The following is a 46,969-nucleotide window of genomic DNA, read 5'->3' as shown; positions in this document are numbered from 1 at the left end:
GTTGAATAGCCCCTAGATTTGTGGACGCCTTCTTTCCTAAATTTGAGGACAGGAGGCGACGATGGGGAAAGCTAATTTCAGCGACGAGTTCAAGCGTGATGCGGTGGCCCAGATCACCGAGCGCGGCTACCGGGTGACCGAGGAGCGCGACATCCTAAAAAAAGCCACCGCGTATTTGACCTTTGGCCACTTCGTTCCGCCAGGGATGCAAAGTGAGATACGCGTTCGTTGCCGAGCATCGCACGCTGTTCCCGGTGCGCGCGATGTGCCGGTGTCTGCGCATCCAGCCCAGCGGCTTCTACGCCTGGTTGAAGAACCCGTTGAGCAGACGGGCGAAGGAAGATGCTCGGCAGACCGAGCTGCTCCGGCAGGCATGGGAAGACAGCGGCAAGGTCTATGGCTATCGCAAGCTGCATGACGACCTGCTCGATCAGGGCGAGACTTGCTGCCCGAACCGCGTGGCGCGTCTCGCCAGTCTGGCGGGTATTAAAGCGAGGATCGGCTACAAGCGCAGGCCGGGCAGCTATGGTGGCAAGCCATCCAGGGTGGTCGACAATACGCTGGCCCGCCAGTTCGATGTCGCGGCACCCGACAAGACATGGGTGACCGACATCACCTACATCAGGACGCAGGAGGGCTTTGCCTATCTGGCGGTGGTGATCGACCTTTACTCCCGCCGAGTGGTGGGCTGGTCGATGCAGAACCGCCAGATCACCGATCTGGTCCTGCAGGCACTGCTGATGGCGGTGTGGCGCAGGAAGCCGAAGAACACCGTGCTGATCCACTCGGATCAAGGATCGCAGTTTACCAGCATGGACTGGGCCTCGTTCCTGAAGGCGCACAACCTGGAGCACTCGATGAGCCGGCGTGGCAACTGCCATGACAACGCGGTGGTCGAGAGCTTCTTCAACCTGCTCAAGCGTGAACGCATCCGGCGACGGACCTATCGCTCACGAGACGAGGCCAGGCAGGATGTGTTCGATTACATCGAGATGTTCTACAACCCGATACGCAAGCATGTGAGGAACGGGATGCTGTCACCCGTAGAGTTCGAACGGCAGCAGATGATGAGCACCGAGGGCGTCTAGACAACTCGGGGCTATTCACAGTTCCGGCAGGTGATAAGCAATATGGTCGAAATGGAGGCGACCACGCTGGCGGTCATTCACGTTTTTTGGGCAACCTCCGCCATGCTTTTAATGGCCACGGCCCTCATCTGGCTCGCCCCGCGACCGACGAAATCGGGCGGCATGTCAATGGGGCATTGAATCGCGAAACGAGCTGCCGCGATAGTCATTTCGCCGACTTGGCCTCCACTAACGTGGCAATTGCCGCGGGAACAGAAGTGTCCTCAATTGTGGGAGGAATTTCAAAAGGCTCGCTGTTGACGATCTTGCGCAGCAAGTTGCGCAGAATCTTGCCGGAACGGGTTTTGGGCAATTGCGGCACAACATGGACTTTCTTCAGAGCCGCCAGCGCGCCGAGCTCGTCGCGCACGGCTTCAACTGTGCGGCTTGCCAGAGCCTCGTCGCCGTCGTGCCCGGTGCGGGCAGAGACAAAGGCAATCGGAATCATGCCTTTGATCGGATCATCGGCGCCAATTACAGCACATTCGGCAACGCCGTCCTGGCTCGCGACGATCTGTTCCATCTGACCGGTCGAAAGCCGGTGACCAGCGACATTGATGATGTCGTCGGTGCGCCCCATGATGTGGAGAAAGCCGTCGAGGTCGCGATAGCCGGCATCGCCCGTTTCATAGAAACCGGGAAAAGTCGCAAAATTCTTCTCATAGCCCGCCTTGTTGTTCCAAAGGGTCCGGAAGGCCCCAGGCGCTAGCGGCGCACGAATGACGACATTGCCGCTGTCGCCTTCGGCAACGGGCTTTCCGTGATCGTCCAGGATCGCGAACTCATAGCCCGGCACCGCCAAGCCGGCGCTGCCGCGCTTGCGGCGTCGATCACCCAGGCCAATGCAGGTGGCGATGGCGGGCCAGCCCAGCTCTGTTTGCCACCAATGGTCGATCACGGGCAGGCCGCTGTTCTGTTCAAGCCAGTCTATCGTATCGGGATCGGCGCGTTCGCCAGCCAGAAAGATTGCCTGGCATCGTCCGGTGCCGATCTGCCCGAGCAACCTTCCGTCAGGGTCTTCCTTGCGGATGGCGCGGATTGCGGTCGGCGCGGTGAAGAACGACTTCACGTGGTGACGGGCGATGATCCGCCAGAATGTCCCGGGGTCGGGTGTTCCGACCGGCTTGCCTTCGAACAGGACGGTTGTCGCTCCGACGAGCAAGGGTCCATAGACAATATAGCTGTGACCGACCACCCAGCCGACATCGGAAGCCGCCCAGAACGTGTCGCCGACTTCGATACCATAGATATTTTCCATGGACCAGGCCAGCGCCACAGCATTTCCGCCATTCTCGCGCACCACGCCTTTGGGCAGGCCAGTTGTTCCCGAAGTGTAGAGTACATACAGCGGATCGGTTGCCGCTACCGGAGCGCAGGGCGGTATTTCATCGCCAATGGTGCGTGTACGAAGTTCCATCCAATCGATATCGCGGTACGGGTTTAGCGTGGCGGCAACCTGTTCGCGCTGGAGGAGCACGACGTTCTGGACCGGGTGAGAGGTCAGCGCGATCGCCTCGTCCACCAATGGCTTGTAAGCGATCGTTCGTCCGCCTTCGATCCCACAAGAAGCGGTCAAGACAAGTTTCGGCGTGGCATCGTCGATGCGTTTGGCGAGTTCGAGTGGCGAAAAGCCGCCGAACACCACCGAATGAACCACACCGAGCCGGGCGCAGGCGAGCATGGCAAAGACGGTCTCCGGGACCATCGGCATGTAGATGACCACCCGATCTCCTTGCGCCACTCCCAGGTTCTTGAGCATTGCTGCCACCCGACCCGTTTGTTCGAGAAGTTCGGAATAGCTGTACCGCTTGATCGTCTTGGTGACCGGGCTGTCGTAAATCAGCGCAGTGGATCCGCCGCGACCTGCTGCCGCATGCCGGTCGAGACAATTATGGCAGGTGTTCAGCTTGCCGTCCGGGAACCATCCCTCAATATCATCAAATGCCACATTCGGGGGCGTGAACCAGTCGATGGCTTGGGCTGCCCGCCCCCAGAATTCGGCTGCGTTCTCGCTGGCTTCTTGCTGTGCCCTCTCAAGGCGGCGTATTGTTGCTGTGCCCTCTCAAGGCGGCGTATTGCGCCCTGCGACGATGGGTTTCCGGTTGAACTCATTTTTTGACTTTCCTCGACAACAGGATCGACGCGATTATGATCAGCGATCCAAGTACATGATATTGCTCAAACCTCTCTCCCAGGAGCGGTACAGCCATCAATACGCCAAACACCGCCGGAAGGTTCATGTAGATGCCGGCCCGCATCGATCCAATGAGGGCAACCGCCCGGTTGAACAAGGCATAGGAAACGAGTGAAGGAAAGATGCCAATGAACACCAGCGCACTTGCCGAGGTTAGCGAGAGAGCGGACGGGCCTTCGAGCAACAGGTGCAATGCGTAGGGGATGGCAAGCGAGACGATACCCGCCGCAAACAACACCACCAGCAGGCTCAGGTGATGCAGCTGGGGTGCCTTGCGCAAGGACGTCGCATAGGCGGCGTAGAGAAACACCGCGGCCAACGCTAGCAGATCGCCAGTGTTGAGCGCCTCGAGGCGCAGGTTCGCCAATTGCCCCTTGGTCATGAACCATGCGACGCCCAAGATCGACAGTCCGGCGCAGGCAAAATGGAGCAAGGCCACGCGTTCGCGGAAAATCACTGCCGGCATGACCAGCGTCATGATCGGCATGGTGGATTGGAGCAGCAGATTGTTTGTTGCCGTAGTCAGCTGGAGACTACTGTAGACGAGCAAGGAAAAGACCCCGACACCAAAGAACCCCAGCAATCCCAGGAAGGGCCAGGACCGGCGAATAGCCGGAAGGTCATCGCGAAGATGCGGCCAGGCGAATGGCAGGACACATGCCGCGGCGATAAGCCATCGCCAGAAGCCTATCGTCACTGGGGTCAGGTCGTCTCGAATCGCCCGACCGACAATCGGGTTCAATGCCCAAAAGAAACTTGCCAGGCACAGCAGCAGCGTCGGAGTGTGCCAAAAACTGGACACAATTCCGTGCCTGAAACGTCGGACGTGATCGACTGTCGACATTGCACTCTCACCCGGCACCGGGGACCGAAAGATACGGCTTGCATCCCACAAGTGCATTGCATATGGTGCATCGCGTTGCATGTATAGTGCGAATCGACTATGCAGTACTCAGACAAAAATGCATGGGAGCGATGTTATGAAAGGATCGTCGGCACTCGTCGACAACATCGGTGCGAGCCAGTCTCGCCGGGTGTTCTGGGATCAAGATGTCTATCAGCTGGAGCTGGAGCGGATATTCTCGCGATGCTGGCTCATGCTCGGACATGATTCGCTAGTTCCCAAACCGGGCGACTTCATTACTACGTACATGGCAGAAGACCGTGTCATCTTGTCGCGGCAGCCGGACGGTTCACTGAAGGCGTTCATCAATTCCTGCACTCACCGCGGCAACCAGATCTGTCATGCCGACAGCGGCAGCGCCAAGGCGTTCGTGTGCAATTATCATGGTTGGGTTTTCGGTCAGGATGGTTCGCTCGTCGATGTTCCGATGGAAGAGCGGTGCTATCACAGCGATCTCGACAAATCCAAGCTGGGGCTCGCGCCGATCCGGGTCGAAACTTACAAGGGCTTCATCTTCGGCTGCCATGATCCCGAAGCGCCCTCGCTTGAGGACTATTTGGGGGACTTCTGCTGGTACCTCGATACGATCTGGGATGGTCCGGACGGTGGTCTGGAACTGCTCGGGCCGCCGTTGAAGAGCACCCTCGCCTGCAATTGGAAAGTCCCGACCGAGAACTTCGTCGGCGATGGGTATCACGTGGGCTGGACGCATGCCGCCGCTCTCCAGATGATCGGGGGCGAGCTGGCTGGCCTATCGGGCAATCGCGCCGACATGCCGTTTGACGACCTTGGTCTGCAATTCACCATGCGGCATGGCCACGGGTTTGGCCTGATCGATAACGCGGCGACTGCGATCCACGTCAAGCGCGACGGGTACGTCAAATATCTCGAGGAGACGCGGGGCGGAATTCGCGAAAAATTCGGGCCGGAGCGCGAACGGCTTTATGTCGGTCACTGGAATACGTCGATCTTCCCAAACTGTTCGTTCCTCTACGGAACCAACACCTTCAAGATCTGGCATCCGCGCGGGCCGCATGAAATCGAGGTCTGGACCTATACCATGGTGCCGAAGAATGCCGACACCGAAACTAAGCGGTCGATCCAGCGCGAAGCGATCCGTTCATTTGGTACGGCGGGAACGCTCGAAAGCGACGATGGCGAAAACATGTCGTCGGCCACCTACAACAACAACGGTATCATCACCCGCAAGGGGTGGATGAATTCGAGCATGGGCAAGGACCGCGAAGGGCCGCACCCCGTCTATCCAGGAATTGTCGGGGTCAGCTTCATCGGCGAAACTTCGTATCGAGGCTTTTATCGTTTCTGGCAAGAAATGCTCGATGCGCCAGATTGGGCCGCCATCCGGGCCAATGACGATACCTGGGATGCAATGTGGACCAACCGTAATTTCTGGCCTGAACGTCTGTCGGCGAAGCAAGCCGAGCCGCAAGACTGATCCCGACAGCAATCTGGACCGCAAGATGACCGAAACACGCAAGCCCGTAGGCATGGAACTGCATCATGCCATCGTCAGTCACTATTCCGCCGAGGTGCGGATGTTGCAGAACCAGCAATATCGCGAATGGTTCGATACTGTAATCGCCGAAGATATCCATTACTGGATGCCAGTTTACGAACAGCGGTTCGCACGTGACCGCCGCCCGGATCCAACCCCGGGGGATGCCGCAATCTACAACGATGACTATGCCGAGCTGCAGCAGCGGGTCGACCGGTTGCTGACGGGTCAGGTATGGATGGAAGATCCGCCATCACGTATCCGCTATTTCGTCACCAATGTCGAAGCATTCGAAATTGCACCGTTTGAATTCGAGGTCTTCTCTAATGTTCTGGTGCACCGCAATCGCCGACAGAGCGAAGTTTACGTGCACACGCTGGGACGCGAAGACAAGCTGCGGAAAACAGACAGCGGCTTCAAGGTATTCAGCAGAAAGCTGAATATCGACGCGCGCGTCGTGCAGGACAAGAATCTCTATTTCTTTGTATAAGCAAATTCAATCAACTGGAAATCAGGAAACGGGAGAGCAAGAATGGACGCATACGCGGCAATTATCGAGCGTCAAGGCGGCGAATTCGTTCTGGATAACGTCTCTATCGAGGATCCGCGCGACGGCGAAGTGCTGGTCAAGGTTGCCGCAGCTGGCATGTGTCATACCGACCTGACGGTTCGCGATCAATATTACCCGACGCCGCTGCCGGCGGTGCTGGGCCATGAAGGTTCGGGCGTTGTCGAAAAGGTCGGACGTGGCGTCACCACTGTCAAGCCAGGCGACAAGGTCGTGCTCTCCTTCAGCTATTGCGGCACCTGTCCATCGTGCCTCAAGGGGCATCAGGCCTATTGTCCGAGCCTGTTCCCGCTCAATTTCATGGGCCGCCGCCTGGATGGTTCGACGCCGATTACCCGCAACGGCCAAGAGGTCAACGCCTGCTTCTTCGGGCAATCCTCGTTCGCGACCTATTCGATCGCGTCGGAAAACAACTGCGTCAAGGTTGCCGACGACGCACAGATCGAACTTTTGGGCCCACTGGGCTGCGGTATCCAGACCGGGGCGGGCAGCATCCTCAATGCGCTTTGTCCCGAACCTGGCTCCTCGATCGCGATCTTCGGGGTCGGGTCGGTCGGCCTCAGCGCAGTGATGGCCGCCAAGGCCTCGGGCTGCCTCAAGATCATCGCGGTTGACCGCAACGCAGACCGCTTGGAACTGGCGCGCGAACTGGGCGCCACCGATGTGATCGACGCCAACACGGTCAACGCTCAGGAAGCGATCGTCGCGATGACCGGTGGCGGCGCCGACTATGCCATGGATACCACCGCCATTCCAGCGGTGCTGCGCTCGGCGGTGGACAGCACGCACAACATGGGTGAAACCGCAGTGGTCGGCGGGGCGAAGCTGGGCACCGAATTTTCGCTAGACATGAACAACATGCTGTTTGGCCGCAAGTTGCGCGGCGTAGTCGAAGGATCGAGCACCCCGCAGGTCTTCATCCCGCAACTGATTGCGATGCAGGAAGCCGGGCTGTTCCCGTTCGAGAAGCTCTGCACCTTCTATGATCTCGACCAGATCAACCAGGCCGTCGAGGATACCGAAAAGACCGGCAAGGCGATCAAGGCTATTCTCAAAATGTAGGCCCACGGGGCGGTCACCAGGACTTCCAGCTGAAATGAAGAGCGTATTTTCCTTTGGTTCGGGCATTGGACCCGAAGGCGCGCTCGTGCTGGACAAACGCGTCCTTGGCGGGAAGGGCGCAAATCTTGCAGAAATGGCGCAAATCGGCCTTCCGGTCCCGCCGGGCTTCACTATTGCCACCGGCGAATGCCTCGCTTATCTTGACCACGGCAGAGCGTCACTTGATCGCATCCGCGATGAGGTTTCGGCTGCTTTGGGGCTGGTCGAACGGGCGACGGGCAAGACGTTCGGCAATCCTCGCGATCCCCTGCTGGTCTCGGTGCGTTCGGGCGCGCGGGTATCCATGCCGGGGATGATGGACACGATCCTGAACCTTGGCATCAATGATGCGACCGTAACCGGCCTGGGCCAGACCTCCGGGGATGAGCGGTTCGCGCTCGACAGTTATCGCCGCTTCATCCAGATGTATTCCAGTGTCGTGCTCGAAATCGAGCATGGTGTATTCGAGGCAGCCCTTGACCGCATCAAGGAAGATCGCGGCGTCGATGAGGATATCGATCTTCGAGTGGAGGATCTGCGCGGCGTGATCGCGACCTTCAAGGATCTCGTGCTTGCCCATCACGGCGCGGCCTTTCCTCAGGATGTACAGGAACAACTCTGGACGGCAATCGAGGCGGTGTTCCGCTCATGGGACTCACCGCGAGCCAAGGTCTACCGGCGCCTGAACGATATCCCCGGAGATTGGGGCACGGCGGTTAACGTCCAGGCCATGGTGTTCGGAAATCTTGGCGAGACTAGCGCTACCGGCGTCGCCTTTACCCGCAACCCTGCAACCGGCGAGAAGGCTTACTACGGCGAATGGCTGGCCAACGCCCAGGGTGAGGATGTTGTCGCCGGCATCCGCACGCCCCAGTATCTGACCAGGGCTGCCCGCGAAGCCGCAGGTGCGCGGCTTCCCTCAATGCAGGAAGCGATGCCGAAGGCCTATACCCAACTTGCTGAGGTGTTCGAACTGCTGGAGCGCCACTATCGCGACATGCAGGACATCGAATTCACAGTCGAACGCGGCAAGCTCTACCTCCTTCAGACCCGTTCGGGCAAGCGCACCGCCAAGGCCGCGCTCAAGATTGCCGTCGACATGGTCGAAGAGAGCCTGGTCGACGAAGTGACCGCGCTGCTCCGCCTCGACCCGGCCTCGCTCGACCAGTTGCTTCACCCCTCGCTCGATCCGAATGCCCCGCGGGTGCTGCTCGGAAAGGGTTTGCCTGCCTCGCCCGGGGCAGCCTCGGGAGGTGTGGTATTCGATGCGGAAACAGCGGCACGGTGGGCCGAATTGGGAGAGAAGGTCATCCTCGTCAGGCATGAAACGTCGCCTGACGACATCCATGGCATGCACGTCGCAACCGGCATCCTGACGGCGCGCGGCGGCATGACCAGCCACGCGGCCGTGGTCGCGCGGGGTATGGGCCGGCCATGCGTGGCGGGCAGCGCCAGTCTCAAGATCGACCCGGTCGCGCGGGTCGCCGAGATCGGCGGCCAGCGGCTCGAAGAGGGCGCATTCATCACGATCGACGGTTCGACCGGCGAAGTGTTCCTGGGCGAACTGCCGACGATCCTGCCCAATCTTTCGGGCGATTTCGCAACGGTGATGGCATGGGCTGACAAGCATCGCCGCCTGAAGATTCGGACCAACGCGGAAACCCCGCTCGATTGCGAAATGGCCCGCCGGTTCGGGGCCGAAGGGGTCGGGCTTTGCCGAACCGAGCACATGTTCTTCGATGAAAGCCGGATCCTCGCCATGCGGCAGATGATCCTGGCCGACAGCGAAAAGGAACGACGCTCCGCGCTCGACCAGCTATTGCCCGAACAGCGCGCCGACTTCCGCCGGATCTTCGAGATCATGGAAGGCTTGCCAGTCACCATCCGCCTCCTCGATCCGCCGCTGCACGAGTTTCTGCCGCATACGGATAGCGAACTCACCGAGCTTTCGCGAGCGATGGGTATTGACGTGGAGCAGGTTCGGCATCGCGCAATCGAATTGACGGAAACCAACCCCATGCTGGGGCATCGAGGCTGCCGACTGGGCGTGGTTTATCCCGAAATATACGAAATGCAGGCTCGCGCGATTTTCGAGGCTGCGCTCGAAGTCGCGGGCGAGGCGGGCATGGCGGTCTGTCCCGAAATCATGATCCCGCTGGTCGGATTGCCGCATGAACTGGAATCACTGAAGGATACCCTGTACAGGGTCGCTGAAGTCGTGTTCGCCGAAAAAGGCGAGCGGATCGCCTTTAGCGTTGGCACCATGATCGAGCTGCCGCGGGCAGCCCTGGTTGCCGACGAAATCGCTGCAAGCGGGGAATTCTTCTCGTTCGGAACCAATGATCTGACCCAGACTACGCTGGGGATCAGCCGCGACGATGCGGCGCGTTTCCTGGGTGCTTATGTGGAAAAAGGCATTATCGCCAAGGACCCGTTCGTCACCCTCGATATCGAAGGGGTCGGCAAGCTGATCGAAATGGCATCGCGCAAAGGGCGCGAAACCCGGCCCGACCTAAAACTGGGGATCTGCGGCGAGCACGGCGGCGATCCGGCCACGATCGCCTTCTGTGAGGAGATCGGGTTGGACTATGTCAGCGCATCGCCTTTCCGGGTGCCGATTGCCCGACTGGCTGCGGCCCAGGCGGCGCTGGCGCCTCTATGAACGGACGATGCAAGCTGAAATTCTGAACCAAATCGAGATGAGGTGCACCTAAAATGGAATATGATCGTAAGGATGCCAAGGCCTGGGCAACAAAGACCGTAAGGGGCTTCTATCAGTGTCCGATCACCCCGATGACCGCCGATTACAAGTTCGATGTGGACGGTATCCGCTACAACATCGATAAATATGTCGAAATGGGCGTAGATGGCTTGGCCGTCGGCGGGTTCATCGCCGAATGCTGGAACGTCTCAGCGTCAGACTGGTTTCGCTATCACGAGATCGTTGCCGAGGCGAATGCCGGGCGGCTCGATCTGTGGACCATCGTGCTCGATCCAAGCGTCTATACCGCGATCGAGAAGATGCAGTTCGTCGAGAAGCTCGGGTATAACGGGGCTGAGGTGATCAACCCGGTTGTGCAGCTCAAGCGCGACGACGAAATCTATTCCTGGTTCAAGTTCCTGACCGACCACACCGATCTGGCCGTCTGCCTCTACCGGACCCCGGTTTCGGGCACCGTGCTGAGCTGGGACCTGATGCGCCGCCTGGCCGATATCGAAACCGTGATCGGCGTCAAACAAGGTGCCATGAGCCGTGCCGAGACAATCAAGATCCGCCAGCTAATGCCTGAAGGCTTCAACACGATGGAGCCATTCGAATACTTCTTCCTCGACGATCTGCGTCTTGGCGGCACCGTTTGCTGGGGTGAATTGTCCTACATGCTGTACGGCAAGAAGCGCCATTTCGCCAAGGAATACATCCGCCTGGCGCATGAAGGAAAATGGGAGGAAGCGCGGGCCGCTTCCGATCAGCTCAGCGAAGTCCGCGAATTCTATCACGACAACTTCCTGTGGGATATCGCCCGCACCGCGACCTATGCCAGCGCACTTGCCAATGTGAAGGCCTGGTACGAAGCGATTGGCCTCAAGGCTGGCCCGATCCTGCCGCCGGTGGCTGATGTGACGCCGGAAAAGAAAGAGCAGATCAGGGCCAAGCTGGTCGAACTGGGCATTGCCTGAACCGAACCAACGGGAATCCCAAAGCATGTCCAAGCAATTGCATTTCTGTTTCCACGGCGCCGGCGGGCTAGGCTCGGTCATCGGCGGATTCCTGGCGCGCGGCGGCCACAAGGTCACGCTGATTGCGCGCAAGCCCCATGTCGAGGCGATCCGCCGGGATGGCCTGAGTATTTCGGGTGTGCGGGCGCAATTCGTCCAGCGCGAAAACCTCTTCGCGGTCGAAACGCCCGAGGAGGTTGAAGGCGACATCGACTATTACATCCTGCTGACCAAGGCCAAGGGTACCGATCAGGCGCTGGACGATGCGCAGGTGTTGGTCGATCGCACCGCTTGCGCGCTGACTTTGCAGAACGGCGTGGGCAAGGAAGGCAAACTCCAGGCCGCGTTTGGCAAGGACAAGGTGATCGGCGGCTCGATCATGGACGGGGCGACCCTGCTCGAACCGGGCAAGGCGCTCAATCACATGGCGGTTCCCGTCACCGCCTATTTCGGCGAGCTGGAAGGCGGGGAGAGCGAGCGCACGCGGATCATGGCCGAAGCGCTCGACGCTGCGGGCATGGGTTCGCGCTCAACTCCCGATATCGTCCATGTCCATTGGGAAAAAGTGGTTCAGGTCGGTGGAGCATCGTCGTGGAGCGCCAGTACGCTGGGCGCGCTTCCAAAGCTCGATTTTGTGGATGGTGTGGCGGTTCGCGAAGGCGCCGAACACTATGTCCACGTCGTCAAGGATCTGCTGGCGATCTACAAGGCACTTGGCTACGAACCGCAGAACTATTTCGCGCCTGTATCCAGATTGGTCGAGATTGACCGTGAAGGCTTTGAAGAGGCAGTGTCCGGTGTCATGGCGATGGGCACCAGATTCAAGCCGGAAAACCGTCCCGTCCGCACCTCGATGCATGACGATCTCGTAGCGGGCCGGCGGATGGAAGTTGACGAGGTCCTGGGGCCGCTCGCGGCGGCAGCGGAGCAACTGCAGGTTCCTGCGCCAGCCTTCCTCAGCGCCTATCGGGTGCTCAAGACTTTGAACAGCTATCTGTAGTGAAAGATTGACCATGAGGCGTTATTCTATCGCCAGCATTCCGGGAGATGGAATTGGCCGCGAGGTGGTGCCTGCCGCAATCGAGGTGCTGACGGCGGCAGCGGCCAAGTGCGGTTTCGTGCTCGAATTCCGGCACTTCGACTGGAGCTGCCAGACCTACCTCAAAACCGGCAAGATGATGCCCGATGACGGGCTAGACCGGTTGCGCGATCATGATGCGGTGTTCCTCGGCGCGGTCGGCTTTCCCGGGGTACCCGATCATATCTCGCTGTGGGGGCTGCTGCTGCCGATCCGGCGCGAGTTCGAGCAGTACGTCAATCTGCGTCCGGTGCGGCTGCTGCCGGGCATCGCTTCGCCCCTGCGCGACAAGGCTCCTGGCGACATCGATTTCTGGGTGGTGCGCGAAAACTCGGAAGGCGAATATTCCCAGATCGGCGGTCGGACCGGGACCGGCGAGAACGAAATCGTCGTCCAGCAGGCGATCTTCACCCGCCGGGGCACCGACCGCATCCTGCGCTATGCCTTCGACTTCGCTCGGCGGAGCGGGCGCAGGCATGTGACCAGCGCGACGAAGTCCAATGGACTCTATCATTCGATGCCGTTCTGGGACGAGCGCTTTGCCGCGATCGGCGCCGAATACCCCGATGTTGCCGCCGATCAGTATCATGTCGATATTCTCGCCGCACGCTTTGTGATATCGCCCGAACGGTTCAATGTGGTGGTTGGTTCGAACCTTTTTGGTGATATCCTTTCCGATCTGGGGCCGGGAATCACTGGCACCATCGCTGTGGCTCCTTCTGCTAACCTCAACCCCGAACGGCGGTTCCCTTCGATGTTCGAGCCGGTCCACGGGTCTGCCCCGGACATCGCCGGGCAGGGCATCGCCAATCCGATCGGCCAGATCTGGTCGGGTGCCATGATGTTGGAGCACTTGGGCGAAGACGAAGCCGCCGCGCTGGTGATGCGCGCGCTCGAAGCCTCGCTCATTGCTCCTGATATTGAAAAGACCCCCGATCTTGGCGGAAACGGGACAACCGCCGGATTTGCAGAGGCAATCCGCACCAAGTTGCTGGGATTCTAGCCTGAAGGCTGGCGATCCTGGCCATGACGAAAGGAAACAGAGTGATGGCTGCTTATTTCATCGGATCGATCAAGTCGCACGACGAAGCCTGGGTGGCAGACTATATGGCCGCGGTTCCGGCGCTGGTCGGACGGCACGGCGGGGAAATGGTCTGCCGTTCGCACGAGTTCGTCCGTTATGAGGGCGAGGGAGCCGCACCTGACTATGTCGTGGTGATCCGGTTTCCTTCGATGGAGGCGATCGACGCCTTCATGAACGATCCAGACTATGCGCCGCACAAGGATGCGCGCATCGCCTGCGCCACATCGGATATCTTCGCGATCGCCTGAGGAGGCCGCCATGAAGGTTCTGCGCATTTTCCTGATCGCCGTGGGGATCTGGTATCTCTGCAATCTCGTGCTGCTCTGGCCTCCGGTCTACGGCGGGGCGCTGCCGTTGATCTACCCTGGGATCGCGCTGGGGCAGGGGACGCCGATGTTCGGCCTGTTGCTCGACGCATGGCTGATCGTCGGCGTCCAGTTGGCCGCGATCGGCGTCGTGGCACTATGGGGTGCTCGCGACCCGATGCATTACCGCGCGCTCGTCCCGGTGATCGTGCTGACCGAGTTGGTCGGTTCGGCCTGGGACATCTATAGCATTGTCTGGAGCGGTGAGGCTTTGTGGGTCGGGTTGACGACCTTGGTAGCGCACGCAGTGATTGTCGCGGGCGCTTGGTTTGCCGTGCGCGCGGTTGAGCGGGAAACCGCCGGATCAGTCAAGGCGTAGTCCACGGGCGCGCAACCGCGCAATAACATCGTCTGCCGCAGGGCAGGGCAGCCCTGCCTGCCGGGCGAAACGAGGAATCGCGCCGGTGAGGTGAGCGAATTCCGAAGGTCTGCCGCTTTCGAGATCGCGCTGCAGCGAACTGGTGACGTCGGGTGGAAAGCGGCCGATGAAGTCCAGCTTCTCGTATATGCAATCGGGCGGCAATTCGATGCCCAACGCCGCTGCGATCCGTTCGACCTCGGCCATGGCCTCGCGCAAAAGCGCGCTGGCCTGGGGATGGCCCAGCACCTGACCGACCTTCAGGCCGAACGCCGGGGCCACCGCGCCGATCGTCGCGGCCATCAGGAACTTGTCCCACAACGCTGGGCGCATGTCGCCTGTCAGAGTGGTGGGGACCCCAGCGGCTATAAGGTCGCCCGCAAGGATTGCCGAGGCCTGTCCGGCAGCCGGGTCGGTTGCGCGATCGGCGACCGGGCCGGCCAGCAGCGTGGCGGGGACGCCGGTGTGGCGCACGATCCCGTCTTCAAGCTCGAAGAAGCCGTGCATGCGTGCGCCAAGCACGACAGCGCGGGGCAGGGCGGCCTGGGCGATGCCGGGTGCTTCGACCCCATTCTGCACCGTCAGCAGCGTGAAGCGGCTTCCGCGCAGTGGTTCGAGCAGGGCAAGCGCGGATTCGATCTGAAACGTCTTGGTTGCCAGGATGGCATGATCCGGCGGCGTTGCGGGATCGCATGCTGCGGACACCGGCACACGCACTTGCCGCTCGGCCCCGCCTTCGGACAGCAGCACGCCCGTGTTTCGCAAGACCTCGAGCCGCGCTCCTCGGGCGATCAGCAGAACTTCATGCCCGGCGTTGTGCAACCGCGTGCTCAGGAAACTGCCGATTGCCCCGGCGCCGATGATGACAAACCGGCTCACCGCATTAGGCGAAGAAGCGGTTGTCCGGGCGCGGCAGGCCTAGATGGTCGCGCAGCGTTTCGCCTTCGTATTCGGTGCGGAAGAGGCCGCGCGCCTGCAGTTCCGGCACGACCTTGCCGGTGAAGTCTTCCAGACCTTCGGGCAGATAAGGGAACATGGTGGTGAAGCCGTCGCAGGCGCCCTGCTCAAGCCAGTGCTGCATTTCATCGGCGATGGTCTTGGCGGTGCCGACAAAGGCCAGCCCGCCATAGCTGCCGGCCTTGGCGGCGAGTTGCCGGATCGTCAGATTCTCCGCCTGAGCCAGTTCGATCATGAACCGCCGCGAACTTTTGCTGGCGTTGGATTCGGGGATGTCGGGCAGGGGGCCATCGGGATCGAAGCTCGATACGTCGTGACCCAGCATGCCGGACAGTGAATGGATGCCGCTGTCGTAGTGGACCAGGCTGTCCAGTTTCGCGCGCTTCGCGTGGGCTTCCTCGACGGTGTCTCCAACAACCAGGAATACGGCCGGCATGATCTTGATGTGATTGGGATTGCGTCCTACCGTCGCCGCCCGCCCTTTGACGTCGTCGTAATAGGCTTTGCTGCCTTCCAGCGTCGATTCCGCAGCAAATACGGCTTCGGCGGTTTCGGCAGCGAGCTGGCGGCCCGGGTCCGAGGCACCGGCCTGGAAGATGACCGGCCAGCCTTGAACCGGACGGGCGATGTTAAGCGGCCCGGTGACCGAGAAATGCTCGCCCTTGTGGTTCAGCGCACGCATCCGGGCGGGGTCGAAATAGATGCCCTTTGCTGCGTCCATAACGAAGGCATCGTCGGCGAAACTGTCCCACAGCCCGGTCACCACGTCATGAAACTCGCGGGCGCGGTGATAGCGCGCGGCGTGATCTGGCTGGGTCTCTAGGCCGAAGTTGCGGCTGCTGTCCGGATTCGAAGTGGTCACCACGTTCCAGCCGGTCCGCCCGCCGCTGATGTGATCGAGAGAGGCAAAGCGGCGCGCGACATGGAACGGCTCTTCGTAAGTGGTCGAGGCCGTTGCGACGAGGCCGATTCGCTCAGTCACCCCGGCCAGTGCGGAAAGCAACGTGAATGGCTCGAACGAGGTCACAGTGTGGCTGCGCATCAGCGCCTGGCGTGGCAGGTTGAGCACGCCGAGGTGATCAGCCATGAAGAAATAATCGAACTTGGCAGCTTCCAGGCTGCGGATGAAGCGCTGGATCGCTTTGAGGCTGAAGTTCGCGTCGCGGATCGCCCCGGGATAACGCCATGCCCCGGTGTGAATGCTGACCGGACGCATGAACGCGCCGAGGTGAAGTTGCTTGGCCATCAGTGCGTTTCCCGGTCTGGAGGTACGGCCGGACCATACCGAACGGTCCGGCCGTTATTTCGTTAGGCAGGCCTTGCCTTGCCTTGCGCCTGGTCGAGTTCCCGGCGAACGGCGAAGTGTTCTTCGTAGTTTTCGGGCTTCAGGGCGAAGGCCTTCTGGCGCGGGATGCGGTTGGCGTTGATTTCATCATATTTGAGGTAATAGGCCTTGTGCATCCGGTAGAACGGGATTTCCGGCCAGAGGTGGTGGATCAGGTGGTAATTCTGATAAACCAGCAGCGGGTTGAGCAACCATTCCCAGCCGAACCGCATGGTTGTCGCCATGTAAGGGTCTTCGTCTTGCGCGATGATCGCGGGATGATGTGGCAGGATGACGAAGACGATGGCGATGATGAACAGCGTGATCCGTGACGGCACGAACCACAGCATGAACAGTTCCCAGCCGAAGCCGAAGTAAATTGCCGCAACGAACAGCAGAGCGAGCAGCGAGTAGAATACGACCAGTTCGGTGCCATGTTTCTTGCGCACGTTCTGACCATGCTTGATGAAATACCAGATGTAGGCACCGTCAAAGAAGGTCCAGCGGAATGGAACCTGCCACCAGGGCGATTCATGCTCGAACCGGTCGGGGTCTTTGGGGCCGTTGGTATGCGTGTGGTGCTTGTTGTGGACCCAGCGCAGCAGTACCATCGGGGCGTAGGGGAAGAGGAAGAAAAGGCCGATCGCACCGATCGTTTCATTGATCCAGGAAACACTCGACAAGGACTTGTGCGCGGCGTCGTGGATCACGCTGAAGAGCAGATAGGTGATCAGTCCGTTGGCGATTGCGCCGACCCAAAGCGGAAGCATCGAGTTCAGCGCCAGGTACCAGGTCGTTGCGATCCCTGCCATGGAAATGACAAACAGGAGAGCCGTCGGCAGGGCGAGAACGGGCGCCTTTCGCAGCTGTTCGAAATGCTCTTCGGACGATCTGGGAAACGCGATTGCAGCCATTACCCGGGTTCCTTTCCTCTCACTGGCTTAGAAGCGCCTAGTTGGGTTGACGCTTGGCCTCTTTGTCGTATTTGACCGAGGTTATGCTCTTGAACAATTTTGCCGCCTACACTATTCGTTGGACAATATGCAACTCTTTTCCCGTCATGCAAGGGGACTTCGGGCCGGGCAATGCTGGTAATGGGAGTACCGAATGAATGCACGCAAGGCTAGCCAGCTTTCAGCTAAAGGTGATGAAATGGAACATCAGGCTACCGAGCGCTTGCCTCCCAAAGATTTGAGCGCGAATGATTCGCCGCGCAAGGCTATCCAGTCCGTGGAAATTGGTGTTCGCGTCCTCAGGGCCTTGATGGATTGCCCAAGGGATGGCGCACATCTGCGTGATGTTGCCGAGAAATCGGGTCTGTCACGCAGCCAGGCACACCGTTACCTGCTGTCTTTTGTCAATACAGGCGTGGTCGAGCAGAAGGTCCAGAATGGCCGCTATGCACTAGGTGAGTTTTCAGTTCGTATTGGCATGGCCGCGCTGGCGCGGGTGGAGCCGGTACGGATCGCTGGCGATAATCTGGCGAGCGTGCTGGAAGAACTGCAAACGACTGGGTTGCTGTCGGTCTGGGGCAATTATGGGCCAACGGTGATTCGCTGGATCGATGGCGGTCTGCCCCTGTTTACCAGTTTGCACGTCGGCTCTGTTTTGCCCTTGCAGGCTTCGTCCACCGGCATCCTGTATTTGACCCATTGTTCACGAGCTTTGACTCGGCCCGTCATCGCCCAGGAGCGCGCCAGCGGGCTGGTGGTTTCCGACGACGAACTGGAAAGGCAGATAGTCCAAGCGCGCGAGATGGGATACGCGACCACACAGGGTACAGTTGTGCCTGGTCTCTCTGCCTTGAGTGTACCTGTGCTTGGTTCCGGGAACAGGCTTGTTGCAACGATGAGCGTTCTCTCGCGAGTTCAGGAAAAGCATTTTTATTCGAAGCCGAAGATCGAAAAGATCCGTTCGGCGGCCATAGCAGCGAGTCGTGCGATCGGCTGGCAAGGATAGCTCCTGCGGTTTTCCATCAGAAGTGGACTGGCCTCCATATTGGTGGACCGGCTTCATGGCGGGGGCGCTGCCAGGCCCGACCATCCGGAAGGTATAAAGATTGTCGCTGACCCATAAAGAGCCAATCGGCAAACGGGAGTTCATCGCCATGATGGCGATGATCCAGGCATTGCAGTCACTTGGGTTTACAACTTTGCTTCCGGTCTTAGGTGTCATGGCAAACGATCTGGGGGCAAGCGGTTCAAACCAGCGGCAATGGGTCATCGGCACCTTCCTGATCTGCTCCGGCCTGTTTTCGCTCGTCCCGGGGACGATCTCCGACCGGCTTGGGAGGAAGCCGGTCCTGCTGGTTTGCATGGGCCTGTTCGCCCTGATCAATCTGCTTTGTGCTTTCGTGGCTGACTTTTCCGTCCTGCTGGCGGCCCGCGCGCTGCTTGGCTGTGCCTCGTCCGCCCTGACCGTCCTTCCTATGGCGATCATTCGCGACCGCTATCAAGGCGAAGACATGGCCAAGCTGCAAGCCTTTGTCGCGATGCTGTTTATGGCAGTCCCGACCCTTGCCCCAAGTTTGGGTTATGTGATCTTTACTACGCTCGGCTGGCGTGCCGTCTTCATTGTCATCGGCGTGCTGTCGATGGGAGTGTCAGCATGGTATTTCTACCGCATGGAAGAAACGCTGCCGCTTTCCCGGCGGCAGTCCCATGGTGCCAGAGAATTGTTCGGTAACATCCGCCTCGTTCTGACAAACCGCCGGTCGATCGGTTACGTCATTGGCATGGCCCTGATTTTCGGCGCTCACTTCGGCTTCATCAACAGCTCGCAGCAATTGATCGGCGAACATTTCGGGGCCGGCGGGGCCTATTCGGTAATCTTTGGCTTGATGGCGGGCTCGATGATGCTGGCCAGCATTGCCAATTCTGCGATCGTACACCGTTTCGGAACCCGGCGGCTTGGGCATGCCGCGATCCTCTGCTACCTCATCGTCTCGGTCTGCCAGGTCTATCTGGCATCGCGCCCGGGCGAGACCTTGTTGCAATTTGTCTTGCTGATGTCCGCGAACATGTGCCTGCTGATCACGGTATTCATCAATTTCACCGCAATTTCACTGCAGCCGTTCGGTAAGCTCGCTGGCGCTGCCGCCTCGGTCCAGACCTTCTTTCGGTTGGTACTTGGTGCTGGGCTGGGTGCCTTGATCGGTCAGGCCTACGACGGTTCGCCACTGCCTTTGGCCTATTCGCTCGTTGGCGTGGCGACTGTGACTATTCTACTGGTACTGTTCAGCGAGGGGGGCAGACTGTTCGCAGCGAGTGTGGCGGTACGGACGAAAGGCTGATCGCCGGACTTATTCGACCTTGAAGGGCTGAGGTATGCCCGGTGCCGGTCGGTCCGAAACCATTCTCACACCGTCTATCACGATCGGGCTAGCGACACCCTTGTAGCCTTCCGGGGTTACCGCCAGACCCCTTGCAACGACATGCGGATCAGCGAACACTTCGTCGAGCTCGTTGATCGGTCCGGCGGGTACGCCCGCGTCCTCCAGCGCGTTGAACAGTTCCTGCCGGTTCCATCGGGCCGTAAGCGTCTCCACGGTTTCGATAAGTTCGGACCTGTTCGCAAGCCGTGCGGGGTTGGTGGTGAAGCGCGGATCGTCATGCAGCGAGCATTCGAGGATGCGGCAAAGGCTGGCGAACTGGCTGTCATTGCCCGCCGCAATCACCAAGGGCCCGTCAAGCGTGGGGAAGGCTTGATAGGGTGCCAGATTGGCATGACCGTTGCCGAACCGGCGCGGGACCTTGCCCGAAGTCATCCAGTTCATCGCCTGATTGGCCATGACCGCCACCTGGGTATCGAGCAGCGCCATGTCGATATGGGCGCCGCTGCCGGTGCGGTCCCGGCGGTTGAGCGCGGCGAGAATCGCCACAGTGCTGTACATGCCCGTGAACAGGTCGGCCACCGCGATGCCAGCCTTCTGTGGCTCGCGATCGGGTTCGCCGGTCATCGACATCATGCCGCCCATGGCCTGGGCGATGAAATCGTAGCCCGCGCGGTGGGCATAAGGCCCGGTCTGCCCGAACCCGGTGATCGAGCAAGTAATCAGGCGCGGGTTCAGTTCGGACAGCGCGGCATGGTCAAGCCCGTATTTAGCCAGCCCGCCGACCTTGTAGTTTTCGATCAGGATGTCGGCCCCGTTCGCCAGCTCGCGGATGATGGCCTGGCCTTCCGCGCTGGCGATGTCGATCGCGAAGGAGCGCTTGCCGCGATTGGTCGAATGGAAATAGGCCGCGCCCAGACTCGTACCGTCTTCTGCGGTGACGAACGGCGGCCCCCAATGCCGCGTGTCGTCGCCCGCACCGGGCCGCTCGATCTTGATCACTTCGGCGCCCAGGTCCGCCAGCAATTGCCCGCACCAGGGGCCGGCCAGAATGCGGGCGAGCTCAAGCACCCGCACCCCATCGAGCGGTTTGGACGGATCGCCGGTTACCGCGGCCCGCCAGGACGGTTTCGCCATGGTCAGTCTCCGCCCAGCGCGGCGATGCGTTCGCGCCAGCGGCGAAGCCCGTCGCCTGCACCTTTTGCCAAGGTGAAGCTGTCGATCCCGTTGGCGATGAAGCGGGCACCGCCATCGAGGAACTGCTGGACGAGCCGCTCGTCGCGCGAAAGGATCCCAGCCGGTTTGCCGGTTGCCACGATACGCGCCAGCGCCTCGCCGGTCAGCTTGAACAGGGCATCGAAGCTGCTTCCGCCCAGCAAACCTTCGGTCGCGGCCAGGTCCGCAGGTCCAAGAAACAGCGCGTCGATCCCGTCCACTGCGGCGATCGCCTCAATATTGTCGACGGCGGTCGCGGTCTCGATCTGGGCGATGATGCAAACCTGCGCATTGGCTTCTGCGACATAGGCAGGATAGCCACCCCAGCGCGCGGCACGGGCGCCACCGAGGCCGCGTTCGCCTGCAGGCGGATAGCGGGACGCAGTTACGATGGCCTGGGCCTGTTCGGCGGTTTCGACCATCGGAACCATCAGAGTCTGCGCTCCAAGATCGAGAACCTGCTTGATTGCTACCGGATCGTGGCCGGCAATCCGGACGATCGCCGAACACGGCGGCGTCGCCTCGATCGCACGCAGCTGCGCGACGATGCCGGGCAGGGTCTGCGGGCCATGTTCGCCATCGATCAGCAGCCAGTCATAGCCATGGCCCGCGCAGATTTCGGCAATGTCTGGATGGGCCAGGGCCAACCAGAAGCCAAGCTGGACCGGACCTTCGCGCAAGGCCGCCTTGAAGCGGTTGACGGGTGTTTGCATTTTCGCCCCCTAAACGAACCGGAACCCGATTGAACCAAACTCGCCGAAATCGGCATTGAAGACATCGCCCGGCGCCGCTTCGACCGGGCGCGTGAACGATCCGCCGAGCACGACTTCTCCGGCTTCGAGCCCTTGCCCCCAGGGCGCGAGCCGCCGTACCAGCCACGCGACGCCGTTGGCGGGATGGTTGAGCACCCCTGCCGCAAGGCCGGTCTCCTCGATCACCCCGTTGCGGCTGAGCAGGGCGCCGATGCGGCGCAGGTCGAGCCCGTCGGGTTTCGCCGGCAGACCGCCGACAATGATTCCGGCATTGGCGGCATTGTCGCTGATCGTGTCCAGGACCTTGCGCGCGGCCCCGGTTTCGGCATCCTTGGGATGCACCCGTGTGTCGATGATTTCGATTGCCGGAACCACATAGTCGGTGGCGCTCAGGACATCGAAAATCGTCGTCTGTGCTCCTTCCAGGCGGCGCCCGAGCACAAAGGCCAACTCGACCTCGACCTTGGGCGTGATGAACCGCGCGGCCGGAACGTCGCTGCCCTGTTCGAACACCATGTCATCCAGCAAGGTGCCGTAATCGGGTTCGGTGATCCCGGCTGCCTGTTGCATCGCGCGCGAGGTCAGGCCGATCTTGTGACCAAAGACGGTCCGGCCGCGCTCTCGCTTGAGATCGACCCAAGCCTGGTTGATGCGGTAGGCATCCTCGATCCGCATGGCAGGATAGCGCGCCGAGAACGGCCGGACCCGTTCGCGGGTCTGTTCGGCGCCGTCGAGTTCAAGCGCCAGCTCGTTGACCAGTAGGTCGCTGAATACCTCCACTGCCATCTTGAATCTCCCGTGGCATATCCTTTGGGAAAAACCATTGCACAATGTCAAACGATATCTTAGGTTCCGGCAAATTTGACCGTGAACTCCGGCGAAGAGTCGCGCGGATATTTCGTCAGGATCACATGGGAGAATGTCATGGCTGCTGAAGGTGTTATCAGGGAAGAAAAGATCACGGGCCGGGGCTTGACCTCGCACACCCTCTTGGCGGGCGATCCGTCCAAGCCGGCAATTCTGCTGCTTCACGGTGCGGGTCCGGGCGCACATGCCGCATCCAACTGGTATCACCTGATGCCGGACCTCGCCGAAAACTTCTTCGTGATCGCGCCCGACCTGATCGGTTTCGGCCAGTCGGTGATTCCCGATCCGTGGCCTGACAGCGTGATGGGCTGGATCGGCACCCGGGTCGACCAGTGCTTTGGCCTGCTTGAGGCGCTCGGTGTGAAGAAGGCCCACGTTGTCGGTAATTCGATGGGCGGCGCGCTGACCCTGCAGATGATGAGCGAGGAGCCCGACACGATCGACAAGGTGGTGCTGATGGGTTCGATCGGGGCGCCCGGCCCGCGCACCCCGGAATTGATCCGCCTGCTCTCGTTCTATTCGGACCCGCGTTACTCTCGCTATCGCCAGGTGATGCACAGCTTCGCCTACGATGCCGAGAAGTTCGAAGGCATGGAGGAAATCGTCGAGAACCGTTACAAGATCGCCACCGATCCGGGAATCATGAAGACCGCGGTCAAGATGATCGATTCGATGAAGAACGGCATTGAGACGCTCAACATGCCGCCCGAACTGCTGGGCAAAATGCCGCACGAAGTGCTGATCTTCCATGGCCGCCAGGACCGGGTGGTGCCGCTCGACACCAGCCTCTACCTGATCCAGCATCTCAAGCATGCCGAACTCTACGTTCTCGACCGTTCGGGTCACTGGTCGCAGCTGGAACGGTGGGATGTCATGCGTCCGATGATGGAAATCCATTTCGGCGCCCGCACGTTCTAGGCGGTTGGCCTCGTTGCATGTCTGGTCAGCATTTTCACCAAGGTCCGCGATTGGCTACTTCGGCACGGTCGGACCAAGGCCCGGTCGTGCCGCCAGTGGGTGATGGAGCTTCAGTTCAGGTGGAGCAGCACGCGGCGGCGTTATGGGACTATTCTTTACACATTTATGCCAAGCCGGGTGTGGCAGCTTCCTGCCTTGCCTTGCAGGATCAGCATGGGTGTGACGTCAACACGGTGTTGCTTTGCCTTTGGTTGGCAGGGGCGCGTAGCACCATTCTCGCTGTTTCGGACATCGAGGCCGCGCAGCACTCGGCAGCAACTGCGAATGAACGCTTCGTGCAACCGGTCCGTTCGGTGCGGCGCTGGATGAAGCAGTGGTGCCAAGGTACGCCTGAGTCGGAAATTAACGCCGCAGCCTATGCGGCGCTGAAGACGGCAGAGTTGCATGGTGAACGTCTGGTCCAGTCCCAAATGCTCGCTGGGCTGGACCTGGACCAGTTGACCCGTGCCGAGTCGTCCGAAGCAGCAGTCCAGGCAAGCTTTGCCAACTATTGTACCTTGGCGAGCACATCTGGCGGAGTGGCAGAGGAACTGGGTGAGCTTGTTGCCAGGGCCTGGCATTGAGCCAGTCCTGCCTGTCGGGCTAATTGCATTTGAGGAACGGGATATGGATCGGTGCCTGGATGGATCAGTTGTCGCGATCACTGGTGCCGGGCGCGGAATAGGTCGCCAACTGGCGTTGTATTGCGCCGCGCAGGGGGCGGCAATTATCGTCAACGATCCTGGCGTGGCGCAGGCGGGCAACGGCGGCGATACCGCATTCGCTCAGAACACCGCCAACGACATCATCGCTGCCGGGGGCAAAGCGGCGGCCAACTTCGGTAATGTTGCAGATCCGGCGGAGGCGCAGAGCATTATCGAGGATGCGGTACGGAAATTTGGCCGAATTGATGCGGTCGTGAACAATGCAGGCATCCTGCGAGACAGCATCTGGCACAAGATGAGTCACGCGGACTGGACCAGCGTCATCGCGGTCAATCTTACTGGTGTCTTCAACGTTTCCCAGGCCGCCACGCCCTATTTTCGTGAACAGAAGGCGGGCAGTTTCGTTCATTTCACTTCGACGAGCGGTCTGATCGGCAACATCGGGCAGGCGAACTATTCGGCGGCAAAGTTGGCCGTCGTCGCGCTTTCGCAGTCTATCGCGCTCGACATGGCGCGGGTTGGCGTCCGCTCGAACTGCATCGCGCCTTTTGCGTGGAGCCGCATGACCTCGTCAATTCCCGCGACAACCCCTGCCGAACACGAACGTGTCCAACGGTTGCAATCCATGTCGGCAGACAAGATCGCGCCTTTGGTTGCCTATCTGGCATCCGACCTGTCCAAGGACGTGACGAACCAGATTTTCGCGGTTCGCAAGAATGAAATCGCCCTGTTTTGCAAGCCCCGGCCGATCCGGTCGATGACCAAGGTCGAAGGCTGGACGCCGGAGGCAATTGCCCACGAGCTTGTACCTTCGTTTCGCAGCAGCTTCGCGCGCGCCGATGAAGTCTCGGCGCATGTCTTTCCTTATGATCCAATCTGACAGGTAACCGATGAGCAACGCCGGCATGGATGCAGAAGTCTTCGAACAATTCTTGATACAGCTTGAACGCTTCGTGCGCGACCGGCTCATTCCTGTCGAGCGCAAAATTATTGAAACCGACCTCATCCCCGAAAGCGTCCTCGAAGCGATGCGCGACATGGGTCTGTTTGGATTGACCATACCGGAAGAGCATGGCGGCGCCGGCATGAACATCAGCCAGTATATCCGCACCATGCACACGCTAAGTTATGCGATGCCGGCATTCCGCTCGATCATCTCGATCAATGTCGGCATGTTCGCATCAGCCTTCAAGAATGGTGGAACAGAAGCGCAGAAGGCTGCATGGCTGCCGCGCATTGCCGCGGGTGAAATCGCCGCTTTCGGCCTGACCGAACCCGGTTCGGGATCAGATGCGGCGGGTCTGCAGACGACTGCGGTGCCGACCGCCGACGGCTGGCTTCTCAATGGCACCAAGCGATATATTACCAACTCGCCCTTTGCGAAGGTTGGACTGATCATGGCGCGGACGGCCACGGAAAATCTGCCCAAGAACGCCCATATATCGGCATTCATCGTCCCTCTTGACATACCCGGCGTGACGATCTGCAAGTCGGACAGGAAGATGGGCCAGTCGGGTAGCCATATCGCCGATATCGTGCTGGAAGATGTCCACGTTGGCAGCGAGGCTTTGCTCGGCGGCGAACTTGGCAAGGGCTTTGCATTCGCGATGATGAGCCTCGACAACGGCAGGATGTCGGTGGGCGCCGCAGCGACCGCTTATGCCCGCCGGGCGCTGGACAGCGCCATCCGATACGCGACCGAGCGCAAGGCATTCGGCGAGCCGATTGCCAACTTCCAGTTGATCCAGCAGATGCTCGCCCAGAGCGAGATCGAAATCTATGCCGCCGAATGCATGATGGACGATGTCACCCGGCGCGCCGACGCAGGCGAGAACATCTTGCGCAAAGCAGCGGCGTTCAAGGTTTTCGCGACGGAAATGTGCGGCCGGGTGGTTGATGCCTGCGTCCAGATCCACGGCGGTGCCGGCTATCTTGCCGAATACGATGCCGAACGTTTCTTCCGCGATGCGCGCATATATCGGATTTATGAAGGCACGACCCAGATCCTGCAACTCCAGATCGCTAAGCACATGCTGCGCGAATTTGCGGCGGCGAATTGACCTTCGTGGGTTGCACTTCATCCGCAGGCTGCACCATGGGCGGCCAGGGGGTTCATTCCGCCCCGCCCTGGCGCGTGGCCAATTCGCCTGCGGGCCGGATCAAACGCCATGTATAGTTTTCTCGATGGCCTATCGATCATTGAGGCATCGTCATTCGTCGCCTCTCCCACGGCGGGCCTTTATTGCGCGCAATTTGGCGCACAGGTGATACGTGTCGACCAGACTGGCGGCGGCCCCGATTACCGGCGCTGGCCTGTGACGGAGGCGAACGACTCGCTCTATTGGGAGAATCTCAATCGTGCAAAAAAGTCAGTCGCGGTTGATCTTCGCAAGCCTGAGGGGCGTGAAATTGTGCAGGAACTGGTGAGGGCAACCGGCCAGCTCATCACCAATTTTCCGGTGGATGGTTTCCTGTCCCATGCCCTCCTCGCGCAGGGGTGTCCGGATCTTGTCACCTTGCGGATAATGGGGTGGGCCGATGGCTCGCCCGCGCTCGATTACACCATAAACAATGCCGTGGGATACCCTATGCTGACTGGAACCGGCCCCGATCCGGTCAATCATGTCCTGCCCGCGTGGGATCTCATTTCCGGCGCATACGGAGCATTCGCCATGCTTGCCGCGATGCAGTGGCGAAGCACAAGTGGCGAAGGATGCGAGATCCGGCTGCCGTTGTCAGACGTGGCGATCGGCACGGTCGCCAACCTCGGTGCACTTGCAGAAATGCTCTATACGGGCCGGGATCGTCCGCGCCTTGGCAATGCAGTTTATGGCTTGTTCGGTCGCGACTTCACCACGCGCGACGGGGTGCGGATAATGATTGTCGTTGCCACGCATCGCCAGTGGGCCAATTTGCTGGTAGCGCTGGGCCTTTCCGAAGATGTTGCGGCCATCGAACAAGAGCGCGGTGTTTCTTTCGAACAGGATGACGGCCTCCGATATACCTTGCGTGACATGCTCTATCCCTTGTTTGAACGGGCAATCCGTTCGCGTGATTACGCCGATCTGTCCACTGCCTTCGATGCGGGGGGAATCGTCTTTTCGCCCTATCGCAGGATGCTTGATGCGGTTCACGATCCAGCGCTGGTAGCGAACAATCCGATTTTCGGGACGGTGCCAAATCCCAGCGGCTTCGACTATCCCGCCGCGGGCACATTCGCCACCGTTCCTCAAATGCACCGTCGGGAGCCTTGTCCCGCGCCGTACAATGGCCAGCATACCGAAGAAGTCCTGGCGGATCTGCTCTCGCTGCCTGCCGCCGAAATCGGCCGCCTGATCGACGCAGGTATTGTGGGCAACATAGCGAGTGGAGACCCGAAATGACCCTTCGTCGCGCAGCCATTGTCATGCCGATCCGCACTGCGGTGGGCAAGTTTGGCGGCTCTCTTTCGCCGATGACTGCAGGCGAGCTTGGCGCAGTCATCCTCAAGGCCCTGATCGAGCGCACGAAGATCGATCCCGCCCGGGTTGACGATGTCGTGTTCAGTCAGGGATATGGCAACGGCGAGGCGCCGGCCATCGGCCACTGGTCATGGCTGGCTGCCGACCTGCCGCTTGAAGTCCCCGGCTATCAGCTCGACCGGCGCTGCGGTTCGGGGCTGCAGGCGATCGTCAACGCCGCGATGATGGTGCAGACGGGGATGTCCGACGTTGTTGTCGCCGGCGGGGTCGAATCAATGTCCAACGTCGAACATTATTCAACCGACCTTCGCAGGGGCAAGCGTTCCGGCAATATCACCCTTCACGACAGGTTGACGCGCGGACGCCTTATGTCTCAGCCGACGGAGCGTTTTGGTGTTATTTCCGGCATGATCGAAACGGCCGAAAATCTTGCCAGGGATTATGACATCAGCCGGGAACAGGCAGATGCCTATGCCGTGCGCAGCCACCAGCGGGCCGCGGCCGCCTGGGCGAATGGAATGTTCGACGACGAAATCGTGCCGGTTGTGGTGCCGCAAAGAAAGGGCGCGCCTGTCATCTTCGCACACGATGAAGGTTATCGCGGCGACGCGACGATGGCTTCGCTCGGCGCGCTGAAGGCGATCGAGGGCGGCGTCGTAACCGCTGGCAACGCCAGTCAGCAGAACGACGCCGCTGCCGCTTGCCTAGTGGTGGCCGAAGACAAACTCGACGAACTGGGGGTGGAACCGATCGCCTTTTATCATAGCTCGGCCGCGGCGGGCTGTGATCCCAGTCGCATGGGAATTGGTCCCGTTCCTGCAGTGCAACGCTTGTTCGCCCGCAGCGGCCTTGGCTGGGGCGATATTGATCTGGTTGAGCTGAACGAAGCCTTCGCACCGCAAGTTCTGGCGGTTCTGAAAGGATGGGGCTGGTCGGATGACGACGGCCGGAACGAAATCCTCAATGTCAATGGTTCGGGTATATCGCTTGGCCACCCGATCGGTGCAACCGGTGGTCGTATTCTTGCCAACCTTACCCGCGAACTTGTGCGCACGAAAGGCCGCTACGGTCTTGAGACGATGTGCATCGGCGGCGGACAAGGCATCGCCGCAATCTTCGAGCGCGCGGCCTGAAGGTGGCTGATCTGCGCCAGGCCCTGAACGCCGCGAGAGACTATCGCGCCTCGGTCAAGGCAGCGTTGGGCGCGCGCTTGGTGTCCGGAAGGATTGATGAGGAGCAGCGGGCCGCGCACGGCTATGCCTGGGTGGCCACGCTTGTGGCTGCGATGGAAGCGGTGCTCGAATGGTCCGAGGCCAGGGGCAGCAAGAATGATCTTGACGCCAGGATCGCCATTCTGGCCTTCGCTGAATGCATTGGCCAGATCGGTGGCGGCCTGCCGATGGGCCAGAACGAAATCTTCCGCCCCGGCGACCTCGGACTTGGCAGCGCTGCCCGCACGCTTTTCGACCGGTGCGCGGACCTGCTCGACGTGGACTATGCGGCAACCAGAGGCGAAGTGGCCGCAGCCCTGGCTCAGGGGCAATGGCCAAGCGAGTCGCTCGATGATGCCGAAGCCGACACGATCCGCGAGCAATACCGTCGCTTCACCAATGCTGTCATCGTGCCCCAGGCGCACGGATGGCATCTGGCGAATGACCTTATCCCCGAGGCAGTGATTCAGGCCATGGCCGATCTCGGTACATTCGGAGTCTGCATACCCGAAATCTATGGGGGTCTTGGCCTTGGCAAGCTAATGATGTGCATCATAACCGAGGAATTGTCGCGCGGCTGGATTGGCGCGGGTTCGCTTGGCACGCGGTCCGAAATCGCCGGCGAACTGATCGGCTTGAACGGCACCGAAGCGCAAAAGGCCTGGTGGCTACCCAGGATCGCGAGCGGCGAGGTTTTGCCGTCAGCAGCCTTCACCGAACCCGACACCGGATCGGATCTTGGCTCCATTCAAACCCGCGCACGGCACGACGGCGATCACTGGGTCATCAACGGGGCGAAAAACTGGATTACCCATGCCAGCCGATCAGATCTGATGACGATGCTCGTGCGAACATTACCTGAAGCCAGGGGTTACGCCGGGCTGTCGATGTTGCTGGTGCCCAAGCCTCGGGGCACGAGCGATGACGGTTTCCCAGCCCCTGGCATGACCGGAAGCGAGATCGAGGTCCCCGGTTATCGCGGGATGCGCGAATATGCCCTGCAGTTCGATGCCATGACCGCGCCGGCAGACGCCCTGCTGGGCGGCGAGGAGGGGAAAGGGTTCAAGCAGCTCATGCGTACCTTCGAGGGCGCACGCATCCAGACCGCCGCGCGGGCAGTCGGCGTCGCGCGGCGGGCCCTCGAACTGGGCCTCGACTATGCCTTGGTTCGCAAGCAATTCGGCAGGGCCATCGTCGGGTTTCCGCGCGTGTCGGACAAGCTGGCGATGAGCCTTGTCGATTTTGTGATGGCGCGTGAACTCTGCTATGCTGCCGCGCGAGCCAGGGATTCGGAAAAGCGCTGCGATATTGAGGCCGGCATGGCAAAGTTGCTTGCCGCTCGCGCCGCCTGGTCGAACGCCGACGCTGCGCTGCAGATCCACGGCGCCAATGGTTATGCCCTTGAATACGAGATCAGTCGCATCCTTTGCGATGCGCGCATCCTCAACATTTTCGAGGGCGCTGCGGAAATTCAGGCTCAGGTGATTGCCCGCGGCCTGACCGGAGATGATTTATGACCACCCAGCCAGACGAACAATGGCAAAGCTGGATCGGTCGTGAAGAATTGCGTCACGACTATCTGGAACTCGCTGCCGCAAGACGGTGGCTGGCGACTTTCGACCGCGTTGCGCCGGCAGATGGCAGCGTGCCGCAAGGCTATCATTGGTGCCTTTGCCTGCCAGACGCGCCAACAGCGGCATTGAGCGTGGATGGCCATCCGGTGCGCGGCGGCGAAAGCAGCTTCATGCCACCACTTCCTCAGTCGCGCCGGATGTGGGCATCGAGCAAGATCGAATTTCTTTCGCCGTTGCTCATCGGTCAGAAGGTGCAGCGCAGATCGCGGATCAATTCCATCGCCGAAAAGCAAGGGGCGACCGGCAAGCTTGTTTTCGTCGAGATAGCACAAGAAACCCGCTGCGAAGGCGAACTCTCCGTTCGCGAAACCCAAGCGATCGTTTATCGGGATCCCATGCCTTTGGGCACCGCAGAGCTGCCAAGGCCGTCTGACATGATCTTCGACGGATCCCGATGGGTTGCGCACCGCGCGCTGGTCCCCTCCGAAACCTTGCTGTTCCGATTTTCGGCGCTGACCTTCAACAGTCACCGGATTCATTATGATCGGGCCTACACCTGCGAAATCGAGGGGTATCGCGGCCTCGTCGTTCACGGTCCGTTGACGGCGACACTGCTGCTGGAACTCGCCCAGCAGCACTTCGGCGACAATGCGCTTCGGTGCTTCGATTGCCGAGCGGTGTCTGCCGCGATCTGCGGCGAGGAACTGCATTTGGCGCTTCGCGCGAACGGCAATAGTGTTCAGTTCGTCGCCCATGCGCGCGATGGCCGTCCGATCATGGTTGCCAGCGCCACCCTTTGACCACCTTCCAGGGAAATTGAAAGTGACAATCGATCCGCAAAAATTGCTCAACTTTCGTATTCCTGCGGTTCGTCAGACCGTCACTCCACGCGATGCTGCATTTTACGCCTTATCGATCGGGATGGGGCGAGATCCTACCGACCTCGCGCAGCTGCCATTCGTGGATCCCCTTCGTGGACCGGTTGCCATGCCCGGCATGGCGCTCGTTCTCGCGAGTCCCGGGTTCTGGCTGGGGCACCCTGATTCTGGTGTAGATCCGGTTTCCGTCCTGCATGCCGGCCAATCCATGGTACTGCTTGGCCCGGTTCCGGCAACTGGCGAAGTCGAAAGCACAACCCGCGTCACCCACATTGTCGACAAAGGCGCGGGCAAGGCCGCGTTGATATTCACCGAAACCAATATCCGCGATGATCGCGGCACCTGCTTTGCCTGTCTTGAACGTACGATCTTCATTCGCGGCGGCGGCGGGTTCGGAGGGGAAGGCGAAGCACCGCGAAGTTCGCCGGTACCCTTGGCGGAAGGCAATGCCGGTCTTGTCATTGACCTGACGACCGGTCCCGAACAGGCCCTGATCTATCGTCTCAATGGAGATCTCAACCCGCTGCACAGCGATCCCGCAATCGCGGCGCGCGCCGGGTACAGGATGCCGATATTGCACGGCTTGGGCACGATGGGCATCATCGTTCACGCCATCCTCCGCGGGCGACTTGGCTACCAGGCCGAGCGCCTGCGCGCAGTGCAACTGCGTTTCGCCGCGCCGGTGTTCCCTGGTGAAACCATCAGAACCGAAATCTGGAATAATGGCGCTTTTCGGGCATCGGTGCTCGAGCGCGACGTCATCGTTGCAGATCAAGGGTTTTTCACAATCTCTCAGGATGAGGGCGATGCAGTTTCTTAGTCCTTTCGAATCTCAACACTTTCACGAAATCCGCGACGGCGTGCGCCGGCTGTGTGAAAAGTTCCCGGGTGAATATTGGCGCAAGCTCGACGCTGATCGCGAATATCCGACCTCCTTTGTGGATGCGTTGACGAGCGCTGGCTATCTTTCGGTGCTCATACCCGAGGAATATGGCGGATCAGGTCTGGGCCTTTCGGCTGCAGTTGCCATCCTTGAGACGATTCAAGCGATGGGTTGCAACGGAGCGGCATGCCATGCCCAGATGTATAACATGGCCATCATCCTCAGACATGGATCGGATGAGCAAAAGCGCCTTTATCTTCCCGCGATCGCAAGCGGCGCACTGCGCTTGCAGGCTTTCGGCGTAACCGAGCCGGGAAGCGGCTCCGATACCACTGCGTTAAGGACGACGGCAGTTCGCGATGGGGACTATTTTGTGGTGAGCGGCCAGAAAATCTGGACCAGTCGCGCCGAACACAGCGATCTCATGCTGCTGCTAGCGCGGACTTCGCCGCGCGATCAAGTGACGAAGAAAACCGACGGTCTTTCCATATTCATCGTCGATATGAATCAGGCTCGCACCGCGGGTTCGCTAACGATCCGGCCTATCCGCACCATGATGAACCATGCCACGACGGAACTTTTCTTCGACAGGATGCGCATCCCGGTCGCCAATCTCTTAGGCAAAGAAGGCAAGGGCTTTCATTGCATCCTTTCGGGCATGAATGCGGAAAGAGTTCTTATTGCTGCCGAATGCGTCGGTGATGCAAAATGGTTTACCCGAAAATCCATTGCTTATGCCAATCAACGGGTGGTTTTCGATCGCCCCATTGGCATGAATCAGGGCGTCTCTTTCCCGATCGCGCGAGCCCACGCAAATATGCGCGCTGCCGAGCTCATGGTCCATGAGGCCGCGCGCCTTTACGAAGCGGGGCTTGAACATGGACCCGAGGCGAACATGGCAAAAATGCTTGCCGCGGACGTAGCAGTCGAAGCGGGCAACGCCTGCATCCAGACATATGGCGGATATGGCTTTGCTGAGGAATACGACATCGAACGGAAATTTCGAGAGGCCCGCCTTTATCAGGTGGCACCTGTTTCGACCAATCTCATATTGTCATTCATCGCAGAGCATGTCCTGAAACTACCGCGAAGCTATTGAGGCGGCCACCACGCTCCGTCGTTTCCGCTCACTCGACACAACGATTGTTGCTGCGACCAGGCAGCGCAACACTGAAGAAGGAAGGTGGCCTGCCCTAGAATGCGGCAATGCCAGTGAGTGCTCGACCAAGGATGAGCGCGTGCACATCGTGCGTGCCTTCATAGGTGTTGACGGTTTCCAGATTCACCATGTGCCGCATGACTTGATATTCATCGCTGATGCCATTACCGCCGTGCATGTCTCGGGCATGGCGCGCAATATCAAGCGATTTTCCGACATTGTTACGCTTGACGAGAGAGACCATCTCCGGCGCGAACCTGCCTTCATCCATTAGGCGGCCGACACGCAATGAGGCTTGCAACCCTAGCGCAATGTCTGTTTGCATATCGGCGAGCTTCTTTTGATAGAGTTGGTTGGAGGCAAGCGGCTTTCCAAACTGGTGCCGATCAAGCCCATATTGGCGGGCTGCGTGCATGCAATATTCTGCTGCGCCGAGCGCTCCCCAACTGATCCCATAGCGTGCGCGGTTTAGGCAATCGAAGGGGCCCTTGAGACCCTGGACCCCGGGGAGCAAGGCTTCTTCGTCAACCTCAACCTCATCCATCACGATCATGCCGGTGGTCGAGGCGCGCAGGCTGAGCTTGCCCTTGATCTTGGGAGCGGAAAGCCCCTTCAGGCCCTTTTCAAGCACGAAGCCGCAAATGGCCCCATCATGTGCTTCGCTCTTTGCCCAGACGACAAAGACGTCGGCGAAAGGAGCATTCGAAATCCATGTTTTGATGCCGGAAAGGACATAGCCACCATCAATCCTCTTCGCGATTGTGCGCATGCCCGCAGGATCAGATCCCGCATCAGGTTCTGTCAGGCCGAAGCAGCCGATCAGCGAGCCTGCGGCTAGGCCAGGCAGATATTTAAACCGCTGTTCCTCCGAGCCGAAAGCAAAAATCGGATACATGACGAGCGAGCTTTGCACCGATGCCATTGAACGATAGCCCGAATCCACGCGCTCAATCTCGCGCGCGATCAGACCGTAGGAGACATAGCCAGCTCCAGCACCGCCATAAGACTGTGGGATCGTCGCTCCAAGCAAGCCGGCTTGTCCCATGAGTGGAAACAACTCTGCTGCATCCAGCTCTTCGCGGAAGGCATTGATGACCCGGGGCTGAAGTTCGCCTTGCGCGAAGCCATGAGCCGCATCACGCACCATTCGTTCTTCTTCAGTCAGTTGATCGTCAAAGTTGAAGGGATCGCTCCAATCAAACCGTGCCATCTCGATCATAAATTCCACTCGTCATATGATATCATTCGGTTCAGATGCAGTAATGGCGAGGAGTTCTTCAAGCGTTACCGCGAACCTTGTGAGTTGGACAAATCCCGAAAGTGAAACAATCCACGCAAATACCCGCATGCGGTTGTAGCGAGCTGAAATTCCCCCGAAGGCTACCCTGCCGAGCATAAGGCCAACCGGGCCAGCGAGGAAAACTGGGCCAAAAGCGCTTTTGTCGAGCAGCGAAGCGGAACCGAACACCAGTGCAATCAAGCGATAAATTGCGCGTCGTAGCCATAGATAACGACGACTATCCAACACAAGGTGCGTCCTCAATATGGCGACTGGCTATCCGCATACTCCTTTGGCGTCGCACCAAGTTCAGCCATAGGAACCCTGTTGATCTTTCTCGCCCATTTTGATTTAAGTTTACGGTGTTTTGTTTTTGGCGGGTTGAGCCTTCGCGGGGGGAAGCTTCTGCGCCATGATGTGATCGTAGATCTGCTTGATTTCCGTGTCCGACAATTCGGTCGGGCGGAACGGCGGCATTTCGATCAGGCCCTGGCGAACGACCGAATGTAGGTAATCGTAATCTAAGTCCTTGCGACCGATGAGCGAAGGCACCGGAGCACCTTTTTCGGCCAGCAGCATGGTGCCACCGTGGCCCGGGCCGGGGTTGTGGCAACCTGCGCAGTAACGCTCATAATTCTCCGCGCCATCCGCGACCACTTCGCCTTGCTTGGACGAACAGGCGCCAAGAGTGGCGAGGAGCGAAAGGACGAGGAGCTTGTTCATTGTACCTCCGCAGGCATGGCGACGCATCGGCTCAGACCGAGGCAAAGATCGAGTTGGGATCGAGCGCCTGCTTGACCCGCGCATGCAGGGCCGAGCGGCCACCCTTTTCATAGGTCTTGGCAACCGCCGCCCCCAGCCCGGGGTCGGTCAGGATCTGGCCGAAGCCGGCCTCGGCCTGCGCGGCGATCAGGGCTTCGGCGCAAGTCTTGGCCCGTGCCGCATCCTCGCCCTTCCCGGCGGCATGGGACAGTACTTGGCGATGGTTGGCCGAACGCCAGATCGCGGTGGTTTCGCCAACGAAGTCGAAGCCGTTCTTGGCACAGATATCGCGCGACAGTTCATAAAGCTTGACGGCTTCCTCGCCATCCACAGGGCTGACCGGGTTGACCGTAAGCGCCATGTCGCCGCTCCAGCCCGCGGTCCTGGCCGGGGGATCGGTCACGACGCCGGTCATCGAGCCCATCCGCCATGCCCACAGCTTGGGATCCACGCCCTTGCCATCGACGATGACCCTGGCGCCGCTGATCGACGAAAACGCGCCCTTGACCATGTCCCACAGGATCGCGACGTTGTCTGGCAACCCATAGAGCGAGCCATAGAGGTTCCAGTAGCCAAGGCCGAGTGATTCGCCCGCGGCTTTGACCGCGCTCGCCGCCATCGGCCCCTGGCCTTCAAAGTCGGCGCGGCGCTTGCCGAGCAGGGCCGCTTCGTGAAGCGCATTGCCCACCGCGACGCCATTGGCCACCACCATGTTGAGCTTGAGTGGCCCGAGCACATCCAGCAATGGGCCAAGATCGTCCTCTTTGGGAACCGCGACCATGAAGGTCTGGTGCGCCGGAGGCTGCGGCATCATCCACATCCCGACCTTGGTCACTACCCCGAAATCGGACTGGGTGAACAGCCCATCAACCCACGGGCCATAGCCGAACTTGAACAGCTGCCAGCAGGTGCTCTTGGGCATGGCACCCATGCCGGTTCGCACCATCTTGCCATCAGCCAGCATCACCTCGAGCCCGCACTGCATCAGGAAGTGATCGGAATAGGGGGTGTAGCCGGGGCGCCGGTTGATGAAACTGGCGGCCACGCTTTCATCGGGATTGCCGGGAAAGTCGACCCACAGCTTAATCCCCTTTTCCTTGATGTGGGCATCGAGCTGGCGGAAGGTGACGCCCGGTTCGACCAGGCAGGTGGCCAGTTCGTCATTGACCTCGAGGACCTTGTTCATCTTCTGCAGGTCAAGCACGATCACCTTGTCCTGTACGGCTTTTTCAAGTCCGTAGGCGCCGTTGCAGACCGTCTGGACCACACCGCCGCTGGTGCGCGCGGCTTCCAGCACCCTGGCGAGCTGGGCTTCATCGGCCGGAAGCACCACGCCTGCCGGTACCATCCCCGGGGCAGCATAGCGGGCCAGGGTCTGCGGGCTGGTATCGACGGTCTCCTTGCCCAGTGCCTGGGTGAGGGTGCCGAGCGTGGCCGTCTGGCGGGCTTGATCGATCATGGCGTTGGGAGCCTTATTGCTGGAGAATCTTGGGATAACGTTGGAGATCGCCGGCATCGACGGCAAAATCGGCCGAGCGCGCAGCAGGGTCGATCGCGCGGGCCGGTTCGCTGTCGCGCCAGGAAAAGTTGCAGGTCGGGCAGCGCAGGATCGTCCACACGACCTCGCCGTCCTGCCTGCCCTGATGATCGGTGACAGCGCCGCTCGATTTGCAGCGCCCGCAGACGGTGGTGGTCATGACAGGGCTCCCAGCTGCATTTCGCGGATCCGCTTGCTCAGGGCGTCGATCTCGTCCCCGGTTGGCGGGGTGACAAGGTGCGCTTCACCCACCGGATCGGGCGGGAGATAGCTGGTCGCGTCGATGATAAGGCGGTGCCCCTTGCCTGGGATCACTGCCGAAGGATCGATCGGAACGGCAGGCATGTTGGGCAGCACGATGATATCGTCTGCACGGGTGCGGGTCGAAAGCGCCCACATCACCTGGTTGAGATCGAACGGATCGACATCGGCATCGACCATGATCAGGTTCTTGAGGTACATCACGCCGTGCGGCGTGCTCAGCGCGCGCAGCGCGACCGTCTTGGCAAAGCCGGCCATGCGGTTCTTGACCGAGATGATCCCGGTCAGTCCGTGCTGGTAAAGCGCGTTGACCGCGGTGACTTCGGGGAAGCTCTCGCGCAGCTGGGCATAGATCGGGGCGGAGGTGTGCAGGCCGATCAGGGTATCGTGCTCGGTCCAGCCGCGCCCGATGTAGATGTTCTCGAAGATTGGATCGCGCCGGTGGGACACCGCTGTGACCTTGAAGATCGGCGCCTTGCGCACGCCGCTGTAGGAACCGGGAAATTCGCCGAACGGCCCTTCCAGCTCGCGTTCTCCCAGTTGCAGCTCGGCCTCGATCACGATTTCGCTGTCGGCCAGGATGTCGATCCCGTTGCCCGATTTGGTCAGCCGCATCGGCGCGCCCATCATCGCCGAGGCATAGGAATATTCCGATTCCTCGTAGCCGATCGGGGTGGCAGCAAACACCGCAAGGCCGGGATGATTGCCCAGCATGACCGCAATCTTGAGCGGAACGCCTTCCCGTTCGGCCGCCATGATCTGACGTCCCATGTCGTGGGAGGGGATCGTCATCAGGGTGAAACTGTCCGGCCCCTGGATCTGCAGGCGATAGATGCCGACATTCTGCTTGCCGAAATTGTCTGGATCGAGCGGATCGCGCGAGGCGACCGAGGCCTTGCCGATGTAGAACCCGCCATCATATTCGTTGATCCGATAGACCGGGAGGACATCGTAAAGGTTGATGTCCTGTTCGATCCGGCATTCGTGCACCGGGGCCTGGGCTTCGGGAACAGAGCTGATCTGCGCTTCCTGATCGCCCCAGCGGCCGGCGATCTCGAAGAACAGCTCGCGGATGGTGGTACCTTTGGGTCGGCCCAGCAGCAGGGCGATGTTGTCCCACGAACCATGAACGCCCACCGCCAGGCGCTTGCCGGGATAGCCGGTGATGTTGTCGAACACGATCGCCGGCGCGCCGTTGGCATCGCGCGAGGCGGCAACCGCAATGTTGCGCACGCCGGGTTCGGGCATCACCGGATCGCTCCAGGTGATGGCCTGGCCCGAATCCTCGAGCAGTTCGAGGAAATCGCGCAGCGAGGAGATCGACCGGGCGCGGTTGGGAAGATCGTTCATTGCCGTTGCATCCCGCCTGTCAGTGTCCGCCCGCGCCCGCAGTCGCCGACTGCATCGTGACCCATTTCCATTCGGTCATGATTTCGAGATCGGCTTCGGTCCCTTCGCGGCCAAAACCCGATGCCTTGGTCCCGCCGAACGGAACGTGCGGCTCGTCGTGCAGGGTCGGCGCGTTGATGTGGACCATCCCCGCTTCGGCCCGCTGGGCAAAGGCCAGCGCCTTGTCGAGATCGCGGGTGAAGATCGAGGCGCTGAGGCCGTATTCGGTGTTGTTGGCGAGTTCGAGCGCCTCCTCGAGCGTGTCGAACGGATAAAGCGAGGTCACCGGCCCGAAGGTCTCTTCTTCGAAGACCGTCATTTCCGACGTGACTCCACGCAGCACCGTGGCGGAACAGCAGTTCCCGTCCCATTCGCCGCCGGCAAGTACCTCGGCGCCCTTGGCGCGGGCATCGTCGATGTGGCGGCGGACGCGGTCGCGCTGGCGCTCCGAAATGATCGGCCCCAGCATGGTGGTCGGCTCGCGCAGTTCGCCGCTCTTGGCGCGGCCTGTCGCGGCGGCGAAAGCTTCAGCGAACTGGTCGAAGATCGACCGTTCCACATAGATCCGCGAAGCCCCCATGCAGACCTGGCCCTGGTACATGAAGATGCTGAACAGCGCGGCGTTGACCGCCTTGTCCAGATCGGCATCGGCGCAGATCACCAGCGGGCTCTTGCCGCCCAGCTCCAACGTGTACTTCTTGAGGTTGCGGGCCGCGATTTCGGCAATGTGCTTGCCGACGCGCGAGGACCCGGTGAAGGTTATCGATGCGACCTTGGGATGGCCGGTCAGCACGTCGCCGATCTCCGCGCCATTGCCGTAGACCACGTTGAACAAGCCGTCGGGAACGCCGGCCTCCTTCCACAATTTAGCGAGCAGATCGGCGATCATTGGCGCGGATTCCGAGGGTAGCAGCACGAAGGCGTTGCCTGTGGCCAGGGCCATGGCTGACTGTTTGATCCCCTTGATCAGCGGCACGTTGAACGGGGTAATCCCGGCGACCACACCGACCGGCTGGCGCAGGCTCATGCTGAACCGCCCAAGGGTGTCCGAAGGGATCGTTTCCCCCCGAATCCGGCGCGGCACGCCGATCGCCGCGCGCAGGAAGCTGACCGCGAAGCGGGTTTCGAACCCGGCCTTGGCGATCGGCGAACCGATTTCGTCGACCAGCACGTCGGCGAATTTGGCGGTATCGCGCTCCATGATTTCGGCGGCTTTCGCGATCCATGCTTCGCGCACCGGTGCGGGCAGATCGCGATGTTTCAGATAAGCCTGATAGGCGGTTTCGACCGCGCGGTTCACGTCATCGGCGGTGCCGGCCGGCACCCGCGAATAGACCGAATCGTCGACCGGATTGAGGTCGTCGAAGTAGGCACCGTTCGATGCGGCAACGGCGCCTCCGCCAATCCAGTGTTCAAGTTGGGTCATGGTCTCTCGATCCTTGTATTCGTCTTGCAGGCGGTCGTACGCTCACCCCTGGTTGCGCATCGCCTTGGGCCAGATCCCCTGCTTGCCCGGGGAAAGGATGCCGTTGGGGTCGAGCACATCCTTGAGGCGATGGTGCAAATCCCACAGCGCCCCATCGTTGTGCTTATAGGTCTTGGCGATCTGGTCCATGAAGGCGAGGTGCGTTCGATACTCGCCAAAGCCAGCATCCGCCGCTTCGTCGACCAGCTTGGCGAACAGATCGTAGGCTCCCTTGCGCATGACCTCGTCGGCGCGGTCGTACATGATCATCAGGATGTGGTGCATGTCGCGCCACCCCACGAGAAACTCGCCGATGTAGTCGAAACCGTAATCATGGCAGCGTTGCTTGATCAGGTTGTACTGGCTCAGCGCTTCCTTGCCGTCGGGTGCCGAGATCGGCGAGAAGTTGATATGCCCGCCGCCGCCGATCCAGTTCATGATGCTGAACTCGGTCATGTTCGGCTCGCCGCGCATGAGCTGAATTCGATAATCCCAGGCGGGATCGTTCTCGCGGCTGAGGTACAGTTTTGCGCCGGGAATGCTCATCATCGCTTCCTCGACGAGCTTCCAGTTGTTCTCGATGATCGGAGGCGGGCCGTACAGCGCGGCATAGAAGTTCCACATGCCCAGGTCATGGTCCGAAGCGATCTTCTTGCGGATCGAGTCCGGGATAGGGCCCTTGCCGTCGAAATAATGGCGGCGCGTGGTCTTGGCGGAGACTTCCCACAGGAGGTCGACCGCCACAGCGGCGTTGGGGATCACCTGGTTGATCTTCAGCGGCAGCACCGCGTCGAAGATCGCAGCAAGGTCTTCCTCGCGCTCGTAGGTGATCATGAACGGCTTGTAGCCCGGCGGTTCAGGCATCAGCCAGATGCCCATCTTGGTCACTACGCCGAAGTTGGACTGGGTGAACATGCCGTCGAAATGCGGGCCCGCTGCATGCTTGGTGGATTGCCAGTGCGGCGATCCCTCGATTGCGCCCTGGCCGGTGCGGACGACCTGGCCATCGGCCAGAACCACTTCCATGCCACATTGCATGATGAAGTGATCGCCATAAGGCGTGTAGCCGGCACCGTGTTCGAGCGCGTTGCCCATCACGCCACCCCAGCCCGGAGCCGCCGGATCAACCCAAAGCTTGCTGCCGATCTGGCGCAAATGGCGGTGAAGCTGATAATAGGAAACGCCTGGTTCGACCAGCGCATAGCCGTATTTCTCGTTGACTTCGAGAATGCGGTTCATCCGCTTGAGGTCGAACATGACATAACCGGACTGGCGCGGGGCCGGGCCGCCATAGGCGAAATTGCGGCCGTTGCCGAATGTCCAGATCGGCAGCTGGTAAGCGTTGAATACCTTCAGCGCCTGCTGAATCTGTTCCATGTTGGCCGGTGCCACAGCAGCCGAGGGCAGCAACTCGCCATCGGCTAGCGGTGAATAGGCATCGCGGTAGGTCGACAGCGGAAGCTCATCGACAAAGACCCATTCTTTGCCGACGATCGCGGCCAGTTCGTCAAGTGCCTTGCGAAAGGTCGGGGCATCGACGCCTTGGGGCATGCGCGTGCTCACGAGTGTTGTACTCCCGCTTCGAATGCCCATGAAACGAGCATGCCGGGGCTCTTGCCATCGAGGCCGCAATGTCCTGACTGGCACCGCAGTTCGGCATCCTGGCGATCGCCGACGAGCGCATCCTGCATGTGGTGGGCAAGAACGCTGGGCCAGCCGACGCTGGCCCGCGCAAGCAGCTTCGGCGCGCCAACAGTCTGGTGTTCCCAGCGCAGCTTGCGGTATTGATGGGTCCACTGCAGTAGCGGGCGGGCGCCGCCGGCCACCAGGATCTGCTCGGCGATCATCGCCGCGGGATCGGAAGTAAGGCCGACCAGCACGCCTTCAATCGCTTCAAGTTCATGCAGCAGGCCGTTGAGCGAGCGGTCGATCCGGATCACTCTTGCGGCTCGCCCCGAGTTGACGAAAGTTTGGGCAAAGAGCCTGCTTTCGGGAACTTCCGTCTCCTCGATGACGATGATCTTGCGCGGCCGCTGCGCCAAAGCGCTGCGGCCGATTCCCAGACCGGCAACGACAGCACCCACGGCGCCACCGCTCATGACCGTGCGACGGCTGACATCCCACGCCATTCTCAATTCCCTTCCATTTGCCCAGCACCCGAAACAAGGCTTGCCGCCTCTTTGCTAAGGCCTTGCCAGCGTTTCTCCGACTTCGCATGAAGCCCGAACAGATCCAGTACCCGCATGCAGCTGTGATCGACCACGTCGGCCAGCGAGCTCGGCCGCGCATAGAAGGCCGGCACCGGGGGGAAGATCACCGCCCCCATTTCGGTGCAGGCCGTCATGTTGCGCAGGTGCGCCAGGTTGAGCGGCGCTTCGCGGGTGATCATCACCAGGCGGCGCCGTTCCTTCAGCATCACGTCGGCCGCGCGGGTGATGAGGTTGTCGGACAGGGCGTGCGCCACCGCGCCCAGCGTGCGCATCGAACATGGCGCGATCGCCATGCCTTCGCACACGAACGAACCGCTGGCGATCGAGGCGCCGACGTTGCGGACGTTGTGCACCACATCGGCCAGCGCTTCGAGCCGAGCCTTGCCTTCGGGCAGTTCCTCGCGAATGTTGAGCAGCGCCGCCGGAGACATCACCAGATGGGTTTCCCAACCGCCCGTCTCGCGCAGCAGCTCAAGCAGGCGAAGACCATAGACCGAGCCGGTTGCGCCGGTAATCCCCACGACCATGCGCTTCAAGGCAGGAGACTTTCCTGCGCGTTTTGGGCGGTCAAGGTCGCGTAAGGCCTAGCCTCGAAGGGCATGCTGAATTCCATCTCCCGATCTTTTGTCGACATCATACAATGCATTCCGCATTGAGCAACAACAATCTTGACTCCTTGGGACCGCATTCCGCTTACACCGGACTCTCGGGCCGGACCCCAGTACTGATAGTCTTCATCTCCAGGAATTCTTCAATACCGTGTCGCGAACCTTCTCGGCCCAGTCCCGATTCCTTGATGCCGCCAAACGGGGCGGTCTCGGTCGAGACGATGCCGCTGTTCAAGCCGACCATCCCGGTCTCAAGGCCTTCGGAAACCCGCCAGGCGCGGTCAATGTCGCGGGTGAAGGCATAAGCCGCCAGCCCCGAGTGCGTGGCGTTGGCAAGCGCCAGCGCTTCGGCCTCGGTTTCGAAACGGAACACCGGGGCAACCGGCCCGAAGGTCTCCTCGTCCGCCAGTCGCATCGCCGGGCTCGCTCCGGTCAGAACGGTTGGTTGGAAGAACAGTTCTCCGGCCTCGTGTCTCTTGCCGCCGGTGACCAGCTGGGCACCATGCGCCGCGGCATCGGCGACATGCCCCTGAACCTTGGCCAAGGCTGATGCGGTGATTAACGGTCCCTGGTCGGTTGCGCCTTCAAGGCCGTTGCCGACCCGGAACGCGGACACCCTGGCGGCCAGCGCCTCGACGAAGCGGTCATGAATGCCGCTCTGCACGAGGATCCGGTTGGCGCAAACGCAGGTCTGTCCGGTGTTACGGAATTTCGAGGCAATCGCCCCCTCGACAGCCTGATCGAGATCGGCATCGTCGAACACCAGCAGCGGGGCATTGCCGCCCAGTTCCATCGAAACCCGCTTGAGCGTGGTAGCGCATTGTGCGGTCAACAACTTGCCAATCGCGGTCGAACCGGTGAAGGTGAACTTCGTAACATCGGGATGGCTGGTCAGGACTGATCCGATTGCGGGCGCATCCCCGCAGACCACGTTGAACACGCCGGGCGGAATGCCCGCTTCGAGGGCGAGCTTCGCCAGAGCGAAAGCGGTCATGGGGGTGAGTTCGGACGGTTTGAGGGTCACGGTGCAGCCCGCCGCCAGTGCAGGCGCGACCTTGCGGGTGATCATCGCGGCGGGAAAGTTCCACGGCGTAATGGCGCCCACCACGCCGACTGGCTGACGGATCACGACGATCCGCCGGTCAGCGCTGGCCGGAATGACCTCGCCATAGACACGGCGCGCCTCTTCGGCGAACCACTGGATGAAGCTTGCGGCGTAATCGACCTCGCCCAGCGCTTCGGCCAGCGGTTTGCCCTGTTCGGCGGTCATCAGCAAACCAAGATCGTGGCGATGGAGCCGGACCAGCGCCAGCCAGTCATGCAGCAGGCGCGCGCGTTCCTGAGCGGGCCGCTTGCGCCAATCGATGAAAGCGCGGGCATTGCTTTCAATTGCCCGGCGCGTCTGGGCAGCGCCCAGCTTGACGACATTCGCCAGCGTTTTGCCGGTTGCCGGGTTAGTGACCGCGTAGGTAGAGTCGGCACAGATCTCGGCGCCGTCGACAAGCGGTTGGCCGGTCAGGAAATCGCTGCGCTCGAGCGGGGGGATCGTAACGCCCAAGACATTGCTCCTTTAGCCGCAAGACAAGTTGCCAATACCAAATTTGGGCGGCGAGGTGTCTCGCAGGCTCTTGGTCGGTGCCACCAGAAGGGTGAGGGCGGCGGCGGACCGCCGCCCCCGGGGGTGGTAAGTGTCAGTACTTATAGGCGAGCTTGAGGAACCATTCACGCGGGCGTGAATAGGTTGCCAACGCTGTCCCGGCGACGAACGGATCGACGTAACCGCCCTGGATATAGCGTTCGTCGGTCAGGTTGGTCACACCAGCGGTCACGGTGAAGTGCTCGCTCTTCTCGGTGAACGAAGCACTGGCGCCGAAGACGCTGTAGCCAGGCTGGCGCAGTTGCGGGCTGTTGATCGCATCCTTGAAGGTTTCGCTCTGGTACGACCAGTCTCCGCGCAGCGCCAACCTGCCCATGTCGCCTTCATAGACGTCGGCGTTGAACGAGGCCGATCCGGTCCATTCCGGCACGAAGGCGAACTTCGAGTCCAGGTTCACGGGGAACGCCAACGGATCAATGGAGCGGTAATAGGCATCAAGATAGCCAACGCCGAAGGTCAGGCTTAGCCAATCGGTCGGACTCGCCTCGCCTTCGACTTCGAAGCCTTTGATGCGGCCGGAACCGGCGTTTCGTGCCCGGGGGGCGATGCCTTCGCTGACGACGACCTGGATGTCATCGTAGTTTGACATGAACGCGGCGAAGTTCAGGCGCAGACGGCGATCCAGCAGCTCGGTCTTGAGGCCGAGTTCGTATGATTCCACGAATTCGGGCCTGAACGACGGCGCAACCTGTTCAGCCGGGAAGATTCGCTGCGTGAAGCCGCCGTTCTTGAAACCCTTGGAATAGGAGGCATAGACAAGGATATCGTCGGTGATCTTGTAGTCAGCCGAAATCGCCGGAGTCCATTCCTTGGCCTTGGCGGCAACCTGGACCGCCGGCATGGTGTGGTTTCCACCAGGGTTAGTGGCGGCTGGTTCGCAGCCTCCAGGCAGCGGGAAGCCGAACAGCGGGCTCGCCGGATCGGTCACCAGCAAGGGCTCTGGCTGGCCGGTCACGCACTGGCTGAAGGCGATGAACACGCCTTCGGGGTAAGGGATTATGCCGGCCTGCCCAAGCGGAGCAGTGTAATCAACATTGATGGTCTGGAACGAAGGATCGAACCGCTTGGTCTCGTCGGTATAGCGGATGCCCGGCGTGATCGAAAGGCGATCGGTCACCTCGATCGTTGCCTGCAGATAGGCAGCATAGCTGTCGTTGTCGATCTTGCCGCCGCTGAAGAAGTCAGCGAAGCCGAACAGCAGGTTGTTCTTGTCCTGGCCCTTTTCCTTCAGATAATAGCCGCCCAGAACGAACTTCACCCGATCATTCAGGACACTGCCGGTCAACTGCAGTTCCTGCGAGGCCTGCCACAGGTCGATATTGTTTGTCAGGGTGAGGTAGGGATGTGGCGTTCCGTCGAAGTCGAACTGGATCGTGGCCTTCTGATCGCGATATGAGCTGATCGACTTCAGGGCGATGTCGCCGAAATCATAATCCAGCGTCAGGTTCGTGCCCCACAGGTCGAAATCCGACTGGTTCTTGGCCCCGGACCAGGTTGAATCGATATCGCCGGTGATCCACTGCGTGGTGGCGCAGCGCGGATCGTTGACCGGTGCTAGCTCCCCGTCCGCACCGCAGAAACCTGCGCCGCCCTGCAACTTGTTCCAGGCATAAGTCGAACTGGGGAAAACCACGGTTCGGCCATTCAAGTCGACAACCTGCAGCAGGTTGGGCGATTCGAAAAGGTCGACCAGCGTCGACGCAGCCATTTCTTCGCGCCGGATATTGATATCGCCGCTCAGGTTGACGGTCAGCTTGTCGGTCGGCTCCCACTTGAACGCAATGCGTCCGCCGAAGCTGTCCTTGTTGCCCTGGCGGCCGCCGTCGAACAAACGCTTCTGGTAGCCGTCGCGGGTTTCATAGGAAGCAACCGCGCGCATTGCGAGAGTGTCGCTCAGCGGCACGTTGATTATGCCCTTGAAATCGGCGCGGTTGAACCGGCCGGTCGCCGCTTCGAGCTTCATGTCGAAATCGTACTGCGGTTCGACGGAATTGACGACGATCGCGCCGCCGATGGTGTTCTTGCCGAACAGTGTGCCCTGCGGCCCGCGCAGGACCTGGACGCTCGCAATGTCGGCCATGTCGAGCAGCGCGCCAACCGAGCGGGCGACATAGACGCCATCGACATAGACGCCCACGCCCGGGTCGACGGTGATATTGAAATCGGTCTGGCCCACGCCGCGGATGAACGAGGTGATCGTGGCGCTGGAACCCGAGAGATTGGCGACCGGCGAGATGTTTACGTTCGGCGCGAATTTTGCGACTTCGGCCACGTTGGTGACCTGGCGTTCCTCGAGCATTCCGCCGGTCAACGCGGTGATCGCGACCGGCGTTTCCTGCAGGTTCTCGGCCCGCTTGCGCGCAGTCACGATGATCTCTTCGAGGCCGCCGGTCTGTTGCTCCTCAGCCTGAGGCTCACTTGTTGCGGCGTCCTGCGCATGCGCCGCCATCGGTGCGAGCCCGATTGATCCGACGATCGCCGAGGCGCTGGTGCGCAGGACGACCTTCCGGAAATTGAACGATTGGTTTGTCATTGGCGTCATTCTCCCTCTTGTT

41 protein-coding genes and 1 pseudogene are annotated in these 46,969 nt (G+C 60.6%); 22 read left to right on the top strand and 20 right to left on the bottom strand.

Going from position 1 to position 46,969, the window contains the following annotated elements; genetic code table 11:
- Positions 1-61: 61 nt before the first annotated feature.
- Positions 62-1,088: pseudogene (locus tag A9D15_RS04905) on the top strand (IS3 family transposase).
- 205 nt (positions 1,089-1,293) lie between these two features.
- Here A9D15_RS04905 and A9D15_RS04900 read toward each other — a convergent pair.
- Complete coding sequence (locus tag A9D15_RS04900; RefSeq protein WP_066762462.1) at positions 1,294-3,174, bottom strand: AMP-binding protein; 1,881 nt, start codon at positions 3,172-3,174, stop codon at positions 1,294-1,296.
- 61 nt (positions 3,175-3,235) lie between these two features.
- Complete coding sequence (locus A9D15_RS04895) at positions 3,236-4,165, bottom strand: DMT family transporter (RefSeq protein ID WP_066762459.1); 930 nt, start codon at positions 4,163-4,165, stop codon at positions 3,236-3,238.
- Between the two features lie 79 nt (positions 4,166-4,244).
- Between A9D15_RS04895 and A9D15_RS04890 the strand changes: the two genes are divergently transcribed.
- From A9D15_RS04890 to A9D15_RS04850, 9 genes are read left to right on the top strand one after another with little or no spacing between them, the layout of a single operon-like run.
- Positions 4,245-5,681, top strand: coding sequence for an aromatic ring-hydroxylating oxygenase subunit alpha (locus A9D15_RS04890; RefSeq protein ID WP_229660416.1), 1,437 nt, complete (start codon positions 4,245-4,247; stop codon positions 5,679-5,681).
- A gap of 25 nt (positions 5,682-5,706) precedes the next feature.
- On the top strand, positions 5,707-6,231 hold the full coding sequence (locus tag A9D15_RS04885) for an aromatic-ring-hydroxylating dioxygenase subunit beta (RefSeq protein WP_066762449.1): 525 nt from the start codon (positions 5,707-5,709) through the stop codon (positions 6,229-6,231).
- Positions 6,232-6,273: 42 nt separating this feature from the next.
- Positions 6,274-7,371: an NAD(P)-dependent alcohol dehydrogenase gene (locus A9D15_RS04880; protein WP_066762443.1), complete on the top strand. Its 1,098-nt coding sequence runs from the start codon at positions 6,274-6,276 to the stop codon at positions 7,369-7,371.
- Positions 7,372-7,405: 34 nt separating this feature from the next.
- Positions 7,406-10,072, top strand: a complete 2,667-nt coding sequence (ppdK, locus tag A9D15_RS04875) for a pyruvate, phosphate dikinase (RefSeq protein WP_066762438.1) — start codon at positions 7,406-7,408, stop codon at positions 10,070-10,072.
- A gap of 53 nt (positions 10,073-10,125) precedes the next feature.
- Positions 10,126-11,088: a dihydrodipicolinate synthase family protein gene (locus A9D15_RS04870; RefSeq protein WP_066762435.1), complete on the top strand. Its 963-nt coding sequence runs from the start codon at positions 10,126-10,128 to the stop codon at positions 11,086-11,088.
- A gap of 25 nt (positions 11,089-11,113) precedes the next feature.
- A complete protein-coding gene (locus tag A9D15_RS04865) occupies positions 11,114-12,127 on the top strand; it encodes a ketopantoate reductase family protein (protein WP_066762432.1) in 1,014 nt (337 codons plus the stop codon).
- Between the two features lie 13 nt (positions 12,128-12,140).
- The gene (locus A9D15_RS04860; protein ID WP_066762429.1) at positions 12,141-13,208 is read left to right on the top strand and encodes a tartrate dehydrogenase; all 1,068 of its coding nucleotides are present in this window, start codon (positions 12,141-12,143) and stop codon (positions 13,206-13,208) included.
- 44 nt (positions 13,209-13,252) lie between these two features.
- A complete protein-coding gene (locus A9D15_RS04855; protein WP_066762426.1) occupies positions 13,253-13,537 on the top strand; it encodes a DUF1330 domain-containing protein in 285 nt (94 codons plus the stop codon).
- A 10-nt stretch (positions 13,538-13,547) separates the two neighbouring features.
- Complete coding sequence (locus A9D15_RS04850; protein ID WP_066762424.1) at positions 13,548-13,973, top strand: BphX family protein; 426 nt, start codon at positions 13,548-13,550, stop codon at positions 13,971-13,973.
- Here the strand turns inward: A9D15_RS04850 and A9D15_RS04845 are convergent.
- The 3 genes from A9D15_RS04845 to A9D15_RS04835 all read right to left on the bottom strand — a co-directional run bounded on the left by A9D15_RS04845 (position 13,959) and on the right by A9D15_RS04835 (position 17,207).
- Entirely contained in the window at positions 13,959-14,891 is a 933-nt protein-coding gene (locus A9D15_RS04845; RefSeq protein ID WP_066762421.1) for a 2-dehydropantoate 2-reductase, read from the bottom strand. The two genes, A9D15_RS04850 and A9D15_RS04845, sit on opposite strands and share 15 nt — an antisense overlap.
- A 4-nt stretch (positions 14,892-14,895) precedes the next feature.
- Positions 14,896-16,215: an LLM class flavin-dependent oxidoreductase gene (locus A9D15_RS04840; RefSeq protein WP_066762419.1), complete on the bottom strand. Its 1,320-nt coding sequence runs from the start codon at positions 16,213-16,215 to the stop codon at positions 14,896-14,898.
- A 62-nt stretch (positions 16,216-16,277) separates the two neighbouring features.
- Positions 16,278-17,207, bottom strand: coding sequence for a fatty acid desaturase (locus A9D15_RS04835; protein ID WP_066762417.1), 930 nt, complete (start codon positions 17,205-17,207; stop codon positions 16,278-16,280).
- A 193-nt stretch (positions 17,208-17,400) separates the two neighbouring features.
- Between A9D15_RS04835 and A9D15_RS04830 the strand changes: the two genes are divergently transcribed.
- Complete coding sequence (locus tag A9D15_RS04830; protein ID WP_229660417.1) at positions 17,401-18,252, top strand: IclR family transcriptional regulator; 852 nt, start codon at positions 17,401-17,403, stop codon at positions 18,250-18,252.
- A gap of 100 nt (positions 18,253-18,352) precedes the next feature.
- Entirely contained in the window at positions 18,353-19,585 is a 1,233-nt protein-coding gene (locus tag A9D15_RS04825; protein WP_229660418.1) for a multidrug effflux MFS transporter, read from the top strand.
- Positions 19,586-19,594: 9 nt separating this feature from the next.
- Here A9D15_RS04825 and A9D15_RS04820 read toward each other — a convergent pair whose 3' ends face one another.
- Genes A9D15_RS04820 through hpaH form a run of 3 tightly spaced genes read right to left on the bottom strand, consistent with a single transcriptional unit; the run spans position 19,595 to position 22,377 of the window.
- Positions 19,595-20,761 carry a CaiB/BaiF CoA transferase family protein gene (locus A9D15_RS04820; RefSeq protein ID WP_066762408.1) on the bottom strand — a complete coding sequence of 389 codons (1,167 nt, stop codon included), beginning with the start codon at positions 20,759-20,761 and terminating at the stop codon, positions 19,595-19,597.
- Between the two features lie 2 nt (positions 20,762-20,763).
- Entirely contained in the window at positions 20,764-21,552 is a 789-nt protein-coding gene (locus tag A9D15_RS04815) for an HpcH/HpaI aldolase family protein (RefSeq protein ID WP_066762406.1), read from the bottom strand.
- A gap of 9 nt (positions 21,553-21,561) precedes the next feature.
- The gene (gene hpaH / locus A9D15_RS04810; RefSeq protein ID WP_066762404.1) at positions 21,562-22,377 is read right to left on the bottom strand and encodes a 2-oxo-hept-4-ene-1,7-dioate hydratase; all 816 of its coding nucleotides are present in this window, start codon (positions 22,375-22,377) and stop codon (positions 21,562-21,564) included.
- Positions 22,378-22,515: 138 nt separating this feature from the next.
- Here hpaH and A9D15_RS04805 point away from each other — a divergent pair, with 138 nt between their 5' ends.
- The 10 genes from A9D15_RS04805 (at position 22,516) to A9D15_RS04760 (ending at position 33,186) form a co-directional block, all read left to right on the top strand.
- Positions 22,516-23,376 carry an alpha/beta fold hydrolase gene (locus A9D15_RS04805; protein WP_066762473.1) on the top strand — a complete coding sequence of 287 codons (861 nt, stop codon included), beginning with the start codon at positions 22,516-22,518 and terminating at the stop codon, positions 23,374-23,376.
- Positions 23,377-23,495: 119 nt separating this feature from the next.
- Positions 23,496-23,999 (top strand): TIGR02444 family protein, encoded by a 504-nt coding sequence (locus A9D15_RS04800; protein WP_066762470.1) that lies wholly within the window; start codon positions 23,496-23,498, stop codon positions 23,997-23,999.
- A 43-nt stretch (positions 24,000-24,042) separates the two neighbouring features.
- The gene (locus A9D15_RS04795; RefSeq protein WP_066762401.1) at positions 24,043-24,960 is read left to right on the top strand and encodes an SDR family NAD(P)-dependent oxidoreductase; all 918 of its coding nucleotides are present in this window, start codon (positions 24,043-24,045) and stop codon (positions 24,958-24,960) included.
- A gap of 10 nt (positions 24,961-24,970) precedes the next feature.
- Entirely contained in the window at positions 24,971-26,140 is a 1,170-nt protein-coding gene (locus tag A9D15_RS04790) for an acyl-CoA dehydrogenase family protein (protein ID WP_066762398.1), read from the top strand.
- Positions 26,141-26,248: 108 nt separating this feature from the next.
- On the top strand, positions 26,249-27,463 hold the full coding sequence (locus tag A9D15_RS04785) for a CoA transferase (RefSeq protein ID WP_066762395.1): 1,215 nt from the start codon (positions 26,249-26,251) through the stop codon (positions 27,461-27,463).
- Complete coding sequence (locus A9D15_RS04780; RefSeq protein WP_066762392.1) at positions 27,460-28,674, top strand: acetyl-CoA C-acetyltransferase; 1,215 nt, start codon at positions 27,460-27,462, stop codon at positions 28,672-28,674. Before A9D15_RS04785 ends, A9D15_RS04780 begins: the two co-directional genes overlap by 4 nt.
- Before the next feature lie 2 nt (positions 28,675-28,676).
- The gene (locus A9D15_RS04775; RefSeq protein WP_066762390.1) at positions 28,677-30,269 is read left to right on the top strand and encodes an acyl-CoA dehydrogenase family protein; all 1,593 of its coding nucleotides are present in this window, start codon (positions 28,677-28,679) and stop codon (positions 30,267-30,269) included.
- Positions 30,266-31,126 carry an HTD2 family dehydratase gene (locus A9D15_RS04770; RefSeq protein ID WP_061939682.1) on the top strand — a complete coding sequence of 287 codons (861 nt, stop codon included), beginning with the start codon at positions 30,266-30,268 and terminating at the stop codon, positions 31,124-31,126. Before A9D15_RS04775 ends, A9D15_RS04770 begins: the two co-directional genes overlap by 4 nt.
- 22 nt (positions 31,127-31,148) lie before the next feature.
- Positions 31,149-32,024: a MaoC/PaaZ C-terminal domain-containing protein gene (locus tag A9D15_RS04765; protein WP_066762467.1), complete on the top strand. Its 876-nt coding sequence runs from the start codon at positions 31,149-31,151 to the stop codon at positions 32,022-32,024.
- Positions 32,011-33,186 carry an acyl-CoA dehydrogenase family protein gene (locus A9D15_RS04760; protein WP_066762387.1) on the top strand — a complete coding sequence of 392 codons (1,176 nt, stop codon included), beginning with the start codon at positions 32,011-32,013 and terminating at the stop codon, positions 33,184-33,186. Before A9D15_RS04765 ends, A9D15_RS04760 begins: the two co-directional genes overlap by 14 nt.
- A gap of 94 nt (positions 33,187-33,280) precedes the next feature.
- On the opposite strand, the gene A9D15_RS04755 is transcribed toward A9D15_RS04760, so the two are convergent.
- The 12 genes from A9D15_RS04755 to A9D15_RS04705 all read right to left on the bottom strand — a co-directional run bounded on the left by A9D15_RS04755 (position 33,281) and on the right by A9D15_RS04705 (position 46,947).
- Positions 33,281-34,465 carry an acyl-CoA dehydrogenase gene (locus tag A9D15_RS04755; RefSeq protein WP_066762465.1) on the bottom strand — a complete coding sequence of 395 codons (1,185 nt, stop codon included), beginning with the start codon at positions 34,463-34,465 and terminating at the stop codon, positions 33,281-33,283.
- Between the two features lie 12 nt (positions 34,466-34,477).
- A complete protein-coding gene (locus tag A9D15_RS16435) occupies positions 34,478-34,771 on the bottom strand; it encodes a hypothetical protein (RefSeq protein WP_156521653.1) in 294 nt (97 codons plus the stop codon).
- Positions 34,772-34,882: 111 nt separating this feature from the next.
- Positions 34,883-35,248 carry a c-type cytochrome gene (locus tag A9D15_RS04750; protein ID WP_066762383.1) on the bottom strand — a complete coding sequence of 122 codons (366 nt, stop codon included), beginning with the start codon at positions 35,246-35,248 and terminating at the stop codon, positions 34,883-34,885.
- 31 nt (positions 35,249-35,279) lie between these two features.
- Positions 35,280-36,803 (bottom strand): FAD-binding oxidoreductase, encoded by a 1,524-nt coding sequence (locus A9D15_RS04745; protein ID WP_229660419.1) that lies wholly within the window; start codon positions 36,801-36,803, stop codon positions 35,280-35,282.
- Positions 36,760-36,984 carry a non-oxidative hydroxyarylic acid decarboxylases subunit D gene (locus A9D15_RS04740; protein WP_066762380.1) on the bottom strand — a complete coding sequence of 75 codons (225 nt, stop codon included), beginning with the start codon at positions 36,982-36,984 and terminating at the stop codon, positions 36,760-36,762. The genes A9D15_RS04745 and A9D15_RS04740 overlap by 44 nt, the downstream gene beginning before the upstream one ends.
- The gene (locus tag A9D15_RS04735; protein WP_066762379.1) at positions 36,981-38,435 is read right to left on the bottom strand and encodes a non-oxidative hydroxyarylic acid decarboxylases subunit C; all 1,455 of its coding nucleotides are present in this window, start codon (positions 38,433-38,435) and stop codon (positions 36,981-36,983) included. Before A9D15_RS04735 ends, A9D15_RS04740 begins: the two co-directional genes overlap by 4 nt.
- Positions 38,436-38,454: 19 nt before the next feature.
- The gene (locus tag A9D15_RS04730; RefSeq protein WP_066762376.1) at positions 38,455-39,900 is read right to left on the bottom strand and encodes an aldehyde dehydrogenase family protein; all 1,446 of its coding nucleotides are present in this window, start codon (positions 39,898-39,900) and stop codon (positions 38,455-38,457) included.
- Positions 39,901-39,942: 42 nt separating this feature from the next.
- Positions 39,943-41,490 carry an FAD-binding oxidoreductase gene (locus A9D15_RS04725; RefSeq protein WP_082924268.1) on the bottom strand — a complete coding sequence of 516 codons (1,548 nt, stop codon included), beginning with the start codon at positions 41,488-41,490 and terminating at the stop codon, positions 39,943-39,945.
- An 8-nt stretch (positions 41,491-41,498) separates the two neighbouring features.
- Positions 41,499-42,068 carry a hypothetical protein gene (locus A9D15_RS04720; RefSeq protein ID WP_066762372.1) on the bottom strand — a complete coding sequence of 190 codons (570 nt, stop codon included), beginning with the start codon at positions 42,066-42,068 and terminating at the stop codon, positions 41,499-41,501.
- 2 nt (positions 42,069-42,070) lie between these two features.
- Positions 42,071-42,676 (bottom strand): UbiX family flavin prenyltransferase, encoded by a 606-nt coding sequence (locus A9D15_RS04715; protein WP_276306934.1) that lies wholly within the window; start codon positions 42,674-42,676, stop codon positions 42,071-42,073.
- A 166-nt stretch (positions 42,677-42,842) separates the two neighbouring features.
- Complete coding sequence (locus A9D15_RS04710) at positions 42,843-44,315, bottom strand: NAD-dependent succinate-semialdehyde dehydrogenase (RefSeq protein ID WP_066762364.1); 1,473 nt, start codon at positions 44,313-44,315, stop codon at positions 42,843-42,845.
- Positions 44,316-44,448: 133 nt separating this feature from the next.
- Positions 44,449-46,947: a TonB-dependent receptor gene (locus A9D15_RS04705; RefSeq protein ID WP_066762361.1), complete on the bottom strand. Its 2,499-nt coding sequence runs from the start codon at positions 46,945-46,947 to the stop codon at positions 44,449-44,451.
- Positions 46,948-46,969: the final 22 nt, after the last annotated feature.

The organism is Croceicoccus pelagius, from assembly GCF_001661915.1.
In the GTDB taxonomy this organism is placed as follows: Bacteria; Pseudomonadota; Alphaproteobacteria; order Sphingomonadales; family Sphingomonadaceae; genus Croceicoccus; species Croceicoccus pelagius.
This window is presented reverse-complemented; position numbering and strand designations above follow the sequence as displayed.

Excerpts from the sequence above, each read along its gene's own strand:
- A9D15_RS04715 (WP_276306934.1), bottom strand. The coding sequence starts at position 42,676 with ATGGTCGTGGGGATTACCGGCGCAACCGGCTCGGTCTATGGTCTTCGC.
- A9D15_RS04745 (WP_229660419.1), bottom strand. The coding sequence starts at position 36,803 with ATGCCGGCGATCTCCAACGTTATCCCAAGATTCTCCAGCAATAAGGCT.
- A9D15_RS04720 (WP_066762372.1), bottom strand. The coding sequence starts at position 42,068 with ATGGCGTGGGATGTCAGCCGTCGCACGGTCATGAGCGGTGGCGCCGTG.
- A9D15_RS04830 (WP_229660417.1), top strand. The coding sequence starts at position 17,401 with ATGAATGCACGCAAGGCTAGCCAGCTTTCAGCTAAAGGTGATGAAATG.
- A9D15_RS04760 (WP_066762387.1), top strand. The coding sequence starts at position 32,011 with ATGCAGTTTCTTAGTCCTTTCGAATCTCAACACTTTCACGAAATCCGC.
- A9D15_RS04880 (WP_066762443.1), top strand. The coding sequence starts at position 6,274 with ATGGACGCATACGCGGCAATTATCGAGCGTCAAGGCGGCGAATTCGTT.
- A9D15_RS04860 (WP_066762429.1), top strand. The coding sequence starts at position 12,141 with ATGAGGCGTTATTCTATCGCCAGCATTCCGGGAGATGGAATTGGCCGC.
- A9D15_RS04805 (WP_066762473.1), top strand. The coding sequence starts at position 22,516 with ATGGCTGCTGAAGGTGTTATCAGGGAAGAAAAGATCACGGGCCGGGGC.
- A9D15_RS04885 (WP_066762449.1), top strand. The coding sequence starts at position 5,707 with ATGACCGAAACACGCAAGCCCGTAGGCATGGAACTGCATCATGCCATC.
- A9D15_RS04770 (WP_061939682.1), top strand. The coding sequence starts at position 30,266 with ATGACCACCCAGCCAGACGAACAATGGCAAAGCTGGATCGGTCGTGAA.
- A9D15_RS04725 (WP_082924268.1), bottom strand. The coding sequence starts at position 41,490 with ATGCCCCAAGGCGTCGATGCCCCGACCTTTCGCAAGGCACTTGACGAA.
- A9D15_RS04780 (WP_066762392.1), top strand. The coding sequence starts at position 27,460 with ATGACCCTTCGTCGCGCAGCCATTGTCATGCCGATCCGCACTGCGGTG.
- A9D15_RS04705 (WP_066762361.1), bottom strand. The coding sequence starts at position 46,947 with ATGACAAACCAATCGTTCAATTTCCGGAAGGTCGTCCTGCGCACCAGC.
- A9D15_RS04790 (WP_066762398.1), top strand. The coding sequence starts at position 24,971 with ATGAGCAACGCCGGCATGGATGCAGAAGTCTTCGAACAATTCTTGATA.
- A9D15_RS04785 (WP_066762395.1), top strand. The coding sequence starts at position 26,249 with ATGTATAGTTTTCTCGATGGCCTATCGATCATTGAGGCATCGTCATTC.
- A9D15_RS04835 (WP_066762417.1), bottom strand. The coding sequence starts at position 17,207 with ATGGCTGCAATCGCGTTTCCCAGATCGTCCGAAGAGCATTTCGAACAG.
- A9D15_RS04735 (WP_066762379.1), bottom strand. The coding sequence starts at position 38,435 with ATGAACGATCTTCCCAACCGCGCCCGGTCGATCTCCTCGCTGCGCGAT.
- A9D15_RS04820 (WP_066762408.1), bottom strand. The coding sequence starts at position 20,761 with ATGGCGAAACCGTCCTGGCGGGCCGCGGTAACCGGCGATCCGTCCAAA.
- A9D15_RS04850 (WP_066762424.1), top strand. The coding sequence starts at position 13,548 with ATGAAGGTTCTGCGCATTTTCCTGATCGCCGTGGGGATCTGGTATCTC.
- A9D15_RS04815 (WP_066762406.1), bottom strand. The coding sequence starts at position 21,552 with ATGCAAACACCCGTCAACCGCTTCAAGGCGGCCTTGCGCGAAGGTCCG.
- A9D15_RS04740 (WP_066762380.1), bottom strand. The coding sequence starts at position 36,984 with ATGACCACCACCGTCTGCGGGCGCTGCAAATCGAGCGGCGCTGTCACC.
- A9D15_RS04855 (WP_066762426.1), top strand. The coding sequence starts at position 13,253 with ATGGCTGCTTATTTCATCGGATCGATCAAGTCGCACGACGAAGCCTGG.
- A9D15_RS04895 (WP_066762459.1), bottom strand. The coding sequence starts at position 4,165 with ATGTCGACAGTCGATCACGTCCGACGTTTCAGGCACGGAATTGTGTCC.
- A9D15_RS04755 (WP_066762465.1), bottom strand. The coding sequence starts at position 34,465 with ATGATCGAGATGGCACGGTTTGATTGGAGCGATCCCTTCAACTTTGAC.
- A9D15_RS04795 (WP_066762401.1), top strand. The coding sequence starts at position 24,043 with ATGGATCGGTGCCTGGATGGATCAGTTGTCGCGATCACTGGTGCCGGG.
- hpaH (WP_066762404.1), bottom strand. The coding sequence starts at position 22,377 with ATGGCAGTGGAGGTATTCAGCGACCTACTGGTCAACGAGCTGGCGCTT.
- A9D15_RS04840 (WP_066762419.1), bottom strand. The coding sequence starts at position 16,215 with ATGGCCAAGCAACTTCACCTCGGCGCGTTCATGCGTCCGGTCAGCATT.
- ppdK (WP_066762438.1), top strand. The coding sequence starts at position 7,406 with ATGAAGAGCGTATTTTCCTTTGGTTCGGGCATTGGACCCGAAGGCGCG.
- A9D15_RS04870 (WP_066762435.1), top strand. The coding sequence starts at position 10,126 with ATGGAATATGATCGTAAGGATGCCAAGGCCTGGGCAACAAAGACCGTA.
- A9D15_RS04890 (WP_229660416.1), top strand. The coding sequence starts at position 4,245 with ATGTATAGTGCGAATCGACTATGCAGTACTCAGACAAAAATGCATGGG.
- A9D15_RS04865 (WP_066762432.1), top strand. The coding sequence starts at position 11,114 with ATGTCCAAGCAATTGCATTTCTGTTTCCACGGCGCCGGCGGGCTAGGC.
- A9D15_RS04730 (WP_066762376.1), bottom strand. The coding sequence starts at position 39,900 with ATGACCCAACTTGAACACTGGATTGGCGGAGGCGCCGTTGCCGCATCG.
- A9D15_RS04750 (WP_066762383.1), bottom strand. The coding sequence starts at position 35,248 with ATGAACAAGCTCCTCGTCCTTTCGCTCCTCGCCACTCTTGGCGCCTGT.